Genomic DNA, 53974 nt, shown 5'->3' on the forward strand with positions numbered 1-53974 from the left:
TACTGACCGCGCTCACCAGCGGCCGGCGGCGGCGGCGGCGGGGAGGCGGCGGGGGCGGCGGCGGCGGCGGCGGCGGAGGCGGCGGAGCTGCCTCGACCGGAACCGGCGCCGGAGCCGGGGCTGCGCGACCACCGATCGGGATGATCACGCGGAAGTTACCCGCATGGCTCGTGACGTTGCTGTTATACTCACCGGTGTAGGCCAGACGGAGATCGATCGGGCCAACCTTACCGCCGACGCTGAGGCCGCCGATGAAGGCACCGCGCTTCTCGCTCGCCGAGATCACGTCGAACTCGCAGCCATCATCCTCGAGGAACGATGCCGTGAAGCTCGAGCGACGGTCGCCGAAGCGGTGACGGTAGCCAAGGTTGAGTTCCGGAACGACGCCGGCGAACTGACCAGCCAGCTTCACGCCGAGCGTGCCGTAGGTGTGGTTCGATTCGCTGTCGTAGATCGTCAGGCCCGGACCCGCGGCACCCGTTTCGGTGAAGCCCTTCAGCGTCGCCGCGACATAGTCGAGGTTGGCGTAGGGCGTGACCGTGGCGGAACCGCCGAACGGGAAGCGCGCACCGGCATGGAGACCCAGCGTCCACATCCGCACGTCGGGGTCGCCCTCGACGTTGTTGATGAAGTTGCCGCCGAACTGGACCAGATCGATCACGCGATTCGCGTCACCGTCGAACCAGTTATAGGTGCCCATCACCTTGGCGTAGAACGGACCCGGGTCGAACACGCCGTAGGCACCGATCTGGTAGCCGCTGGCATCGACGTCGTGACCGATCAGGCCTTCGTCGACGGTGTCGTTGTTCACGACGCCGACGCTGCCGCCGATGATCACATTGTTCATGATGTTGCCATCAAGACCGATCAGGGCCGACCAGCGCTTCGCCTTGTAGTCGTTGGCTTCGAGGTCGCCATCGGCTTTGCGGCGCTGGTAGTCAAACTGACCCCAGAGGTGCAGCGGAGCCGAAGCGCGGCACTCGATGACCGAGCCGGCCAGGGCCGGGATCTCGCACGAGGTCGCATGGTCGAGCAGGTCGTTGTAGCGAACGCCCAGCGACTGGAACGACTGCAGGTAGTTGGCGTAGCTCGCGCCCGCGAGGACGTTGAGCGCCGCATTATACTCTTCAGCCGTGTCGATCTGGAACAGGTCGCTGAGGACGTCCGCGATGCCGCCGACGAGGACGGTGTCGTAGATGCACTCGAGGCCCGCACCGACGTTGATGCCGTTCTGGTTAAGGCCGTCGACCTCATCGAAGAACGTACGGGTCAGCGCCAGGTCGATGTTGCCCGCTTCCGGGATACAATCGAGCGTGAGCAGGATCGAGTCGGCATAGAGGCCGCCGATCGTGCACTCGCCGGCGCCTTCATAGTCGCCGTTCCGGACCGACGCGTCGATCACGTTGTTCCAGGTGTAGGTGTCCGCGAACAGGCCGTTCAGCGGGTTGAGGCGAACCTCAAGCGAGCCGCCAAGGTTGGCCGTGTCGGCGAAGACGCGCGGGTAGGTGCCCGCGGGCGCCGCGCCGCCGTCCGAGTCGAAGACGCCTTCCGCGGTGTTCGGCTGCAGCTCGAGAACGAGCACGCCGCCGGCGGCCTGGTTGAAGGTGTCGACGAACACATAGGACGGTGCGTTGACCTCGGTCGTCGGGCCGGTCAGCTGACGGCTGCGCAGGAACAGCGAACCGTCGTTGGTGATCGACAGCGTGCCCGTGGTGCAGGCCGTGGTGACGAGGTCGAGCGCGGTCAGCTCGGCAACCGGGGCGCAAGCCGGGTTGATCGTGCCTTCCAGGCTGGTTTCGCCATTGTCGACCGTGACAACGTCGTCGGCGCTGAGAACGATGTCGCCGAAGATGCTGCCGCCGCCGAGCAGGTTGATCGCAACCGCGTTCGGTGCCGCCGCCGTGTTGATGGCGTCGCCGCGACGGAAGGTCGCGCCGTTGTCGACGCTCTCACGAACGCGGATCGTGCCCGAGTTGACGATCGTGCCGGTGGTCGCCGCCAACGGGATGAGCGCACCCGCGTCGGTTTGAACCAGGATGCCGGTCGCCGTCGCCGTTCCGAGATTGGTCGCGGAACGACCGCCGATCGCGTCGACATTGAGCGTGCCCGCATTGGTGACGGTCGCCGTCAGCGCGCCGCCCTCAAGCCGGATGCCCGTCGCCGTGCCCGCATCGTCGCCATTGCCCAGGATGGTCATCGTGGCGTCGTTGCGAACCACACCGCTGAGTGCGGCAGCGAACGTCACGTCAGCCGTGTCGGCGTCGATGTCCATGCCGATCGCGGTCGCATTGCCGACGTTGCCGTTCTGGTTGTTCGTGGCGTTCGACGTGACGTTGAACGCCGCGTCATTGTCGATCGCCAGGATCGCGGCTTCACCGTCGACCTCGAGACCATGCGCGAGGGACGTGGAGATGACCGTGGCCGCCGTCGAAGTGGCGTTGGTCGCAGCCGTCGCCGTGACGCTGAACGCCGCGTCGTTGTCGAACTGCACCGTCGCACCGCGTGCGCTGAGGTTTTGATCGACGCCCACGACCGTCGAGTTCGCAACAGCGCCCTCAAGGCCCGAAGCCGTCGCCGTGCCCGTCACCGTGTAGGAACGTGCAACTGCACCCGCCGGGAGCGTGCCCGGGGTCGCCGTATTGTCGAAGCGGGCGAGGTCCTCGGCAGTCTGCGTGACACCGACGAAAGCAAGGTCGGACTGCGAGTTGGTCGCACCCGGAACGTCACCAAGCGTGCCCGTGGCGGTCGCCGAATTGACCATCGAAACGAGGCCGCGGTTGATGAAGTTGGTCGTGCCCGTCCCGGTACCACCGGTCGTGCTCGCCGCCTGAACCACGCCGAAGATGACCAGGTCGGCATCGGCTGCAAGAGCGAGCGCAGCGTTGCCGCGGCCCGTCGCAGTCACCGCAAGGTTCATGTCCAGCGCACGGTCGTTGGTCAGCTCGGCAGTCGCCGTGTTGGCCGCGCCGCCGGCAGACGTTGCGACCTGGCGGATGACGCCTTCGGCCGCCGTCTCGATGAGGTTGGCGGTCGTCGTGTTGCCCGTTCCCGCGGTCGACGCGCCGATGACGGCGTCGATATCCCAGACGCCATTGATGTCGATCAGTGCGCTGGCGTTGCCGGCAGTGGCGTTGGCCGTCTGCAGGACCACCTCAAGATCAGCCGTCGCGTCGGCGTCCTGGCCGCCGGCCGTGCTGGAGCTGGTCGCCGTCACGTCGAGCGTTGCGCGAAGCCCGCCGCCGTTCGTGGTGGCCGTGTTCCCGGTGGCGGCAGCCCCGGTGATCACCGCGCTGGCATTGCCGCCCGCCGTGGAATTGACCGACTGCCAGATGCCGGCGTCGATTTCGCCGAAAGCGACGGCGGTGGTGCCCGTGGAAACCGCATCCACGTCGAACACCAGGGCGTTGGGGCCCTGCGCCGTCCCAGTGATCGTGCCGGTCGCGGCGCCGTTGATGGCGCTCACGTTCTGCCGAATGCCGGCACCGACGCTATCGCCGATGCTTGCAGTCGCGTTCGGCGTCGAGATCGCACCCGATCCGGTGGCGCTTGCGTTGGCGCGGAAGATCATGCCTTCGTTGCTGTCGTTGGTGATCGTCGCGGTCGCGGTTCCGGCCGCCGTCGTCGTGGCTTCCTGGAAGATGCCGCTGTTCAGCAACGCCGTGGCGTCCGAGTCCGCCGAGCCCGAAGCCGCCGCAATCGCGAGGATTTCGAGACGCGCATTGTTGTCGATCGTGACGTCGGCGCTGCCAGCCGTCGCTTCGCCGTCCTGCTCGATGCCGTTGAGCACCTGCGCGGTGGCGTCGTCGCTGTTGACGACCGCTTGCGCGATGATGCGCGTGTCGCCGTTATTGATGATGTCGATGTCGACCGTCGCGGCGGTCAGGATCTGTTCGACCTGGCCGGTCGGCTGCGTGTTGACGGTCGCAACCTGCGGGCCCGCGAGCGGCGCGGCGGTCGTGCCGAGAATCACGCCATAGGTGCAGTCCGCAACGAACGGCGTCGGGTCCGGCGCGTCGGCCGGGCAAATGACGAAGTTCGGGAAGGTCGCAACCGGCGCCGGCGTCGTCTGCGCGAAGGCGGGCGTCGCTAGCCCAATTGCTGTTACGGATGCACCGGCAAGCAGCGCGATACGGTTCGAGGTCTTCATCTATTCGTCCCCTGTCTTGGCCGCGGCCGCGGCCTTTTCGTTGTACTCTCGGAATGCTTTGCCCGGCGGACTGAGCGGTCGTTGGCGCGCTCGCGTTGCGCACAATGACCCCGTCTGGCGGAACATTCCTCTGAGGGTGGCTTATGGCTGACATTGGGGAAAAGCAAAGCCGAAAAGTTGATCCGCTTTGCAACATGGCGCCATTTGACTAGCGGCCTGTGGCAGCGGCGCAACAGTTCGTAAACGGCGGTTTTCAGCCCGTGCGCGCGAGGCGCGGGCCGCGCGGGGCGACGCGCAGTTCAGTTGGCAGCAAGGTGACGTGCGCGATCATGGCCTGCATCGACGGCGCCGCTCCGGCTTGGTATCGGGCGGCCCCGGATCCAATCATCTTGCTCATCTTTGGGGGAGAATCCCGTGACCTACCGAATCCTTTCGATTGCCGCGCTGACGATCGCCGCCGCGACTCCGGTGGCCGCCGCCGCGCAGACCGCGACGCGGCCTGCCACCGCCGCCCCGGCCGCGCAGCAGACGCCCAACCGCGCCACCCTGCTCCGGAACCTCGACAATAATTTCAAGCTGATCGACGGCAATGGCGACGGCACGCTGACCGCGGCCGAGCTTGCCGCCGCCGAGCAGAAGTCGCAGCAGCAGCGCTTGAACGCGACCCGCCAGCAGGTCGACGCCCGCTTCACCCAGCTCGACACCAACAAGGACGGTTCGCTGAGCAAGGCCGAATTCATGGCGGTCGCGCCCACGCGAACGGTGCCGACGGGCAATGGCCTCAACCTCATGAACCCGCTCGACAAGAACAAGGACAGCAAGGTCACGCTCGACGAATATCGTTCGCCGGTCCTCGTCCGCTTCGACCAGATGGACACCAACAAGGACGGGCAGATCAGCCCGGCCGAGCGCCAGGCCGCGACCCAGACCGCGTCGCGCCGCTAATCTCTTCCGAAGAGTCGCGAAGCCCGCGTGCCCACTGGCGCGCGGGCTTTTGCGCGCCTAGGGACAAGCCTTCCCTGGGGGGCCGCGCGGACTCGCGGCTGAGAGTCGGTGAAGCGCATCGAGACCCATCGAACCTGATCCCGTTTGCACGGGCGTAGGAAGAGGAGTCTGACGATGGGCGACGCGCCTGCACGTACCGAACTGAAAGTCACCACCGGCCCGATCCGCGGGTCGCGCAAGGTCCACGTCGGCCCGCTCAAGGTCGCCATGCGCGAGGTCGATCTTGAGCCGTCGTGCGGAGAGCCGCCGCTCCGGGTCTACGACCCGTCGGGCCCGTACACCGACCCCAATGCGCGCATCGACATCATGGCCGGCCTGCCCGAGCTTCGGTCGCCATGGATCCGCGCCCGCGGCGATGTCGAGGAGGTCGCCCAGCGCGAGGTCCGGCCCGAGGACAATGGCATGCTCGGCCCCGACCGGTCGGGCGGAGTCGCCCCCTTCCCGCGCGTGCGCAAGCGCGTGCTGCGCGCGCGTGGCGGTAGTAACGTCAGCCAGATGCACTACGCCCGCCGCGGCATCGTCACGCCCGAGATGGAATATGTTGCGATCCGCGAGAACCTCGGCCGCGAGCGCGCCTTGGACGCCGCCCGCGACGGCGAGTCGTTCGGCGCATCCATCCCCGACTTCGTCACCCCCGAATTCGTTCGTGATGAAGTGGCGAGAGGCCGCGCGATCATCCCCAACAATATCAACCATCCCGAATCGGAGCCGATGGCGATCGGCCGCAACTTCCTGGTCAAGATCAACGCCAACATCGGCAATTCCGCCGTCGCCTCGGATGTCGCATCCGAGGTGGACAAGATGGTGTGGGCGATCCGCTGGGGCGCCGACACGGTCATGGACCTGTCGACCGGCCGCAACATCCACGACACGCGCGAATGGATCATCCGCAACTCGCCCGTGCCGATCGGCACCGTCCCCATCTACCAGGCGCTCGAAAAGGTCGGCGGCGTGGCCGAGGACCTGACGTGGGAAATCTTCCGCGACACGTTGATCGAGCAGGCCGAGCAGGGCGTCGATTACTTCACCATCCACGCCGGCGTCCGCCTGCCCTACGTCCCGCTGACCGCCAAGCGCGTCACCGGAATCGTCAGCCGCGGCGGATCGATCATGGCCAAATGGTGCCTCGCCCACCACCGCGAGAGCTTCCTCTACGAACGCTTCGACGAGATCAGCGAGATCATGAAGGCGTACGACATCGCCTACAGCCTCGGCGATGGCCTGCGCCCCGGCAGCATCGCCGACGCCAATGACGAAGCCCAGTTCGCCGAACTCTATACGTTGGGCGAGCTGACCAGGCGCGCCTGGGCGCAGGACGTCCAGGTGATGATCGAAGGCCCCGGCCACGTGCCGATGCACAAGATCAAGGAGAATATGGACAAGCAACTCGAAGCGTGCGGCGAGGCGCCCTTCTACACGCTCGGGCCCCTGACCACCGACATCGCGCCGGGCTACGACCATATCACCAGCGGCATCGGCGCCGCGATGATCGGCTGGTACGGCACCGCGATGCTCTGTTACGTCACCCCCAAGGAGCACCTCGGCCTCCCCGACCGCGACGACGTCAAGGTCGGCGTCGTGACCTACAAGCTCGCCGCCCACGCCGCCGACCTCGCCAAAGGCCACCCCGCCGCGAAGTTGAGGGACGACGCGCTCAGCCGGGCGCGCTTCGAATTCCGATGGCGAGACCAGTTCAACCTCTCCCTCGACCCCGACACCGCCGAAGCGTTCCACGACCAGACGCTGCCGGCGGAGGGCGCCAAGACCGCCCACTTCTGCTCAATGTGCGGGCCAAAGTTCTGCTCGATGAAGATCACGCAAGAAGTGCGAGAGTTTGCGCGGCTGCAGGAGCAATCCTCAGCCGCTCGTCCTGAGCTTGTCGAAGGGCGCGATCGTGACGCCGACATCGGCATGGCGAAGATGAGCCAGCGCTTTCAAGACCAGGGCAGCGAGCTTTACATACCTGAAGGTTGACGAACGCTGAGATTTCGTAGCTTGGACTTGCGTAATTGCCGCACTCGCAACATCGTTGGCATACATGGTTGCCCCGCCCGCCAACACGAAGATCTATCACATCGTTCACGTCGATAGGCTGCGGAGCATCCTAGATGGCGAAGGGTTGTCGAGCGACGCTCTTGTTCGAGCGAACGGGTGCGTGGGAACGACAATTGGCATGGGCGACCTAAAGGCGTCTAGGCTCGCACGGCCAGTGCCTACTCATCCAGGTAGTTACGTCGGTGATTACGTCCCGTTCTATTTTTGTTCGCGTTCGATTATGCTCTATGTCATACACATGGCAAACCATCCGGGCTTGGCATATCGCGGTGGACAGGGGCCAATTGTGCATTTGGAAGCTGATCTTGTACGCGTGATCGACTGGGCAGACGGCACGGAAGGCCTTGGGCTTTCAGTCTGGGCAATGCGACAGCAGTATTCACTGAGTTTCGATCTTCACGCCGACAGCTTGGTGAACTGCGGTGGGACCTCATCCCACAACGCATGTTCACCGACCCGCAGGTCAAGGAAGCGAAGCAGTCCGAGCTGCTAGTGCGTGATTTCTTCCCATGGACGCTGGTTGACCGGATTGGCACTCACTCAGATGCCGTGGCCAATCAAGTTGCTCAGCTGTTGGCTGGGGAAGCACATAGACCGACGGTGCAGCGCATGCCCGCTTGGTATTATTGATGGGAAGGGGAACCCGTCATGATTAAATTTACACAGGGCGACTTGTTGAACAGTGACGCAGAGGCAATCGTCAACACAGTGAATTGTGTTGGCATCATGGGGTGTGGCATCGCGTTGCAATTCAAAAAGATGTATCCTGCCAACTTTAAAGCCTATGCTGCCGCATGTGACGCGGGTCAGGTCCTTCCCGGTAAGATGTTCGTCTTTGAAACAGGCGAGATGACTAATCCGAAGTATATCATCAACTTTCCGACCAAGAAGCATTGGCGTGGAAATAGCAAGTTAGAGGATATCGAGTCGGGATTGGGAGCCCTTCGCGAAGAAATCCTCCGTCGGAGAATTAAATCTATAGCGATTCCGCCTCTAGGTAGCGGCCTCGGTGGACTGCCGTGGCATGCGGTGAAATCGAGAATGATTGACGCGCTCGAAGGTCTCGACGAAGTCGATATTTCGGTGTTCGAGCCGCGCGTCGACAGTGATCGAATGGCGAGACACCAAAGGAAAGAGGCGCCGAAATTAACGCCGTACCGGGCAGCTCTTATTCAGCTGATGGACCGTTATGTTAGGGGTTTGATGGAGCCCTACGTGACGCTGCTGGAAATTCACAAACTAGTGTACTTCCTTCAAAATTCTGGTCTCAATATGCGTCTCAAATTCGTGAAGGGTCACTACGGGCCATATGCGGAAAATCTTCGCCATGTGATGAGCGACATGGAGGGCTATTATACGGCCGGATATGGCGATGGCGGGGATCAGCCTTTCAAACGAATTTCGCTAGTTCCGACGGCTGTAGAACAGGCGAAAGAGCTGATCCAACACGATGCGGGCACAGCGAGTAACTTCGACAGAATTTCTAGCCTTATCAGCGGGTTTGAAACTCCGCTCGGCTTAGAACTTCTGGCCACAACTCATTGGGCGGTGAGTGAAGGCGGCAAGAAGTCGGTACAGGACATTCGTGCATTCTATTGCGCATGGAATGCGCGAAAATCGGAGTTCAGCGAGCACCAAATCGGCATTGCGCTAGATCGCTTGGAGCGTGCGGGCTGGTTACCCAAATAAGCTATCCGGTCGACAACCCGGTGGACTCGGGTTCATGCCGAATAGCTGAATGTACGCCCGCGAAGTCCCGCCCAACACGCCCTTCTACCACGGCACCAAGGCCGACCTTGCCGGCGGCGACCTGATCGCGCGCGGCTTCGGCAGCAACTTTGCCGACCGCGCGCTTCGCCCACATCTGTTTCAGCGCGACGGGGCCTGATCGGTGCCTCAAACCACCTCGGCGTCGTGAATCCATGTTTGCGGGGTGAACGGCGGTTCCGCCTCGACCGCGCGCACTTGGTGGTGGAGCTCGTCGATGTAGACCGTGACGCGGGACAGGATGCGGCGCTTCTTGCCCGCCTCGTTGCTGACGATGCACAGCTCGACGCTGTCGCGGCCGCCGCGGGGGACCTTGCTGCCGACATAGAGGAAGCGCGGGCGGTCGAGGCCCTGGGCCACCTTGGCCGGCGGGAGCGCGTTCCGGCTTTTTCGCCGGGCAAGGAAATCGATGATCTTTCCGGTCATCCGGCGGGCCTCCTGGGCGGGAGGCTACCGCGTGCCGGGTCAAGGAACGGTGAACGCGGCTTCGCGCACCCCGCGAGAAGTGCGGCTTCGCACTGACGCGGGGGGAGCGCCATTGCAACGCGCCCGACGATTTCCCTGTCCTACAGCCCCACCGCCGTGCTTCACCTTCATGCCATGCACGCCCCCACCCGCGCCGACGCCTGTCCTGAGCCAAGTCGAAGGGCCTGTCCTGAGCCAAGTCCAAGGCGCTGGACCATCGACCGCCAGCTCCGCTTCCTCGACGCACTCGCGCACACCCGCAGCGTGACCGAGGCCGCCGCCGCCGCGGGGATGAGCCGGGCGAGTGCGCATCGCTTGCGCAACCGCGACGGCGCGGCCTTGTTCGCGGCGATGTGGGACATCGCGCTCGCGCCCGCGCCCGCTGGCGAAGGTCACAACGGCAAGATTGCCGACGGCCGCGTGATTCGCTTGCTCGACACGCATTTTCGGCGGGAAAGTGGCAATTTCGACGGCTTCGCCAATCGGCTGCCGAGCGGCGGCCACCACGCATCGGACGCGACCTTTGTGACCTTCGACGGTAGAGCGGTCGTATGACCATCACCGACCTCCTCGTCCCGACCTATCGCAACATGCTGCGCACCCTGCGCGGCCTGCTCGACAAGGCCGAAGCGCAGCTTGGGCCGGAGGCGGCCGGGGCGCTTCTGTCCGCCCGCCTCGCCCCCGACATGTTCCCGTTGGCGACCCAGCTGCGCTTCGCCTGCGTCCAGGCGCAGGAAGCGCCGATGCGGCTGCTGGGCCGGATGTACGCCCCGCTCGACGCGCTCCTCGACGAAGGCCGCAACGCGGGGGAGCAGCCCGGCACCTTGGCCGATGCGCGCACCCGCATCGACGAAGCCCTCGCCTTCCTCGACACCCTTGCCCCCGATGCGCTCGACGGGGCGCCGGGCGATGCCGCGATCGCGCTCACCCTGCCGATGGGCCTGACCTTCGACCTCACCCGCGAGACGTTCGCGCGCGATTGGGCGATCGGCCAATTCTACTTCCACGTCATGGCCGCCTACGCGATCCTGCGCATGGCTGGGGTGGAGATCGGCAAGGCCGATTACGTCCCCCACATGTTCGCTTATCTGCGTCAGGCGCCGGCAGCGAACCCCGCCACAGGAGATCCGAATGGCTGACGACAAGGTGAAAGGCCCCGCATCCTATTTCCCGTCGATCGAGGCCAAATACGGCCGCCCGATCGCCGAGTGGAAGGCAATGATCCGCGCCCGCCCGCCGGCCAGGCACATGGAGCATGTCGCCTGGCTCAAGGCCGAGCATAATATGGGCCACGGCCACGCCAACGCGCTGGTCGCGCACACGCTCGCCGAAAAGTGACCTCCTTCCACCGGGCCGTGGAACCGCTTGGAATCTCGTTGATTCACCACGCATGACCCGCATTGTCTTCCGCGACCTTCCCGCCGTTTCGGCGGTCGAGCGCCAACTCGACCTGCTCGCCCGTGATCGGCTGCTCGACGATGAACTGGAGGAGCTGCCGCTCCTCATCGACGATGCCTCGGTCCAGCTGTTCGGGATCACCCGCCAGGACACGTATTATTGGGCGCTGCCCGATGCGCTGCGCGCGCGGCACGACCGCCATGGCTGGGAAGCGCAATTCGACTTGCTTGGCCAGCATAGCCGCGACCCCAATGCGCGCTGGCGGGCGTTCGATCTCGACCTTTGCTGTCCCGAAGGGCGCGGGCTGCATTGCTTCGATGTGTTCGGGCGCCAATTGCTGTGCGCGCTCCACGGTCTTCATCCGCAGGCGCGGCTGGTGTTCGCGGATCGCGCGGTCGCCCGCGCGGCCTAGCGCGCCAGTCGCACCAAAGCGTCGTCGAGCGCCTGCAGGAAGCGCGATCGGTCGGCCTTGGCGAAGGGCGCCGGCCCGCCGGTGATGCCCGCCCCGCTGCGCAAATCGGCCATGATCGCCCGCGTCGCGATCGCGCCGCCGATGCTCGCCGCGGTGAACGGCTTGCCGTTGGGGCCGATGACCGTCGCCCCGGCCTTGAGGCAGCGGTCGGCGAGCAGGATGTCGCCGGTGATGACCACCGTCGTCGCCCCCGCCGCGGCGGCGATCCAGTCGTCGGCGGCGTCGAACGCATCGCTGACGACGACGCGCTCGATGAGCTCATGCTGGGGAACGCGGAAGTGACTGTTGCTGACGACCTTGACCGGCACCCCGCGGCGCCACGCGACCTTGTAGATTTCGTCCTTGACCGGACAGGCATCGGCGTCGACGAGGATGGCAAGCTGGGTCACGCAGGCTCCGCTAGCATGAAATCGCCCGTTTCGGGCCCGCCGCCCCGCGGCGCGCGTTCCCCCAGCACGCTTCGCTCACTTCAAAGGAATGCCATGACCCGCCAACAGACCGCCGACTGGTCCCGAATCATGACCGACGCTTCGCTGCTGTGGGCCGATGCCGCGACGGTGATGATGCTGCGCTCGTGGCGGGTGATGGCCGGCGGCCCCGCCGCCCAGCGCGAAATGGAACGTGCGGTCAGCGAGAAGATCGAGGCCGGGTTCGAGCTTGCCGGCGCCTTCGCCGGTGGCCGCGTCCGCACCCCCGAAGCCGCGGCGCGCAAGGCGATCAGCGTCTACGGCCAGCGCGTCCGCGGCAATCGCCGGCGCCTCGGCTAGCGGTCAGTCCTTCGACAGCCCGCCGCCCTTGCTCGACGGGTTGGCCGCGATCGTCTTGGGCTTTTCCTTTTTCGGTTTGCGGGCTTCCTTGTTCGACCGCATTTGTCCTTTGGCCATGTCGTCCTCCTGCCGCGGGGATGGTGCGCGGCGCTGCGCCCATCATAGCCACGCCGCGGCGCGCCGCTCAAGCGATGCTAGCCAAGCCGCGCGAACAGCAGCGCGATATAGACGGTGAAGATGATCGCCGACGTCGCCGCGAACAGCTTCTGCAGCCCTTCGCGCGGACTGGCCATCGCAATCATCGACATGACGATGAAGACGATGTGGAAGGCCAGGTTGGCGGGTTCGGGCAGGCGCCCCTCGAGCACCCATTCGCGCACCATGCTCCAGCCGATCGCTGCCGCCGCGACGCCGAAGAAGGACAATCGCTCCCGGAAATAATGATCGCGCAGGTCGATCGGCTCATCGGCGGGAATGTCGGGCAGCACCAGCGCGGCCATCATGTACATCAGCGCGGTCTGGATGAGGATGGCGGCAAAGGCGGCGAACGACCAGTCGCCGCGACCGGCCAGGCTGAAGCTGGCCCACCAATGCTGCGCAACCATGGCCAGGATGATCGCGCTCCACACCAGGCTCGGCCAGTAGAGCCGGACCTTGCGCCGGTTGAGCGCGAGGGCGCGATACCCCTGCAGCACCTGGGCGATGGCCAGGCCCAGGATCACGCTCAGCAGCACCGACAGATAGGAAAAAGCGTCCAGCAAGCATCTCCCCGAGTCCCGAGCAAGCGAAGCTATCAGCCTTTCGGCCGCCGACCCACGCCCGATTGTCGATCCTGTCCAGCGGCCCATGGAAAGGTGCTGGCGCCGTACCGTCACGGCGCCTACCGTTTCGATTGTCTCCGAAGTGAGGAGAATGACATGCGTTTGATCCGCCGTTCGCGCGCTCTTGGCTTGAGCCTGACGCTCATTGCCATGACGGCTGCCGGCGCGTCGACGCCCGCGCCGCAGATCGCCAAGCCTCGGCCGGACATGTCCGAACCCAAGATGGCGCCGCTGGCGCCGGCGGTGATCGATAATTCGCTGCTCATCGGCGGCGACGATGTCGGTGCGCGCGCCGCCGAGACGCGTATGACCGTCGCGGTCATGGTCAACGGCCGCGGGCCGTACAATTTCGTGGTCGACAGCGGGGCGGACACCTCGGTCGTCGGACTCAACATCGCCCGCGACCTGCAACTGCCACTTGGCCGGCCGGCGATCCTCAACGACATGACCGCCCGAAATGTCGTCGATCGGGTCAAGGTTGCCCAGCTGACACTTGGCCCCAGCACCATCAGCGACCTCGAAGTGCCGGCACTGCGCGAAGCGGACCTCGGCGGGCACGGGATGATCGGGATCGACGCGCTGGTCCGCCAGCGGCTGATGATGGATTTCGAAGAGCGGGTCATCAAGGTCGAGGATGCGCGCAAGCCCGCGCGGCGCCTGCCGGGCGAGATCATCGTCATCGGCCGGCTGAACAAAGGTCAGCTGATCCTGACGGAAGTCGATGCCGGCGGCCTTCCCCTGCAGGCGGTGGTCGACACCGGATCTGAAATCACCATCGGCAACACGGCGCTTCGCGACAAGCTCGTGCGTCGCAGCAAGAAGGACTGGGTGGTCGGCGCCACCGGCGTCACGGGCAAGACGATCGACTTGCAGCTGGCCCGAATCCGCCACCTCAAGATCGGCTCTGTGGTCCTGCGCGACGTACCGATCGCCTTCGCCGACTTACCGCCATTCAAGGTGTTCGGCCTGAACAAGGAACCGGCGCTGCTGCTCGGCACCGACATTCTCGAGACATTCCGGCGCGTCTCGCTCGACTTCCGCGCGCGCAAGGCCCGCTTCCAGCTGCGCAAATGCGGGTCGCAAATCGTGTCCATCAGCAATTCGCCGACCTCGGCAGCGACCCGGCTGACATCGGCCAGCCTGGACGTCTGCCAGCGTTAAGTGAGAATGCCCGCTTTGCGCAGCTCGGGGTCGAGCCGGCGCGTCAGCCACAGCCACCACATCTTGAAGTCGGCGGCGAGCGACCATAGCGGGTACGTAAAGGTCGCGGGACGGTTCTTCTCGACGTGGAAGTGCGCGGCCCAGGCGAAGCCGTAGCCGGCAAGCGGGATCAGCAGCAGCCACCAATAGCGGCCGGTGGCGAGCGCGAAGACGAGGACGCCGACGACCAGGCTGGTCCCGGCATAATGCAGCGCGCGCGTACGCGGCTTCGAATGTTCGCGCAGGTAAAAAGGCCAGAATTCAGCAAAGCTGTGGAGGTCGCGCGCCATGGCAAAGCGATGCCACAAGCGGGCTGCACAGCGCAAATTCGCGCGTCGCCTGCACGGGCGCTGACAGGTTCGTTTCGCTGGCGTTCAGAGGGGATGAAGCGAGCCGTTTGGGCCGTCCAGCCGGGCAACATGTCCCGCTTAGTGCCGTTAGGAGACGACCCCTGTAAGGAGTTTGATTCATGACACGAGCCCTGATCCTCGCCGCTGCCGGCGCCGCCGCAACGCTGGTCGCAATCGCGCCCGCGAATGCCCAGAACTGGCGCTGGGACGAACGCGGTTGGCGCACGCTTGGCTATACCACTGTCGACGGCCGCGACCGCGACACCATCTATCTGCCCGGCCGCACCCGCCAGAGCGCGGTTCGCTTGTGCGCGATGAACCAGCCGCTTCGCTTGCGCGATTTCGACATCCGCTTTGAAAATGGCGGTCGCCAGGATGTGAATACGCGCGCCATTCTGCGCCCCGGCACCTGCACGCGCGCCGTCGACCTGCGCGGCAACCGCCGGGACATTGCGTCGGTGCGCCTGCGCTACGAGCCGATCAGGCGCGCCGCGTGGCGCCCGGTCGTCCGCGTCCAAGTCCGCGGCTAGTCGATTGCTGGGGCGGCGGGAAACCGCCGCCCCCTTTTTCATCTACCGCTTGAGCGCGCGCACCGCGGCGAGCGATTTCTGGACATGTTCGGCATAATTGAGGTCGGAATGCACGAAGGTCACCCGGCCACGGCGGTCGATGACATAGGTTGTCCGATCGGTCATCCCGGGACGCTTCTTGAATTCGACGTCGAACGCCTTGACCGTCGCCGGCGTCGCAGTCGCGACCGGAAAGGCGCTGCGGCAGGCTTCGACCGAGAATTTGCGCAATGTCGGCAAGTCGTCGGTCGACATGCCAATGACCTGCGCCCCCGCCTTGCGGAAATCGGCCATCGCTTCACTGAACGCCCGCGCCTCGAGCGTGCAGCCCTCGGTAAAGGCCTTGGGGAAGAAGTAGAGGACCACCGGACCCTTGCGCAGCTGCTGCTGCAGGTTGAGCCGGAACGGCTTGCCCCCGACTGCGCCGGTCGTGACCACGTTGGGCGCCGCTGCGCCCACGGGCAGCGCGGCCCATGCCGCCGACGACAGCAACATCGACAGGGGCAGCAAAATCAGAAGCTTGCGCATCGAACCGTCTCCTTTGGCGCACAGCCTAGGCCAGCCGGGCAGCGTCGGCAAAGACTTGTTGGAGCGCACGGCGGCGGTAGATTGGTGCGATGCGCGCCATCGCCATCGCTTTCCTGTTGCTGGGCGCCTGCCGGGATGCGGTAGCGCCCACTGCCGCGCCCGATCGCACGGCGCAGGAGTCCGCACCCGATGCACCAGCCGCGGCCACGCCCATAGCGAAGGCGCCCGCCGCCGCACCTGCGAAACCCACCCATCCCTGCCTGGTCCAGGACGGCCGTCCCGTCGCCGCGCCCGCCCTGCGCGCAATCGGCACCGAACCCTTCTGGGGGGCAACGACCCACGGCCGCTGCGTGACCTATTCGACGCCCGATGACCAGGCCGGCACGCGGGTTTGGGCCAAGGTGCGGCAGGCGGACGGTGGCCGCACGGTTTGGACCGGCGCGCTACGCGGGACGCCGTTCGAGTTGTCGATCGCCGAACGCACGGATTGTTCGGACGGCATGTCGGACAACCGCTATCCGCTCGAGGCACGGCTGCTGGTCGACGGGGAAGAACGGCGCGGCTGCGCGCGGCCGGCGCCCACTGGACGCTAGGCCATCGGCACCCCAGCTAAGGCGGACAATCTTGGAGGATCTATGCCCAATCACGAAGGACCGATGGCGTGCCCGGTCGACGGCACCGCGCTGCAGATGAGTGAGCGATCGGGGATCGAGATCGATTATTGCCCGACTTGCCGCGGCGTGTGGCTCGACCGCGGGGAGCTCGACAAGATCATCGAGCGCAATGCCCAATCGCAGGCGCCGCAAGCCGCAACCCCGGCGGCCCCGCCGCCGCCTCCGCAACAGCAGCAGCATCCGTGGGGGCAACCGCCGCCGCAAGGCCATTACGGCCATGGCTACGGCCACAAGCCCTACAAGCGCCGCAAGTCGTTCCTGGAGGAACTGTTCGACTAGAATTTATGAAAGGTCAGCGTGCGGGCCGGGCGCTGCCCGGCGCACGCGGGGCCGGCGCCCTATTGGCGGGGCGCCAGCCACCCGACGAGCAGATAGAGCAGGATCATCACCGGACCGGTGATGAGCGTCGCGGCGACGAAGCCGAGACGGATCAGCAGCGGATCGATCCCGCTATAGTCTGAGAGGCCGGCGGCGACGCCCATGACCTTGGCGTCGCGCCGGTTGATCAGGAAACGGTCGTTCATTGTGCAGTTTCCTTGAATTTGTGTCGTTACGCGATCGGCAGCGAGGTCGCGGCCGAGACGAACAGAAGCGCCGTGACGAAAGCACCGGCAAAAGCGGTGATGGCCTGGCGAGAAGCAATGGCGAACATTTCTAAAACCCCTTGATCATGTCTTGGTGACCCGACCATCGGGCCACGCAGCAAACAATGCAGGGGGCGTGCCAAATTAAAAATGTCGTTATTTTTCAGTGGCGCGGTTTGTTCGTCGATCAGAACTGGCGGTTTGTAGTACCGCAAGTTGGGATTTTTCGCCACGAGGATCCCTGAATGTTCGGGATCCCTGTCCGATTGTGGACATGCGCTACATTTGTAGTCCGTATCCGGACAGTCGCTCAGCTTGAGGTGAAGTCGCCGCCGTTCGGGTGCAAAATCTGCCCGATCATGTAGCTGCTGTCCTCGCACGCCAGAAACAGGAAGGCGGGCGCGACCTCGTTGGGCTGGCCTGGACGACCCATCGGCGTATCCTTGCCGAAGTCGGGCACGTCCTCGGGCTTCTGCCCGCCGAACGGATTGAGCGGCGTCCAGATCGGCCCCGGCGCGACACCGTTGACGCGAATGCCTTTTTCAATCGCATTCTTCGCATAGGAGCGGGTGAAAGCCGTCATCGCGCCCTTGGTCGCGCTATAGTCGAGCAGTTCGGGCGAGCCTTTGTACATCGTTACCGAAGTGCAGTTGATCACTGCGCCGCCGTTTTCGAGATGCGGTTCGGCGGCCTGCGTCATGTAGAACATGCCGAAGACGTTAGTCTGGAAGGTGCGCTTGAGCTGGTCGTCGGTAATGTCGCGAATGCCCTCGTCGGAATGCTGTTCGCCCGCATTGTTGACGAGGATGTCGAGCCGGCCGAGCTCACCGACCGTCTGCTTGACCGCGCGTGCGCAAAAATCCTTGTCGCCGATATCGCCGGCGATGACGATCGCCTTGCGGCCCTCCTCTTCGACGATCGCCTTGGTCTTGGCGGCATCGTCATGCTCGCACAGATAGAGGATGGCGATGTCGGCGCCTTCGCGCGCGAACAGGGCGGCGACGGCGCGGCCGATACCGCTGTCGGCACCGGTGATCAGCGCGACCTTACCCTTCAGCCGATCAGATCCAGCGTAGCGCGGTTGCCAATCGGGCTTGGGCTCGAGCTCGCTTTCATGTCCGGGCAGCTGGTCTTCGTGAATCATCGGTTCGATCACGTCGGACACCGGCTCACTCCTTTGCGGCGACGCCGAGGCCTTCGCGGTCGAACTCCTCGACCGTGGCCTGGTTCTCATTCTCATCGTGCGGCCGGGCGCCCTTGCGGCCATGCGGCAGCTTGGGCGTGCTTCGGATTTTCGCTTTGTCGGTCATGGGACCTGCAACGGGCTTTGGCGCGCGCAGGTTCCGCGATTTAGCTGCGGCGCGCGCCGACCGGAACGCGGATCGATTCGCGGGCGGCGGCAGCCGTGGGGGCGCCACCGGCGCGGCACTGCGCGAGCAACGTGGGAAAATCGAAATCGGTGTTGGCTTCGAGCGCCGCATTGGTCGCTGCCGAACATTGGGCGCGCGATTCATATTGCGTGGGGAGTGTCGCGACCGGCGTGCAAGCCGAGCCGCCGTCGGCGCAGCCCATGATCGCAATGACGAAATACCCCGGTCCCATGATCAAATCCCCTGTGGTTGATTGCATAACCGCGAATTAATGCAGTTGTTCCAATCATTTCTGGGGGAACCATTTGCCGCCGGGCGCGTGCGTTCTTACCTAAGCGCCGATGCGCGATGGGGACGTTCAAAAGACCGGCGGCGGGTTCGCCGCGCTGTGGCGCTTCCTGCCCATGCTGTGGCCGCGCGGCGAGGCCGAGCTCAAGGCGCGCGTCGTCGCCGCGGTCGTGCTGGTCCTGGCCGGCAAGGCCATCGTCCTCCTTATGCCCTTCGCCTACAAAGCGGTGATCGACCGCATGTCGGAGGCGACAGTGGCGTTCGGCGTCGTCGCCGGCCTCGTCGTGGCTTATGCCGCGGCGCGGTTCGGCGGCGTCCTGTCGGACAATTTGCGCAACGCCTTGTTCGAAAAGGTCGGGCAGAGCGCCGCGCGGCGGCTGGCGGCGCGGGTGTTTCGCCACGTCCACGACCTTTCGCTGCGCTTCCACCTCGAGCGGCGCACGGGGAGCCTGACCAAGATCGTCGAGCGCGGGACGAAGAGCATCGACATGATGCTCTACTTCCTGCTGTTCAACATCGCCCCGACGATCATCGAGCTTGTCGCCATCTGCGTCATTTTCTGGATCAAGTTCGGCCCCGGACTGGTCGCCGCCACCCTGGTGATGGTTGTCATCTACATCGGCTTCACCCGCTTCGTGACCGACTGGCGATCGCGCCTGCAGCGGGAGATGAACGAGGTCGACAACCGCGCCATCGGCCGCGCCGTCGACAGCCTGCTCAATTACGAAACGGTCAAATATTTCGGCGCCGAGGAGCGCGAGGCGCGGCGCTATGACGAGGCCATCGCGGCCTTCACTCGCGCCGCGGTGCGCAACGAAACCTCGCTCGCCTGGCTCAATGTCGGCCAGGCGCTGATCACCAATGCGATGATGGCCGGCGCAATGATCTTCACCGTCTGGGGCTGGAGCCAAGGCCGCTTCACGCCGGGCGACGTGGTGCTGGTCAACGCCCTGCTGATGCAGCTTTTCCGCCCGCTCGACATGCTCGGCTGGGTCTATCGCTCGATCCGCCAGGGGCTCATCGACATGGAGGCGATGTTCGACCTGCTCGACACCCCGGCCGAGGTCGTCGACCGCCCCGGCGCCCCGCCGCTGGTGGTGAGCCGCGGCGCGGTTCGCTTCGACGACGTCCGCTTCGGCTATGAGGACGGGCGCGAAATCCTCAAGGGCGTCGACCTCGATATTCCGGCGGGGACGAGCTGCGCGATCGTCGGCCCGTCGGGCGCGGGCAAGTCGACCATCGCGCGGCTGCTCTACCGCTTCTACGATCCGACCGCCGGCCGGATCACGATCGATGGCCAGGACATCGCCGAGGTGCAGCAGGCGTCGCTGCGCGCGGCGATCGGAATCGTCCCACAGGACACCGTGCTGTTCAACGACACCATCGGCTACAACATCGCCTACGGCCGCGCCGACGCGACTCAGGAGGATGTCGAGGAAGCCGCGCGCGGCGCCGCGATCGACCGCTTCATCGCCATTCTGCCCGATGGCTATGACGCGATGGTCGGCGAGCGGGGGCTCAAGCTGTCGGGCGGGGAGAAGCAACGCGTCGCCATCGCGCGCACGCTGATCAAGAACCCGCCATTACTGATCCTCGACGAAGCCACGTCGGCGCTCGACAGCCGCACCGAGCAGGCGATTCAGGAAACGCTGGCGCGCATCTCGCAAAGCCGCACCTCGATCATCATCGCCCACCGCCTGTCGACCGTGGTCGACGCCGACCGCATCGTCGTTCTCGACGAAGGAAGGGTCGCGGAGCAAGGCACGCATGAGGAGTTGCTGGCGCGGGGCGGGCTTTACGCGGAGCTATGGCAGCGTCAGGCGGCTGAGCGGCTCGCCGAAGCAGTTGCCGAAGCTGCGGAGTGATTGCGCTCGCGCGTTTCGCCACGCAATGACGGCACGGTGAGCGACCCCCACGACATCCTGAAGCGCGTCTTCGGCTTCGACCATTTCCGCGGCGTGCAGGCGCAGGTGATCGACCGCGTCATGGCGGGCGAGCACACGCTGGCGGTGATGCCGACGGGGGCGGGCAAGTCGTTGTGCTACCAGCTGCCGGCATTGGCGCGGCCGGGGACGGCGCTGGTGGTTTCGCCGCTGATCGCACTGATGCATGACCAGATCCGCTCCGCTGACGGGTTCGGGGTGCGCGCGGCGTCGCTGACCTCGGCCGATGCCAATCAGCGCGATACCATCGAGCGCTTCCGCAGCGGCGATCTCGACCTGCTCTATGTCGCACCCGAACGGGCGACGACCGAGGGATTCCGCCAACTGATCGACCACGAAAAGCTGGCGCTGATCGCGATCGACGAGGCGCATTGCGTGAGCGAATGGGGCCACGACTTCCGCCCCGATTACCGCCTGCTTCGGCCCTTGCTCGACGATCATCGCGAAGTGCCGCGGCTGGCGCTGACCGCGACCGCCGACCGCCGCACGCGCGCCGACATCCTGACGCAGCTCGGGATTCCCGAGGATGGCTTGGTGGTCGCCGGGTTCGACCGCGCCAACATCCGCTACCACGTCCGTCCGCGCGACGGCATCGGCGGGCAGCTGAAGACTCTGCTCGCGAGCCAGCCGGGGCCGGGCATCGTCTATGCGCCGAGCCGCGCGGGACGGAGAAGATCGCCGAGCAATTGCGCGGCGCGGGCCGACCGGCGCGGGCCTATCATGCCGGGCTCGACGCCCCGGTGCGCCAGCGCAACCAGGCAGCCTTTGTCGCATCCGAAGAGATGGTGATGGCGGCGACGGTTGCCTTCGGCATGGGAATCGACAAGCCCGACGTCCGCTTCGTCGCCCACGCCGGAATCCCCAAGTCGATCGAGGCGTACTACCAAGAAACGGGCCGCGCCGGGCGCGACGGCGACCATGCCGAAGCCTGGCTGTTCTGGGGCGCCGAGGACTTTGCGCGGGCGCGGATGCGGATCGAGACCGAGGTCGAGCCGGAGCGCCGCGCTGGTGAGCGCGAGCGGCTGAACGCCCTGGCGGGGTTCGTCGAAGCGGTCACATGCCGCCGCGCGATCCTGCTGCGCCATTTCGGTGAGGATCCGCCGTCGGCATGCGGCAATTGCGACAATTGCATCGACCCGCCGCAGACGATCGACGCCACCGAGGTCGCGCGCAAATTGCTGTCCGCCGCCTTCCGCACCGAAATGCGCTTTGGGGTCGGTCATCTAGCCGCGGTCCTCGGCGGAGATGACAATGAAAAGGTGCGCGGGTTTGGCCATCACCGGCTGTCGGTGTTCGGCATTGCCAGCGCCGAGGAATTGGCGCTGCTCAAGCCGGTGTCGCGCGCGCTGATCGCCCGCGATGCGCTTCGCGCCGACGCTTATGGCGGCTTGAGCTTCGGACCCGCGGCAAAGCCGATCCTGAAGGGCGAAGAGACGGTGAGTATCGCCGTTCCGGCCCCGCCCCGGAAGCGACGTCGCGACCGAGCGGCCGACGGGCCAGCCGATCCCGCCTTCGAGCAGCTGCGCGCCGCCCGGCGCACGCTGGCCACCGCGGCGGGAGTGCCGCCCTATGTCGTCTTTCACGATTCGACATTGCGCGACATCGCCGCCGCGCGCCCGCAATCGCTGGCCGAACTCGGGCGTATTCAAGGCGTGGGCGAAACCAAGCTCAAGCGTTATGGTGCGGCGATGCTCGATGCCCTGCGCGAGTATGAGGAGGCGGACAATGGCGCACCAGCTTGACGAGAAGACCCTGGTCAGCGGCCAGATCCAACCCGAGGACGTGGCCGCGTTCAAGGCGGCCGGCGTGACGATGATCGTCAACAACCGGCCCGATGGCGAAGACCCGGGCCAGCCGCTCGCCGCCGATATCGAGGCCGCGGCAAAGGCGGCGGGGATCGCTTATCGCTACGTGCCCATCCGCCGCGGTCCAGGACCGTCCGACGTCGACGAGATGCAGGATGCGATGCGCGCCAATGGCGACGGCAAGCTTCTCGCCTTCTGCCGGTCGGGGACGCGGTCGACCTTCGCCTGGGCGCTGGCGCGGCGCGAGGAAGGCGCCGACCGCGAGGAGATCGAGCGCAGCGCGGCAGAGGCGGGCATCCACCTCGGCCCGATCGCACACCTGCTTTAGCTCACCAGGGGACGACCTCTCCTGCCGCGACCTCGTCGGGGCGCGGCGCGCGGCCGAGCATCGCGTTGCGGTGCGGGAAGCGGCCGAAGCGCGCAATGACGTCATGGTGCTCCCTGGCAAAGCCGAGCTGGAAATCGTCGCCAAGCGCGGTGAACAGCTGCACTGAGCGCTTCTGGTCGGCCAGGTTCTCGCTGTGCTGGAAAGGCATGTAGAGAAAGCCGCGCTCGACCTGCGTTTGCAGCTGCTCATCGAATCCCCGGTCGACGGCTTCCCGCGCGACCTGCAGCGCGAGATGGTCCGTGGCGAACTGGTCGGCGTGGCCGCGGAACATGTGGCGCGGGAACTGGTCGAACAGCAGCACGGCTGCGAGCGCGGTCAGTGGATCGTCGAGGAAGCTTGACGCCGGAAATTCGCGTTTCTGCGACCACAGATCGAGGAATCGTTCGCGAATGCGGTGGTCGAGGTCGGGCCCGCCTTTCCACCAGTCGTCGAAGCTCAGCCCGAACCAGAATTTGAGGACGTCCGACCGCCAGTCGCTGCCCGTCACTAGGCGGCCGTCCCGCCCACCGTAAGGCCGTCGATCAGCAACGTCGGCTGGCCAACGCCTGCGGGCACCGACTGCCCGCCCTTTCCGCAAATGCCGATGCCCTCGTCGAGCGAGAGGTCATTGCCGATCCCTTTCACCCGCGTCAGCACCGTCGGGCCGTCGCCGATCAGCGTCGCGCCCTTGATCGGCTCGGCGATCTTGCCGCCGCGAATGCGATAGGCTTCGGTGCAGGAGAAGACGAACTTGCCGTTGGTGATGTCGACCTGCCCGCCGCCGAAGCTCTTGGCGTAGATGCCGTCCCTGACCCGCTCCACCAGCTCGCCCGGATCGTCGTTTCCGCCCAGCATGAAGGTGTTGGTCATGCGCGGCATGGGCGAATGAGCGAAGCTTTCGCGCCGGCCGTTGCCAGTCGGCGTCATGCCCATCAGCCGGGCATTGAGCCGATCCTGCAGATAGCCCTTGAGGATCCCATCCTCGATCAGGGTCGTGCGGCCGGTCGGCGTGCCTTCATCGTCGATGGTCAGCGAGCCGCGCCGCTGAAGCATCGCGCCATCGTCGATCACCGTCACGCCGGGCGCGGCGACGCGCTCGCCCAGCCGCCCCGAGAAAGCCGAGGTGCCCTTGCGGTTGAAATCGCCTTCGAGCCCGTGGCCGACCGCTTCGTGAAGCAGCACGCCGGGCCAGCCCGGGCCGAGCACGACGGGCATCTCCCCCGCCGGAGCGGCGACCGAATCGAGGTTGGTCAGCGCCTGGGCAAGTGCGATATCGATCGCGCGGTTCCACTCGCTTTCGGCAAAGAGCGGCTGATAAAGGTAGCGGCCGCCGACGCCGTGATAGCCGGTCTCGCGGCGGCCGTTCTGCTCGGCCACGATCTGTACGCCAAGGCGAACCAGCGGACGGACGTCGTGGGCGACGAAGCCGTCACCGCGGACGATATCGATCACGCTCCAGGTCGCGGCGAGGGCGACGCTGACTTGCGCCACGCGCGGGTCGCGGGCGCGGGCGGCGGCATCGACCGCCTCGCACAGCGCGACCTTTTCGGCGAAGGGCACCAGGCTCAACGGATCGTCGGCGCCATACATCGCCTGATTGGTGCGCGGCGGCGGCGGCGCGGGCTGGTGGCGCGGATCGAGCAGCTTGAGCGTCGCCGCGGCGCGCTCTATCGCCGCCTCGCTGATCTCATTGGCGTGGGAAAAGGCCGTGGTTTCCCCGCTGACGCCGCGCAGGCCGAAGCCCGACGACGTATTGTAGTCGGCGGTCTTCAGCCGGCCATCGTCGAAGCCGAAGGATTCGCTTGCGCTATATTGCAGGTAAAGCTCACCATCGTCATGCGCCGACAAATGCTTGGCGGCGAGGCGTCGCGCGGCATCCGGGTCGAGACTGCGGTGCAGAAACCGGCGCGGGTCGGCGCCGCTCATGCCGCCTGGCTATCGGCCGGGCCCCCGGCGAGCACGAAGCGGCGGTCGCAATAGCCGCATTCGACGAAGCCCAAGGCAGGATCGACCCGCAGGTAGACGCGCGGATGGCCGAGCGCGGGCGACACTTCGCCCGAGCCGTCGCAGGCGATCGACGCGGTCGGAATGCGGATGACTTCGGGCGGGGGCGGACCTTGCTGTGGCATGCCCGTCACTTAAGCGGCGGGCAGCGCCGTCACAAGGTCACAGATAGTTGGCGGTGACGTCGAACGTCGCTTCGTAGCGCCCTTCGGGCTGGTTGGGGTTAAGCATGATGGTGCCGCCCATGTGGAAGAAGAAGGCGCGGGTAACCGGATCGATGGTGCGCAGCGGCAAGCCGTCGAGCGTCAGGCCCAGGACGGCGATGCGGTCGGCATTGTTGGTCGTGCTGATCAATTCCAGCGGCGTGGTGTGCGTGATCACGACCTGCTGACCGGGCGTGCCCGCACCGGCGAACTGGGCGCGGTTGCCGACATCGCTCGGGACGCCGGTAACGCCGCCGAAAACGGTGCGGGCGCCGGTTGCGGCGTTGATCGACACGATCCCAAGCGACGTCGTCGACGGCGACACTGTTCCAAAGCTGAGGTCGTCGATCTTGACCAGCGTCAGCGGCACCAGGATGAGCGCGCGGTTGGTCGCCTGCTGCGCGGGCGTCGCGGCCAGCGCGGGAACCGCAGGAAAAGCGACGGCCGCAAGGGCGGCGGCGATGCACGATTTACGGATGTCCACTGGCCACTCCAAAACGCAAAAGTCAGGAGTCCGGCTTTTACGGAGCCCGCGTCACCACGCGTTTGAGAGACAGGGTTCGTGAAAGATTTACCCTAACGGTCAAGCATTTCACCGCGTTAGGGATATTGCACCGTCACGTCGAAGGTGCCCACATAAATCCCCTCGGGCTGGTTGGCGCCGACGTTGAGGGTCGCGCCGACCCGGAATTCGAACGCCACGAGCCGGGCGACGTTGCGCTTGTCGAGCCCTTCGACCGTAAACTTGGTCGCCGTCATCGTCTCGGTGCCGCCCGACCGGGTCAGCGTGACGGGCTGCCTGGGAACCTTGATGTTGACGACATTGCTGCTCCCCGCCGCGCCGATGAAGGCTGCTGCATGCGGATCGCCGCCGATCAGGATTGCCCCGCCCGTCGCACTGGCCGTGTCCGTGTTGGGGTCAATCACCACTGTTCCCGCGGTCGCGCCCGCGGCGATGTAGCCGAAGTCGAGATCATAGCGCTTGATGATCGAGATTGGATGAAGAAGCGCAGTCGTCGCGGTAGCGTTGACCGCCGGCGTCGCAGCCCTCGCCGGCTGCATACAGAGGCAGGCGAGCACGATGGCCAGAAAAAAGCGGGACGCGAAGTTCGACATGTCGAGGGCGCACTAGTCTGGTTAACGTCAAGATCACTCTAGCGGTTAAGGTAAACGCGGCGTTTACCCGGGCTCGCTTGTCGCGGCGGCAGGCCTTTCCTATGCCGGAGGGACGATGGACCAGCCGGCAATCCGCATTGAATCGCTCGAGAAGACCTATGCCGGGGGCAAGCAGGCGCTGCGCGATGTGAGCCTCGACATTCCGCGCGGGCAGATTTTCGGGCTGCTCGGGCCCAACGGTGCGGGCAAATCGACCCTGATCAACATCCTCGCCGGCCTTGTCGTGAAAACTTCAGGCAAGGCAATGATCTGGGGCTTCGACATCGACGAACATCCGCGAAGCGCCAAAAGATCGATCGGCGTGGTGCCGCAGGAAATCATCTTCGACCCGTTCTTCACCCCGCGCGAGACGCTGGAGATACAGGCCGGTCTGTACGGCATCGCGCGGGCGCAGCGGCAGTCCGACGCGCTGCTCGCCGCGATGCACCTCACCGACAAGGCGCATGCTTATGCGCGCACGCTGTCAGGAGGAATGAAGCGCCGCCTGCTGGTGGCCAAGGCGATGGTCCACTCACCCCCCATCCTCGTGCTCGACGAGCCGACCGCGGGCGTCGATGTCGAACTGCGGCGGCAATTATGGGATTATGTCCGCCAGCTTCACGCGACCGGCGTGACGATTGTCCTTACCACCCACTATCTCGAAGAGGCGGAGGAACTGTGCGACCGCATCGGGATTATCAATCACGGCCGGATCGTCGCCAATGAGCCGACGCGCGAACTGATCGCCAAGACCCAGGAAAAGTCGGTTGTGGTCACGTTCGACCGCGACATTGGCGAAGTGCCGACCAATGCCTGTTTCGAAAATATCGAGCTGGTTGACGAGCGGACGTTGCAGATCATGTTCCGCAAGGACCGGGTGAACGCGGGCGAAGTGCTGGCTGCGCTGACCGCCGCGGGCCTCGGCATCGTCGACGTCTCCACCCGCGACCCCGATCTTGAAGACGTCTTCCTCAGTCTCGTGTCGGCCGACACGGCGACATGACCAAGACGTTCGACGTCCTCATCGTCGGATCGGGCGCCGCCGGGCTGACCGCGGCGCTCAATCTCGCCCAGAATTATAAGGTGGCCGTGATCGCGAAGGGCGCGCTTGCCGATAGCGCCACGGGACGCGCGCAGGGCGGGATCGCCGCTGTGCTCGAGGAAGGCGACAGCTTCGAGGCGCATGTCGAAGATACGATGATCGCCGGTGCAGGCCTCAACGACCGCGATGTGGTCGAGCATGTTGTGAGTCAGGCCCCCGCGCGATTTCCCGGCTGGTCGAGCTTGGCGTGCCCTTCGCGACCGAAGGCAACGCACTGCACCTCACTCGGGAGGGCGGACACAGCCATCGCCGCATCGTCCATGTCGCCGACGCGACCGGCTATGCCATCCAGCAGGCGCTGGAGAGCGCCGCGGCCAAGCAGCCGAACATCACCCTGGTCCCCGACATGGTCGCGATCGACCTCGCGACCGGGCGCCACGCGGCCGACTTCACCACCAGCGGCGCGGTCCACGGCCTCTACGCCTACAATCGCAAGACGAAGCGCGTGGAGGCGCTCACGGCGCGGGCCACAATCCTTGCCACCGGAGGCGCAGGACGGACCTATCTCTATTCCACGGCGCCGCGCGGTGCGACCGGGGACGGCATTGCCATGGCGTGGCGCGCCGGCTGCCGCGTGTCGAACATGGAATTCATGCAATTCCACCCGACCTGCCTATACCACCTTCAGGTCAAGAACTTCCTGATTACAGAGGCCGTGCGGGGCGAGGGCGGACATCTTAAGCTGCCCCCGGCGTCGCCGGTGGCGGTTCCCGCTTCATGGTCAAGTTCGACAAGCGCGCGGAGCTTGCCCCGCGGGACATCGTCGCCCGCGCCATCGACCATGAGATCAAGCGCCTCGGACTCGACTATGTTCACCTCGACATTTCGCATCGCGACGAGGATTTCGTCCGCGCCCATTTCCCCAACATCTACGACAAGCTGCTCGGCCTTGGCATCGACATCACGCGCGAGCCCATCCCGGTCGTGCCGGCGCAACATTACACCTGCGGCGGAATCGTCGTGGACCGCGACGGGCGGACCGATGCGCCGGGGCTCTACGCGGCCGGCGAAGCGACCGAATCCGGGCTTCACGGCGCCAATCGCCTTGCGTCCAACAGCCTGCTGGAATGCGTCGTCTTCGGCCAGGCCGCAGCCGAGCATATCGCTGCCAATTTCGAAACGCTGCCGCAGGTGCCGAAGATTCGCCCATGGGACGAAAGCCGGGTCACCGACAGCGACGAAGAGGTCGTGATCGCCCAGACGTGGGGCGAGATCCGCCGCTTCATGTGGAATTACGTGGGCATCGTCCGCACCACCAAACGGCTCGAGCGGGCGAAGCGGCGAATTGACATGCTGCGCCAGGAAGTCGCTGATTATTACAGCAATTTCCGCGTCACGCCGGACCTGATCGAACTTCGCAACCTGGTCGAGGTCGCGGACCTCATTGTCCGCTCGGCGCTTTCGCGAAAGGAAAGCCGCGGGCTACATTACACCCTCGATTACCCGGACATGCGTGCAGAAGCGCGTGACACCGTCCTCATTCCATGATTGTCTGTTGCAGCCACGGAACAAACATCAGCCGTAGCAATTTAGCCTTCTTCGAGAGCTCCCGGGCTTTCTTCAACGACAGGGGATTTTAAGAGATGAAACTCACCACCGTTTTCGCCGTCGCCGCCGGTCTTGGCGCGCTCGCCGCTTGCAACAACACGCCGCAAGAGCAGGCCGCCGACAATATCGAGGTGAACGCCGAGACCACCGCCGACGCGCTTGAGGAGCAGGCCGACAACGCCGGCACCGAAGCGACCGAAGATTCGCTCGAGAATCAGGCCGACGCGACGCGCGAAGCCGGCGAAGAAGCTGCTGACGCGACCCGCACCGGTGCCGACGCCGACGGCAACAGCGCCAACTAAGTCTCAGTCGACCAAGCCATCAGCACGCAGATGGCCTGGCGAAGGGCGCTCGCGAAAGCGAGCGCCCTTTTCCTTGCCCGCGGCCACGGGCTGGTAAGGAACACGCCGCCGCCATAAAATCGGCAAGGTGAGTGCCAACCCTCTCAGCTGCGCGACATGCCCGGTGCGCAGCCGCGCCGCCTGCTCGGCGCTGCGCGAGGAGGAGCGCGGCGAGCTGGCGCGAATCGGGCATCACCAGCGCCTTCGGCGTGGGCAGACCCTGTTCGCCGCGCACGACGAGCCAGCGCATTGTGCGACGCTGATCAGCGGTGCGCTCAAGATCAGCAGTTTCGGGGAAGATGGGACCGAACGGATCCTGAGCCTCGTTCACCCGGCAGGTTTCATCGGCGAGATGTTTGCGCCGGTCGCGGATCACCAGATCGTTGCGCTCACCGACAGCAAGCTGTGCGTATTTTCCAAGCGAGACTATGAGCGAGCCGTTGAGCGATTTCCCGCGCTCGGCCGGGCTTTGCTCCGTCGCTCCGCCGAGGATCTGTTCGAAAGCCGAGCGCTAATCGACCTGTTGGGCCGCCGATCGTCGCTGCAGAAAGTCTCAGGGATGTTGCTTGCGATGGCGCGAGCGGCCAGCGATTCCCCCTGTCATCCGGCCGCGACCTTCGACCTCCCGGTCACGCGCGGGGAGATGGCGGGAATGCTCGGCCTGACGATCGAGACGGTCAGCCGTCAACTGTCAAAGCTGGAGCGCGACGGACTGATCCACCGCAGCGGAACGCGCGGCATCGAGATCGTCGATGCCGCGCGGCTGGGGAGGCTGGGCGGCTAGGCCTCAGAGGACCGCCGCAATGACCACTACGGCGATCGACCAGCACAGGATCAGCACCGGAAGCGTCAGCATGAGCACACTCGCTTCGGCCGCGGAGCTGTGCCCGGTGGCGGTGTCGACGCCTTTGCGGGCGAATTCGCTCCAGCGCATCGCCCCGCCCTTGTCCTTCGACGTGCGGACAAAGATCACCGGGACTGCGAAGAAGGCGGCCAGGAAGATGAAATTGATGCCCATCGGCACCGCCAGCATCGGCGCCGCAAAGCCAATCGTCATCACCGCCAGGAAGCCGAACAGGCAGAGCGCCAGGGCGGCGTAGAGCCGGGTCGGAAGCTCGAAGCTGTGCTCCTCGCACGCGCGCTGCGGGAGTGCGGGGGCGGGGACAATCCGGGCGGAAGCGGCCAGTTGCTTGTGATCGATCGTGCGGGTCATGAATCGAGCTCCTTTGTTGGAGCCCGAGCTAAACCGGGACGCGCGCAACCGCTTTGACCGATGTCAAAGCGCGCAACGGCGGCAGCTTTCCTCGGCGCGCGACCCTGCTAAAGCCGCGCATTCATGCCGGAAGCCACGACGCCAACCGCCACGCCCCACCTCTACCTCGTCGATGGGTCGAGCTACATCTTTCGCGCCTATCACCGGCTGCCGCCGCTGACCAACCGCCACGGCGTGCCCGCGGGCGCGGTCTATGGCTATACGACGATGCTGTGGAAGCTGGCCGGCGACCTCAGCCGCGCGGATGGCCCGACGCACATGGCAGTGATCCTCGACGCGTCGGAATCGACACATCGCAATGTGATGTACGATCAATATAAGGCGCACCGCCCGCCGCCGCCCGAGGATCTGGTCCCGCAATTCCCGTTGATCCGCACCGCGACCCGCGCCTTTTCGATCCCCTGCATCGAGGAAGATGGGCTGGAGGCCGACGACATCATCGCCTGCTACGCGCTCGCGGCCAAGGCGAAGGGGTGGAAGGTCACGATCGTCAGTTCCGACAAGGACCTGATGCAACTGATCGACGAGGATGCCGGGATCGACATGCTCGATACGATGAACGACCGCCGCATCGGGCGCGAGCAGGTGATGGAGAAGTTCGGAGTCCCGCCCGAAAAGGTCGGCGACGTGCTCGCGTTGATGGGCGACAGCGTCGACAATGTGCCGGGCGTACCAGGCATCGGCCCCAAGACCGCGTCGCAGCTGATCCAGCAATTTGGCGACCTGGAAACCGTTCTCGCCTCGACCGACCAGATCACCAAGCCCAAGCTCAAGCAGTCGCTGATCGACCATGCCGATGCCGCGCGGTTGAGCCGCGAGCTAGTGCGGCTGGTGTGCGATTCGCCCCTGCCCGAGCCCCTCGAAGATCTGGCGCTCAAGGGCATTCCGCCCGAGCCATTGCGCGACTTCCTGACCGACCAGGGTTTCAAGACCCTGCTCGCGCGTCTGGAATCCGGCGGCAGCGTGCCCACGCCGCGAAGCAGCAGCGGCGGCGGCTTCAATGACGTCATGGCGTCCCTCGATCGCAAGCCCACTGTCGAGCCTGCCGCGCCGGACAGGCAGGAGGTGGACCGATCGAAATATGAGACGGTGATCGACGAGGCCGCGCTCGACCGCTGGATCGCCAATGCGCGCGCGACGGGATATCTCGCGCTCGATACCGAGACCGACTGCATCGACTGCCAGGTCGCCAAGCTGGCCGGGATCAGCCTGGCGGTCGCGCCCAACCGCGCCTGCTACATCCCGACCGGCCACAGCGGGGCCGACCTTTATTCCGACGCGCCGAGCCAGCTTCCGCAGGATGTCGTGCTGGCCAAGCTCAAGCCGCTGCTGGAGGACCCGGCAATCCTCAAGATCGGGCATAATTTCAAATATGATTGGGTGATGTTCAGCCGGCTGGGGATCGAGGTTGCGCCGGTCGACGACACGATGGTGATCAGCTTCGACCTCGATGCCGGCCGCTCGTTCGGCCACGGGCTCGAGGAGCTCGCCAAGCTCCACTTCGAGCATGAATGCATCCCCTTCAAGCAATTGTGCGGCAGCGGCGCCAAGCAGATCACCTTCGACAAGGTGCCGCTGCCGCAAGCGACCGAATATGCCGCCGAGGACGCCGACATTTGCCTGCGCCTGTGGCTGCGAATGAAGCCGCGGCTGGCGCAGGAGAATGTCGCGCGGGTCTATGAGCGGGTCGACAAGCCGCTGGTCGCGGTGATCGGGCGAATGGAGCGGCGCGGCATCCGCGTCGATCGCGAATATCTGGCGCGGCTGTCGGCCGAATTCTCGAAGGACATCGCGGCGCTCGAAGAGAAGATCTACGAAGCGGCGTGCGGGCCGTTCACCATCGGATCGCCGCAGCAGCTTGGCGACGTGCTGTACGGGCGGCTCGGCCTGAAGGGCGGGCGCAAGGGCAAGAGCGGCCATTATTCGACCGACGTCAATGAGCTTGAGCGGCTCGCGGCCGAGGGCGTCGAATGCGCCACTTTGGTGCTCGACTGGCGCCAGCTGACCAAGCTGCGCTCGACCTACACCGACGCGCTGCAGGCGGTGATCAACCCAGAGACGGGGCGCGTTCACACCAGCTTCTCGCTGACCGGCGCGCAGACCGGGCGGCTCTCGTCCAACGACCCCAATCTGCAGAACATCCCGATTCGCACCGAGGCGGGGCGCAAGATCCGCGACGCCTTCGTCGCCGATCCGGGACACAAATTGCTGTCCGCCGACTATAGCCAGATCGAGCTTCGGCTGGCAGCGCACATGGCCGACGTGCCGCAGCTCAAGGACGCCTTCCGCAACGGCGACGACATCCACAGCCTGACCGCCGAGGAGTTGTTCGGCGCATCCGACCGCGAAAGCCGCAACAAGGCCAAGACGGTCAATTTCGCCATCCTCTACGGCATTTCCTCATGGGGACTGGCGGGCCGGCTGGGAGTGCCCAAGGACGAGGGCAAGGCGATCATCGACCGTTATTTCGAGCGCTTCCCGGGCATCCGCGACTACATCCACGGGACGTTGAGCTTCGTCCGTCAGCATGGTTACACGCGCACCTTGTTCGGGCGGAAAACGCATTTCGAGCCCAACATTCGGTCGCCCAACCCGTCGATCCGCGGCGGCGCCGAGCGCGCCGCGATCAACGCGCCGATCCAGGGCACCAGCGCCGATCTGATCAAGCGCGCGATGGCGCGGATGGACGGCGCGCTGGCCGACGCGGGGCTAAGTGACGTCAAGATGCTGCTGCAGGTCCACGACGAATTGGTGTTCGAAGTGCCCGACGGCCGCGAAGAAGCGGCGGCCGAGGTCATCAAGGGGGTGATGGCGGAGGCTGCCGGGCCGGCGATGCAGCTCGACGTCCCGCTCGACGTCGAAGTGGGGTGGGGGGCGAATTGGGGCGCCGCCCACTAAGCGGTCGCACCGCCGCGGCTCCACCCGCCGCCGACATGGCGGCCCTGGCGCGCGGCGGGCGAATCAACTTCCTCGGTTTCGTCCTGCGCCTGATCGCGCGCGTGCCGTTCCTGTTCATCGCGGGCCGGATGTACGGAGCCGAGGCGCTTGGCCGCTTCGCCTACGCCGTGCTCGTGGTCGAGTTCGCCGCGCAGATCGCCACGCTGGGCCTCAAGCGCGGACTGGCCGAACAACTCGCGCAGACCGACAAGCCCCACGTCAACGTCGTGTGGGACGCGTTGCTGGTCGCGGCCGTCGGATCATTCTTGGCGATGGGGCTGCTGTTCGCCTTCCCGCAGGCGATGTTCCCCAACAGCCGCATCTATGGGCTCGAATGGTTGCTGCCGATCGCGGTCATCGCCCTGGCCTGGTCCGAAGTGATGCTGTCGGCGCTGGCGTATCGCCATGACGTCGGTGCAACAGTGCGCGCCCGCGCGATCGTCGAGCCGTGGACAATCAGCATCGCCGCCTTCGCCCTTGCGTTCGTGTCCAAGCGCGATGGCCTGATCTTCGCCTACGCGCTGTCGATGATCGCGGCGGTCGTCGCCTCGACCATTCCCTTCCTGCGCAGCTACGGTTTGCCAAGGGGATGGCGTCCGTCGCCCGGCGACTTGCGGCGGATGATCCGCCGCAATCTCCCCCTCGCGGCCGCCGACGCGGTCGAATGGGGATCGCGGCGGGTGGATATTGCCGTGCTCGGGCTGTTCTTTTCGCCCGCGGTGGTCGGGATCTATTACGTCGCGCAAAACGTCGCTTCGCTGCCGTCCAAGCTCAAGACCAGTTTCGACCCGATTCTCGGCCCGGTCATTGCGCGCAACCTTGCTGCGGGGGACATGGCGGCGGTGGCCAAGCAGGTGCGGCAGGTCGGTTTCTGGGTGATCGGCGCGCAGATGGGGGTGGCGCTGGCGCTCGGCATCCCGGGCGAAGCCGTGATGGGCCTGGTTGGGCCGGCGTTCGTGGCCGGGACGGCGGCCCTCGGCTTCCTGCTTGCCGCCGAGGTGGTCGCGGCAATGGCGGCGGTCAGCGAAGCTGCGCTGATCTATACCGCGCGCCACCGCAACATGATGCTGAGCTTCATCATGATCGCGCTTCAGGCGGCCTTCTCGGTCGCCCTGATCCTCATCATGCGCAAGCTCGACTGGCCGCTGATGTGGCAGGCGACGGGCCCGGCGGCCGGGCTGATGCTCGCGCTGGGCTTTGCCGCGGTGACCAAATCGATACTGCTCAGCCGGATACTGAAGGCGCCCGTATCGGGCTGGCGCTGGCCGCTCATCTGGGCCGCAATCGCCGGCGTGATTGCCGGGCAACTGGCGATCCTGGTGCCCGAATGGGCCGAGCTTTTGTTCGGCGTCCCCGCGATCCTGCTCGCGTTCGGCTACGTCCTGTGGACGCGCGGGTTCGGACCGGACGACCGCGAGCTGTTCAAGATGCGCAAGGCCGACATCAACGAGATGAGCCTGCCGTCGCCGGCTGAAAGCCCAAGCGCGCCGCGTTAGTGTCGGAAGTGGCGCATGCCGGTGAATAGCATGGCCAAGCCTGCCTCGTCGGCCGCAGCGATGACCTCGTCATCGCGGATCGACCCGCCGGGCTGGATGATCGCCGTCGCACCGGCTTCTGCCGCCGCAAGCAGGCCGTCTGCGAAAGGAAAGAAGGCGTCCGACGCGACCGCCGAGCCGATCGTCCGCGGCTCGGCCCAGCCGTGCGTTTCCGCCGCTTCCCGTGCTTTGGCGGCCGCGATGCGCGAGCTGTCGCGGCGGTTCATCTGGCCAGCGCCAATGCCCACAGTGACCCCGTCCTTGGCATAGACGATGGCGTTGGACTTGACGTGCTTGGCGACGGTCCAGGCGAACAGGCAGTCGGCGACTTCCCGGTCGGTCGGCCGGCGCTTAGTCACGCATTTCAGCTGGTCGCGAGTGATCGCGCCATTGTCGCGGTCCTGCACCAGCAGGCCGCCGGCGATGACCGCCAGGGTCTGCCCGCCGCGCGCCGGATCGGGCAGGTCGCCGGTCAGCAGCAAGCGGAGGTTCTTCTTGCGCGCAAAGATCTCGCGCGCCGCGGCGTCGGCATCGGGCGCGACGACGACTTCGGTGAAGATGGCAGTGATGGCCTCGGCGGTCGGGCCGTCGAGCGGCTGGTTGACCGCGACGATCCCGCCGAACGCCGACACGCTGTCGCAGGCCAGCGCCTCGTTCCACGCGTCGACCAGGCTGCCGCGCGTCGCCACGCCGCACGGATTGGCGTGCTTGACGATGACGACGCTGGGGCCGCTGCCGCGGAACTCGGCGGCGAGTTCGAGCGCGGCGCTGGCGTCGTTGAGGTTGTTGTAGCTGAGTTCCTTGCCCTGGACCTGCTCGGCCTGGGCGATGCCCGGCGCGGCGGGCCCGACGGGCAGATAAAGCGCGGCCTTCTGGTGCGGGTTTTCGCCGTAGCGCAGCGGCATCTTGAGCCTTGAGGCGAAGCTCCACGTCTTGGGAAAGCGCTCGCCTTGGTCGCCGAACGCGAACCATTGCGAGATGGTCGAGTCATAAGCGGCTGTCAGCGCATAGGCCTTGGCGGCGAGTTTCTTACGGAAGTCGAGGGTCGTCCCGCCTTGCTCGTCGAGCTGGGCGAGCAAGGTCTCGTAATCCGCGGGATCCGTCACGATCGCAACATGGGCATGGTTCTTGGCCGCCGAGCGGACCATTGAGGGGCCGCCGATATCGATATTCTCGATGATCGTGTCGCGGTCGGCGCCGCTCATCAGCGTGTCGAGGAACGGGTACAAATTGACCACGACGAGGTCGATCGGCGCGATGTCATGTTCGGCCATCGACGCCGCATGTTCGGGATTGTCGCGCACCGCGAGGAGGCCGCCGTGGACCTTGGGGTGGAGCGTCTTGACGCGTCCGTCCATCATTTCCGGAAAGCCGGTGAGGTCCGAAATGTCGCGCACGTCGGCGCCCAGGTCCCGCAGTTTGGCGGCGGTGCCGCCGGTCGAGACGATCTCGACATTGTGGCGCTTGAAGCCGACGGCAAGCGTGTCGAGCCCGGCCTTGTCGGACAGCGAAATGAGCGCCCGGCGAACGGGGACGAGGTCGGTCATGGAGAATCCTTGGTCAGTTTGTTGCCGTCATTGCGAGGAGCGAAGCGACGAAGCAATCCATCGAAGGGTACGGCATTGGATTGTTTCGCTGCGCTCGCAATGACGTCACGGGATCAACTCGTCCGGCGGAACTGCCAGCCGATTTCGCCGCCGAGCGCGGAGACTTCGCCGACGATCACGAGCTGGGTCGTCCCCCGGGCTTGCCCGCGGCCGTCAATCCACAAGCTCTCCTCGATCGTCAACATCCCGCCGCGGCAGCGGAAATTCCATGGCGGCGCGCCGCGCGAGCGAAGGATGGCACCCATGCCGTCGGCGGTCGCAGTCGCCTCGATCCCCGGGGCGAGGTGGAATCGCACCGCATATGGCGCGGCTTCGCGGATGCGCTTGCGTCCCTTGGCCGTAAGCTGGTCGAGCCCGCGCAATTCCTTGCCGTCATTGCCGAGCATCAGGCTGCGCTTGTGGGCGAGGCCGAAGGTGCGGACGTAACCGTCGTGGCTGGCCTCGATCCGGCTTGCGTCATTGCCCTCGCTGCGTTCGATCCCGACATCTTCGACCCCGCGGCCGAGCGAGCCGTCGGCGAGGATGCTGGTCGAATTGGTGTCGTCGAGGACGAGCGTGCTGTGCGCGGCGGTGGTGCGCAGGCCCTGCACCAGTTCGGGCGACAGCGCGGTCGGGAGCGGGCCGGGACCGCCGCAATTGACGACCAGGCGCTGGGCGCCGTCCGACATTTCGATCGCCAGCGTCGAGGCCGCGCCGAAGGCCGAGAAATGCTTGGGCGGCGGCGGCGCGCCGTCGAGCACGACGATCGTCCCCAGCGCCGACATCCGCTGATAGCCCCAGCCCCGCGCCTGGCGCAGCGGCCGGGCGCGCAGGCCGCAGCCGTCGATCAGCGCCGCCAGCCGCGCCGCTTCCCCCGGGTTGCAGCTTTGCCAGCTGGACAAGGCGCCGTCGCCCAAAGTGACGCCATGAAGCGCCGCCAGCGCGGCCGCCGACGCCGTCTCGATCCCGTCGGGGATGGTCTGCTTGGCCGCGCTGTAGCAGGAGCGGAGGAGCCCGAGGCGGTCAACCAAGAGCATCTGTTCGAACGGCGAGCGGCTGACCAGCCCGCCGTCGTCGAACTGCGCGCCGGTGAGCGCCCGGGCCAGTCCGGCTTCGCCCCGTGCGATGCGCGGAACGCCGCCCTGCACGAGCAGGCCGGCGGCGACCACGCCGCACCAGGCGGTGATTCGCGGCAAACCCTGCGGCGCCTTTTCCGCCTGGCCGTCGAGATGCCGAGCGCCGCGAGCGAGCGTGTTGAGCAAGGCGCTGCGGTAGCCCGCGTCTCCGCTCGACAGGATATAAGGGGCGTAGGCCGCCCAGAAGAGGATGCGTTCGCCCCACAGATGCGGCGCCCAGGCGGCGTCGGGCCTGCTGCCATGCGCCAGCAGCCAGCGGCCGACCATCGCTTCGGCCAGCCGTGCCCCGCTTTCGCGCGAGGCGGCGGCGGCAAGGTCGCGCAGCCAGGAGAAGCCCTGCACCTGCTCGGCCAGCGCGCCGCTTGCGCCGAGCGCGGCGAAGTCGAGGTCGGCGAGGGGCCGCACTTCGCTGCCGAAGGGGAATTGCCCGGCGAGCAAGGCGTCGCCGCGCTTGCGGTCGCCGGCGACATGGTCGCGCGGCACGGCGACGAGCTTGAGCGGCTGGCGCGACCGCTTGAGGCGGGAGAGGAGCGAACCGCGCGCCAGCTTGCGCACGGCATCGCGGTCGGCCCCCGGAAGGCCGAAGCTCATCCCGCGCCTCGAAGCGCCTGGATATTCGCGGCGTAATGGTCGGGACCGCCGCGGAAGGCCGCAGTTCCAGCGACGAGGACGTCCGCGCCGGCATCGATCGCCTGCGGCGCAGTGGCGGCGTCGATTCCGCCGTCGACTTCCAGCCGGACATCAAGGTCGAGCTTGGCGATGCGGTTGGCGATGGCCTCAATTTTCTTGAGCTGGCTGGCGATGAACTTCTGCCCGCCGAAGCCCGGATTGACGCTCATCACCAGGACGAGGTCGATGTCTTCGAGCACGTAATCGAGCATCTTGGCGGGCGTTGCGGGGTTAAGCGACACGCCCGCCTTCTTGCCCAGGCCCTTGATGCGCTGGATGGTGCGGTGGAGGTGCGGCCCGGCCTCGGGATGGACGGTGATCACGTCGGCCCCCGCCTCGGCAAAGGCATCGAGGAACAGATCGACCGGCGAAATCATCAGATGGACGTCGAACGGCTTTGCGGTGTGCTGGCGGAGCGCCTTCACCACCCCCGGGCCGATCGTCAGGTTGGGGACGAAATGGCCGTCCATGACGTCGATATGGATCCAGTCGGCGCCCGCCTCGTCGATGGCACGCACTTCCTCCCCCAGCCGGGCGAAATCGGCGGACAGGATCGAAGGCGAAATGAGGGGAGCGGCCATGTGGCCGATTAGACGCGATTAACGGTTGCGGACAAGCCGCGCCATGAAGAAGCCGTCGAGCCCGCCTTCGGCTTCGATCAGCCCGGGCAGGATGCGCACCCACCCTTCGGGCGATGGCGTCATGACGGCGGGCAATTCGCCGTCCGCCGGCACCGCGATCGCAAAGCCTTGATTGGCGGCCAGCCATTCGCTCACGACGTCCTCACCTTCTTCGGGCTCAAGCGAGCAGACGGCGTAGATCAGGGCACCGCCCGGCCGCAGCCATGACGCGGCCCGGTCGAGGAGGCGGCGCTGGAGCGCGGCGGAGTCGGCGATGATCTTCGGCCGGGCGCGGTAAAGGACCTCGGGATGACGGCGGAACGTCCCCGTCGACGAGCATGGCGCATCGAGCAGGATGGCATCGACCTGCCGCCCCGGGCTGAACGTCAGCGCATCGGCCTCGATCAGGTTTGCCGTCAGCCGGGTGCGCTCGAGATTTTCGCGCAGTCGTCCAAGACGACTTTTGGAATTGTCGATCGCAGTAACCTTGTGACCCGCTGCAGCCAGCTGCATCGTCTTTCCGCCGGGGGCGGCGCACAGGTCGATCACGTCCACGGCGTCGCCGGGAATCATGCGCGCCGGAAGCGAGGCGGCAAGATCCTGGACCCACCATCCGCCCGCTTCGAAGCCCGGCAGTTCGGCGACCGCGCTGCTATCCAGCCGGACGTGCCGGGGCGTGAGCGACGTTCCGGCATTGTGCGCCGCGAACTCTTTTGCGACGGCGTCATCGGCGAAGCTGAGGTCGAGTGCGGGGCGGCTCGCAATCTGGCGGCGTGCGGTCGCGACCGCGTCGGCACCCCACGCCTTTTCCCACCGCGCCTCGACATCGTCAGGCAGGCGCGGTGCGGACATGTCCGGCAAGCCGCGGCGAAGCAAGGTGCCGAGCACGCCGTGGACCAGCCGCCGCGGCCCGCCGTCGACCAGCGGCAAGGCGGTCGCGACCAAGGCGTGGTCGGGGGTGCCGAGCCCGGCCTTTTGCGCCAGCGCCAACCGCAGCACCATGCGCGCCTTGCTGTCGTCGGGCAGGCGTTGCCGGGTCGCGCCGTCGATCAGCGCGTCGAGGTCGGGAATCCGTCGCAGCGTTTCCCCCGCGATGCCGATCGCCAGCGCCTTGTCGTTCGGGGCGAGGCCGCCGGCCTTGTCCGCCGCGGCGTCGAGCGTGCGCCCCTGGCGCAACACGGCATCGAGGATCTGCAGCGCCGCGCGGCGCGCGCCAAGGCCTTCAACCCTTGGCATCGAGGTCCGCGCCGCCCATCTTCGCGGGGTGAAGCGCCCCAAGCATCTCGACCCGCCCGCGCATCTTAGCCCGTCGCCGCCAATTCCCGCGCCGGCCGAGGCCGCGCCCGAGCCACCGGCCGGCGAGAAGCCACGCCCGGAGCCGACCCGTTATGGCGACTGGGAAAAGAACGGGATCGCGATCGATTTCTAATCTTCCTCGTCGCCCGGCGGGCGGCTGAGCATCGTTTCGAGCAATTCGTCGATCCCGACGCGGCCTTCCAGGAGATCGTTGACCGCGGCGACGATCGGCATGTCGATGCCGCGCTCGACCGCAAGCCGGTGCAGTACCGGCGCGGTATGCGCGCCTTCGGCGACGGTCCGGCGGTCGGTCATCAGCGCGGCGACATCCTGGCCTTCGCCGATCGCCTTGCCGAGCGAGAAGTTGCGGCTGCTGACCGACGAGCAGGTCAGCACCAAATCGCCAAGGCCCGACAGGCCGGCGAGCGTTTCGCGCCGCCCGCCCAACGCCAGCCCGAAACGCGTCATTTCCGCAAAGCCGCGCGCGATCAGCGCCGCGCGGGCATTCTGGCCTAGCCTTTTGCCCTCGACGATGCCGCAGGCGATGGCGAGGACATTCTTGACCGCCCCGCCGACCTCCGCCCCCGCGACATCGTCGGTGCAATAAGTGCGGAAGTTCACGCGATTGATCCGTTCGCGCAGCGCCTGACCGAGCGGGCGGTCGCCGCACGCCAACGTCACTGCGGTGGGAAGCCCGGCGGCAACTTCATGTGCGAAGGTCGGCCCCGACAGCACGGCGATCGGCGAATCTAGCCGCACTTCACGCGCGACGTCATGGAGCAGTTTGCCACTTCGCCCCTCGATCCCCTTGGAGCAGAGGACGAGCGGGATGCTGCCGCGCGGCGCCTGGTCGAGCACGCTGCGCATGTGCTGCGCGGGGGTGACCATCAGCCACGCGTCGCAGTCGGCGAGGTCGCCGAGGTCGCCCGTCGCGCGGATCGCCGGATCGAGCGGCAAGCCGGGAAGGTAGACGCCGTTTTCGCGCCGGTCGTTGATCGACCCGACCACCTCCTCTTCGAGCGCCCACAGCAAGGTTTCACGCCCGCCCTTGGCCGCGACCTGGGCCAGTGCGGTGCCCCAAGCGCCGCCGCCGACCACCGCGATCCTGTTGATGTTCATGCCTTGACCCCCGCCCCGCGCACTTTCTCCGCCCCCTCGTCGAGCGGCCACCGCGCCCGCGCCGGCACATCGAGCGAATCGACGCGGCCCGTCGCCAGACGTTCGGCGCCGGCCCAGGCGATCATCGCCGCATTGTCGGTGCACAGCCAGCCGGGCGGGGCAACGAAGGCGCGCTCACGATCGTGCGCGAGTTGCCGGAGCGCGGTGCGGACCGTGGCATTCGCCGCGACGCCGCCGGCCACGACCAGCGTCCGCGCCGCGCTCTGCGCGAACGCGCGCGCCGTGCGGTCGACCAGGCAATCGACCACGGCTTGCTGAAAGCTCGCCGCGATGTCCTCGGGCCGATGATCGCCCGGCGCGACCGCGCGCTGCACCGCGCTTTTCAAGCCGGCGAAGGAGAAATGCGGCTCGGCTGAGCCGAGCAGCGGGCGCGGCAGCGGCACTGCGCGGGCGTCGCCACGCGCCGCCAGCGCTTCGATCGCCGGTCCGCCGGGATAGCCGAGGCCGAGCAGTTTCGCGGCCTTGTCAAAGGCTTCACCGGCGGCATCGTCGATGGTCGTCGCGAGTCGCCGGTAATCCCCCACCCCGCGCACCTCGAGCAGCTGGCAATGGCCCCCGACACGAGCAGAAGCAAATAGGGAAAGCCAAGGTCCGGATCGACCAGTCGCGGTGACAGCGCGTGCCCTTCGAGGTGATTGACCGCGATCAGCGGCTTGCCGGCCGCGAATGCAAGCCCCTTGCCCGCGAGCAACGCGACCATCACGCCGCCGATCAGTCCCGGCCCCGCCGTCGCGGCAACCGCATCGACGTCGTCGATCGCCAGCCCTGCCTCCGCCAGCACGCCGCGGATCAGCGAGGGCAGGATTTCCGCATGGGCGCGCGCGGCGATTTCCGGAACCACCCCGCCATAGGGTTGATGTGCCGTATTCTGGCCGACCACGGCTTGCGCGAGGATCCGGCGGTCCGCGGTCACCAGTGCGACCGCGCTGTCGTCACACGAGGATTCAAGGCCAAGGATCACGGTCATTGCGTTCGGCGCCCTTTGCCTGATCGCAGGGACATGCACTAGGGGTGGGGGATGCAGGGACTACGGCTTGGGACGCGGGGTCGCCACTGGCGCTGGCCCAGTCGCGCAAGGTGGCGGCGGCGATCGAGACCGCGCAGCGCTGGCCGGAGGGCTACGTCGAGCTTGTCCCGGTGACGACGACCGGCGACGTCATCCAGGATCGACCGCTCGCCGACGTCGGCGGCAAGGCGCTGTGGACCAAGGAGCTCGACAAGGGCCTGCTCGACGGCAGCCTCGATTTCTGCGTCCATTCGATGAAGGATGTCGAAAGCGTCCGTCCCGCGGGCATCCACATCGCCGCGATCCGCCCGCGCGGCGACGTCCGCGACCGTATCATCGGTGCCGAGTCGATCGCCGCGCTGAAGCAGGGCGCGGTCGTCGGCACATCCTCGCCGCGCCGTGCCGCGCAATTGCTGCGCTTGCGCCCCGACCTGCAGATCGTGCCCATTCGCGGCAATGTCGAAACGCGGCTGGCGAAGGTCGAGCGTGGGGAGGTCGATGCGACCTTGCTGGCCTCGGCGGGGCTCAAGCGGCTCGGCCTCGATGCCGGCGCTGCGATCCCGACCGAAATCATCCTCCCCGCCCCCGCCCAGGCGGCGATCGGGATGGAGTGCCGCGCCAACGACACGCACACCCAATCCGTGCTGACCACCGTCAATAACGACATCACCTATGCCTGCGTCATGGCCGAGCGCGCCTTTACGCGGGCCCTGGGCGCGAGCTGCGCCTCGCCCGTGGCTGCCTTTGCGGTGCTTGAGGACGGTGATTTGCGGATGCGGGCGCAGATCTTCAGCAGCGACGGCAAGGACATGGTCGAGGACCGCGCCGCCTTCGACTGCGGCGACGATGCCACGCCCGAGGCGCTTGCGCGCCAGATGCTGGACGCGGCGCCGCCGTCAATCCGGAGGCTGTTCAGCGCGTCATGACCCGCGTGCTCGTCCTGCGGCCCGAGCCAGCCGCGAGCACGACCGTCGCCCGCGCCCGCCAGCTTGGCCTGGACGCGGATGCGGTTCCGTTGTTCGAGATCGAGCCCGTCGCGTGGAACGCGCCCGAAGCAACTGTCTTTGACGGGTTGCTTGTCACCAGCGCCAACGCGGTCCGGCATGGCGGCGAAGCGTTGCAGGCAGTACGCAGCCTGCCCGTCTACGCCGTCGGCGGAGCGACAGCGGCGGCGGCGCGCGACGCCGGGTTCGACATTGCGAGCATCGGCAGCGCGGGCGTCGACGACCTGCTCGACTCGGTTTCGCCCGACCTCAGGCTGCTCCATCTCGCCGGCGCCGACCGTAAGCCGCCCACCGAATCGCGCCAGCGGATCACGCCGGTGACGGTCTATCGGTCTTGTCCGCGCGAGGTCGCATTGGGCGAGGTGGCGGGTGCCGTGGCGCTGATCCATTCGCCCCGCGCCGGCCGCCGCTTCGCCGAGCTCGTTGAAGATCGAAGGACGGTCACGCTCGCCGCGATCAGCCCGGCCGCGGCCGATGCGGCCGGCGCGGGCTGGTGCAAGGTTGCGGCGGCTGAGACGCCATCCGACGAGGCTTTGCTGGCCCTCGCCGCACAGCTGTGCAAGACACTGCGCCCGTCATGACGGTTAGCACTTCCCGGACCAGCTGGAGCGCGCGGCTGCTGATCGGCCTGGTCCTGATCATTGCCGGCGCAGCCGCCGCGACCTGGGCGCTCGCCCGCTACGAGCCCGCCGCCGAATTCCTTGGCGTGACGCAGCCCGCGCCGCCCGAGCCATCGCCCCAAGCGGCGATTTCCGCGTCTCCCGCTGCGCCTGACGCGACGGCTGCGCCGATGCTCGCGAACCAAAGTCTCGCCATGCTCGAAGCACGCCTTGCCCGGGTCGAAAATGCGACGCAGCAGGCGCAGGGCTCCGCCGGCCGCGCCGATGCGCTGGTCGTCGCCTTCGCGGCGCGGCGCGCAATCGATCGCGGAGTCGCGCTCGGCTATCTCGAGAACCTGCTGGTGGAGCGGTTCGGCGCACGCCAGCAGCGGGCCGTCGGAACGATCATCGCCGCATCGCACAAGCCCGTGCGCCTCAACGACCTGCTGGCGGAATATGAAACGCTTGGACCCGAACTCCGCCGGGGCGGGCCGCAGGACAGCTGGTGGACCAATTTCAAGCGGGAGCTTGGGTCGCTGATCGAAGTGCACCGGGCGCATGAACCGTCGGTCAATGCCGACGCGCGCTACAATCGCGCGGTCCAGCGGCTTGCCGCCGGCGATGTCGACCAGGCGCTTGCGGAAACCATGCGCCTGCCCGGCGCGGTGCGCGCCCAGGGCTGGATCGACAAGGCGCGGCGCTATGTCGCGGCGCATCGCGCACTCGACGAGATCGAGTCCGCGGCACTCCTGACCGGCAACGCATCCCCGCGCTGACCTCGTTCGAAAGTGGGTTGGCAAGCGGACTCGACAATGCGATTCTGCGCGCATTGGCACAGCGTCGGTTCAGCCGGACCATGCCAAGCAACTGGGAACATGACAAAAGTTCGGGGGAGTAAGCCGTCATGACGTCAACCTGGAAGCGCGTTGGACTGGGGCTCGTGCTCGCCGCCGGGGCGCAGGTCACCGCTTCGGCCGCGACCCAGGCCGTCGCGCCGGCGCCGGCGCCGCGAATCGTCCGCGCCGGCCCCTCGGCCGTTGCGCCGGTAGCGCCCGCCTATCTGCGCGACCGCATCAATACGCTTGGCCGGCAATTCGATGGACGCGTCGGCATTGCCGTTCGTTCGGTCGACGACGGCTGGGTCGCCAGCTGGAAGGGCGATGAGCTCTACCCCCAGCAGAGCGTAAGCAAACTGTGGGTCTCGATCACCGCGCTCGACGCGGTCGACAAGGGCCGCGTGCGCCTCAACGACAAGGTCACGCTGACGCGCAGCGACCTCACCCTGTTCCACCAGCCGATCGCGCAGAAGATCCTCGGCGGCGGTCACACCACGACTCTGAACGCGCTGATGTGGGAAGCGATCACCAAGAGCGATAATACGGCCAACGACAAGCTCATGCGATCGGTCGGCGGGCCTGAGGCGGTGCGCAACATGATCGCCGCCAAGAAATTGGGCGCGATCCGCTTCTACGACGGCGAGCGCGCGCTGCAGAGCAAGATTGCCGGCCTGATCTGGACGCAAAGCTATTCGGTCGGCGGCGCTTTCTACCAGGCGCGCAATGCGCTTCCCGCGACGGTGCGCAAGGCCGCGTTCGACCGCTATGTCGCCGATCCCTATGACGGCGCGTCGCCCAATGCGATCGTCAATGCGCTGGCGCGGCTCAAGCGCGGCGAATTGCTGTCGCCCGATTCGACGCGGCGGCTGCTGTCGGTGATGGGCAATACGCGCACCGGCGCCAATCGCCTGAAAGGCGGGCTCAAGCCCGGCTGGACGCTCAGCCACAAGACCGGGACCGGCCAGGTCTATGGCCCCTTCCAGGCGGGCTATAACGATATCGGCGTGCTGACCGGGCCCGACGGGCGCAGTTACGCGGTTGCGGTCATGATCAAGAAAACTTCGACGCCGCTGCCGACGCGCATGACGCTGATGAACAATGTCGTGCGTGCGGTGATCACCCAGAACGAGATCACCGGGGGTGCGCCCCTCGCCGGGTAATGGCGCGACCGCGGCGCGCCTCGCCGCCGTGCCCGGCATCCAGCGGGTGCCGACCCGCGCGCTCGAATTGTTCATCCTGCGCGGCGTCCTGGACGCGGCGACCTGTGCGGCGCTGATTGCGCAAATCGATGCGCGCCGCCGCCCGTCGGAGATCGCCGACGACGTCGGAATCGCCAATTTCCGAACGAGCGAGACGTGCGATTTCGATTGGCGCGACCCTGTCGTCAGCGCAGTCGATCGCCGCATTGCCGACCTGCTCGGCCTCCCGCTCGGCGCGAGCGAGCCGCTGCAGGGCCAGCGCTATGCGCCGGGGCAGGAATTCAAGCCGCATACCGATACCTTCGAGCCCGGCGGCTATGATTATCTGGTTCACACGGCGGCCGGCGGGCAGCGCACGTGGACGGCGATGATCTACTTGAACGCGCCCGACGACGGCGGGGCGACGCGCTTCAAGCAGATCGGCAAGACGGTGCAGCCCGAAGCCGGCAAATTGCTCGCCTGGAATAATCTGCTGCCCGACGGCCGTCCCAATCCGGCGACCTTGCACCAGGGCATGAAGGTCCGCCGCGGAACCAAATATGTGCTGACCAAATGGTTTCGGGAACGCGCCGCCGACGTGGCCTAGAAGGCGTCCCCGTAACTTTTCCACAGCATGTAGGCGGCGACGGCGAAGATCAGGCCGGCAAACACCCGGGTCAGCTGTCCCTTGCTCGACAAATGCCCGGCGGCGCGCGCGCCGGCGAGGCTGCCGAGAACCCCGCCAAGGATGAACAGGCCGGCCAGCGCCCAGTCGATCAGGCCCGACAGCGCATAATTGCCCGCCGTCGTCAGGCCGAAGGCGGTGACCGCGACCAGGCTGGTCCCGACCGCATTGATCGTCGGCATGCCCGTCGCCGCGATCAGCCCGGGCACGATCAGGAAGCCGCCGCCAATCCCGAAAAAGCCCGAGAATGCGCCGGTCCCGAACCCCGCCGCTCCGATCTTGGCGCCGTTCCCCTGATGATATTGCGCTTGCGCCACTCCCGCGTCGAAGCGGCGGCGGAGCATCAGGACGCCGACCAGGATCATCACCAGCGCGAACAGGAACAGCAAACGGTGGCCGTCAAAGGCCTTGCCCGCGGTCGAGCCGAGGAAGGCGCCGACCACGCCCGCGGCGGCGTACATCAATCCGCTGCGCCATTTCACATGGCCGTGCCGGGCATGGTTTCCAAGCCCGAGCGCGGCGTTGGCGGCGACCGCCAGCGCGCTGGTGCCGATGGCCACGTGCGGATCGTCCACACCGACCAGATAGACCATCAGCGGCACTGCCAGGATCGACCCGCCGCCGCCGACGAGGCCGAGGGAGAAACCGACAAGCAGACCGGAGAAGATCCCCGCCGCTATCTGCGCTGCATCGAGCATTACGCCATAACGTGCGCGGTGAGGACCATCACAGCCGGTCGACCGGCAGCTTGAGATAGCTGACGCCGTTTCCCTCGGGCGGCGGGAGATGGCCGGCACGCAGGTTCACCTGCAACGCAGGCACAATCAGCTTGGGCATGGGCAGCGACGCATCGCGCGTTGTCCGCATCGCCACGAACGCATCCTCGCCGATCCCGTCATGAACGTGGACGTTGGCCGCTTTCTGCGCGCCGACGGTGCTTTCCCACGCATATGCGTCGCGGCCGGGCGCCTTATAGTCGTGGCACAAGAACACCCGCGTCGCCTCGGGCAGCTTCAGCAACCGCCGCACCGACCGATAGAGCTGCCGCGCATCGCCACCCGGAAAATCGGCACGCGCCGAGCCATAGTCGGGCATGAAGATCGTATCGCCGGTGAACAAGGCATCGCCGACCACGAAGGCCATGTCGGCCGGCGTGTGGCCGGGCACGTGGAGGCAGGTCACGGGGATGTCGCCAATGCTCAGCGCGTCGCCGTCATCGAGCAGCCGGTCGAATTGCGAACCGTCGCGCGCGAAGTCCGGACCTTCGTTGAAAATCTCGGCGAATGCCGCCTGCACCTGCTTGATATGCCGGCTGATCGCGATCCGTCCGCCCAGCGCTTCCTTCAAATGGGGCCGCGGCGGTGAGATGGTCGGCATGGGCGTGAGTCTCGAGGATCCAGTCGATGCCGAGCTCCTCGGCGCGGACATGAGCACGATCGCGTCCGCCGAAGCGCGGTTGGTCCGTCCCGAGGCGTGGTCGTAATTCCAGACGCTGTCGATGATCGCCGCGCGCCGCGTTACGGGGTCGCTGACGACATAGCTGACGGTAAAGGTCGGCTCGTCGAAGAAGGCCCGGACGTCGGGCCGCGCGATGTCACCGCGCAATGCCGCTTTGACCTGGCTGGAAGCCTGCACAAGCGCCGCATCGTCAGGTTGGCCCGTCATGCGCCGGTCATAGCCGGTTGCTTGACCGAACGCACCGAGGTGCGCGCGGCGGCCCTTTTGGTGTGACGGCTGCTGGAGCGGGCGAAGGGATTCGAACCCTCGACCCCAACCTTGGCAAGGTTGTGCTCTACCCCTGAGCTACGCCCGCTCTGAGCTGACGCCGGGGCCGCGCGATGGCGCGTTCCGGCGGAGGTGAGGCGCGCGACTAGCATCGGTCACAGCGTCCCGCAAGCGGTGGCTGAGTCAAGCTTGTGGCTGTCGCCCGGGCCGACCATATGGGCAGGACCGCAAGAATGACGAAGGGAGTCCGAAGGAACGTGGCGACACTTGGCCTGACCGAAGAGGACCGCAAGGCGATCGAGCGATTCCAGCAGGACGTCATCGAGCCGTCGATGACCAAGCTCGTCGTGCTCGATTTCTGGGCCGAATGGTGCGGCCCGTGCAAGGCGCTCGGCCCGGTGCTCGACAAGGTCGCGCAGGATTATGCGGGCAAGGGCGTGGTCCTGGCCAAGCTCGACGTCGACAAGGAAAAGTTGATCGCCGCCCAGTTCCGCATCCAGTCGATCCCGACCGTCTATGCAATCCACCAGGGCCAACCGGTTGCCGACCTGACCAATTACCGCACCGAAGGATCGCTCAAGAAAGCGCTCGACCAGCTGCTGGCGCAGTTGAAGATTGGCGGGGAGGCGGAAGAGACGGCGCAGGAGATCGCGCCCCAGCTGGACGCCGCCGAGCAGGCGCTCGGCGCAGGCGACACCGACGGCGCGATCGCCGCATTCCAGGCCCTCCACGCCGTGGCGCCGGATAATCCGGACGTGGTTGGCGGCCTTGCACGCGCGCTCGTCGGCGCCGGACGGGTGGACGAGACCGGCGCGCTCCTCTCCGGCCTCCCCGACGATCTCGCCACAAAGCCGGAGGTCGCGCGGGCGCGCGCCGCACTTGAGCTTGCCACCGCTCCCAAGACGGAGACCGCGCCCCTCGAGGCGCGGCTTGCCGCCGACCCTGACGATCACGACACCCGGTTCGAGCTCGCGAGCGCGCAGATGGCGGCGGGAGACCGCGACTCAGCGGCCGACGCGCTGCTCGAAATCATCCAGCGCGACCGCGAATGGAACGACGGCGCGGCGCGCAAGCGCTTCCTCCAGCTGCTCGAAGCGCAAGGGCTGGAAGACCCGTGGTCGAGCGCGCAGCGGCGGCGGCTGTCGGCGCTTCTCTTCACATGAGCCGGACGGTTCGAATCCCTTTGTTTCCGCTGGCGGGCGCGATCCTCTTTCCCCGCTCGCAGCTGCCACTGCACATTTTCGAACCGCGCTATCGCGAGATGGTGCGCGACGCGATCGAAGGCGCGGGCCGCATCGGCATGATCCAGCCGCAGCGCACCGACGACGATCTGGCCCCGCTCTACGGCGTCGGCTGCATCGGCGAACTCGTTGGTGTCGAGGAGATGGAGGACGGCCGCTTCAACATCGTCCTCCTTGGCTCCGACCGCTTCCGCCTACTGGGCGAACCCGCGCTCGAAACCGCCTATCGGATCGGCGAGGTCGATATCGAGGCGTTTGACGACGGCGACCCCCCGCCGCTGTCGCTCGGCCAGCGCGCCGAAGTCGAGCGCGAGGCGCGGCGCCTTGGCGATGCGCTTGGGCTCACGGTCGATTGGGCCGGCGTCAACCGCCTCGACGACGAACTGCTGGTCAATGCCATCGCCCAGGTTGCGCCGTTCGATGTCGGCGCCAAGCAGGCGCTGCTCGAACAGCCGACCCTCGCCGAGCGTGCCGATCTCCTCGTTCAGCTCATGCAATTCCACCGCATGGCAGTCACCGGCGGCGTCGAGATCGAACCAACGCTGCAGTGATCGCACCGCCGGCGGGCCGCAATGCGGGCCTGCTCAGATCGGCAAACCCCGCAGCAGCAGCGGCAGATCGCCGCTGGTGCCGCGGGCTTCGCTCATCAGGCGATTGCGGACCGGCGCCAAACGGTTGATCACCCCCATGCCGAAGCGGCGGACGGCCGAGGCAGTTCGGCCGGGCACGCCGTAGATCCGCGTCAAGCTGTCGGTCGCCATTGCCACCGATAACGAATCGAGCGCGCGCCAGCGCTGGTAACGGTCGAGCAACTGTCGGTCGCCGAGATCGAGTCCAAGGCGCGCGCCTTCGACCAGCACCTGGGTCAGCGCCGCGGCGTCGCGGAAGCCGAGGTTGAGGCCCTGTCCGGCAATCGGATGAATCGCATGCGCGGCGTCCCCAACCAGCGCGAGGCGTTGCGCGGTGATCTGCGCGGCGTGATGGAAGCCGAGCGGGTAGGATGAGCGCGGCGTCAGAAGCGCGACGTCGCCGAGGAAGCCGCCCATCGCCGCTTGCGCTTCCGCGGCGAAGTCGGCGTCACTCAGCGACAGCCAACCCGCGGCGTCCTTTTGCGGCACCGACCAGACGATGGCCGAACGGTGCCCGCCTGCATCGTCGGTCATCGGCAGGAGCGCGAACGGGCCGTCCGGATAGAAAATCTCATAAGCGACATTCTCGTGCGGCCGCTCGTGGCGCAGGACGGAGACGATCGCCTGATGGTCGTAGCGCCAGCGCGCGACCTTGATGCCGGCCGCCTCGCGCGTGACGGAGTTGCGGCCGTCGGCGGCGACCAGCAGCGGGGCGCAAAGCTTTCGGCCGTCGTCAAGCGAGACGGTTACGCCGTGGGCCCCCCGATCGACATCGGCGACGCGCGATGTCCACATCAGCCAGATGTTGCGCCCCGCCGCCGCTCGCGTCCCGAGCGCCGCGCGCAAATGGCGGTTTTCGTGCATGACGCCGAGCGGCTCGTCATCCTCGGCATCGAAATGCAGCCCGCCCGGCTCAAGCCCGTCGGCGACTGCGATGCGGCGGATCGGGCATCCTTCGGCCGCAAGATAATCAAGCACGCCAATCGCGCCGAGCATGCGCATCGAGCTCGACGACACGGCGCTGGTACGGCCGTCGAACGCCACCGAGGTCCGCGGCGTCGGGTCGGCCGGGTCGACGACGATCGTCGACAGCCCGCTGCTGTCGAGCGCGGAGGCGAGCGTCAGGCCAACCAGCCCGCCGCCAAAGATGATCACGTCCGCGCGGTCCATGCGAACGCCCTAATCGCCCGGCGCTATGACGCCAAGAACTTCGCTTGACCGCGGACTCCGCGTGGGGGATTCTAGCGTCCGATCACAAGGCTGGGGGTGGAGATGGCGACGGTGGCAGCGCGCGCGCCCAAGCGGGAGCTGGGGCCCGATTGGCGGGACGCCCTGCGCGATTCGCTGCGCCGCTTTGCCGTGCGCGCGCTGGGCGCCTTGCTGTTCGCGATTGGCGCAGCCGCCGCTGTTGCGCTCGCAACGCACAGCCAGACCGACCCGTCCCTGACTACCGCCGCCGGCGGCACCCCCGCCAACTGGCTCGGACTGCCCGGCGCCTACGTGAGCGACGCCCTGCTCCTGCTGTTCGGTTTGGGGTCGGCGCTGTTCGTGCCCGTGCTGCTGCTCGCCGGTCTTCGCCTCATGCGTCTCGCCCCGCGGGGCGGCTCGGTCGTTCGCTGCAGATCGCCGCGCTCGGGGCGGTGCTGATCGGGGTCGCGCTGGGACTGACCAATGCATCGTCGGTCTCCGGCCTGCCGGCGGGCTGGGGCGGCGCACTCGGGCTCGCCGCGGCCTATGGCGTCGACAGCGCCGTCGGCCTGATCGAGAATCCGTCGATCGCGGGGCCGGTCAAGCTCACGATCTTGTTGTTGTTTGCGCTTGGGGGTCTGGCGCTCGGCTATGTCGCGCTTGGCCTCGGCCTCGATGAAAAGGACTGGATGCGAGGCCTGTTCCGCCGCAACCCGAGCGAGCGGCAAGCCGCGCCCCGCGCGACCGAAATCCGCGACGACCGGCCGGCGCCCGCCGCACCACCGCGCTCACGCCCCGCCGTCGCCGTCGCCGAGCCTGCCAAGCCCGTCGCGCCGGCCGGCCGCGGCGCGCGCAAGAGCGCCAATCAGACGACGCTGGCGCTGGGCGACAGCTTCCAGCTGCCGACGCTCGACTTGCTCGCCGCCCCGCCCGAGAAAGGCCGCCAGCAGATTGATCGCGCGGGCCTTGAGCGCAACGCGCGCCTGCTGGAAAGCGTGCTCGAGGATTTCCACGTCCGCGGCGACATCGTCGAGGTTCGCCCAGGTCCGGTAGTCACGATGTACGAGTTGGAGCCCGCCAGCGGAATCAAGGCGAGCCGCGTGATCCAGCTCGCCGACGACATCGCGCGCAACATGTCGGCCTTGTCGGCCCGCGTCGCGACTATCCCGGGGCGCAGCGTGATCGGCATCGAGCTGCCCAATCCCAAGCGCGAGACGGTCAGCCTGTCCGAACTGGTCGGGAGCCAGGCGTTCGAAGACCAGAACATGTCGCTGCCATTGATCCTGGGCAAGAATATCGCCGGCGACCCGGTCATCGCCGACCTTGCGCCGATGCCGCATTTGCTCGTCGCCGGCACGACCGGGTCAGGCAAGTCGGTCGGCCTCAACTGCATGATCCTGTCGCTGCTCTATCGCTACGGCCCCGACAGCTGCAAACTGATCATGATTGACCCCAAGATGCTCGAACTGAGCATGTATGAGGACATCCCCCATCTCCTCGCCCCGGTGGTGACCGAGCCAGCCAAGGCGATCCGCGCGCTCAAATGGACGGTCGAGCAGATGGAGGAACGCTATCGCATGATGGCCAACCTCGGCGTGCGCGCGCTGCCCAGCTTCAACGCCAAGGTGCGCGAGGCCAAGGGCAAGGGCAGCAAGCTCGGGCGGCGCGTCCAGACCGGCTATGACGCCGACAGCGGCCAGCCGCTCTATGAAGTCGAGGAACTCGACTACGAGGTGCTGCCGCAAATCGTGGTGATCATCGACGAACTTGCCGATTTGATGATGACCGCGGGCAAGGAGGTCGAGTTCCTTGTCCAGCGTCTTGCGCAAAAGGCGCGCGCGGCGGGCATCCATCTGATCATGGCGACGCAGCGCCCCTCGGTCGACGTCATCACCGGCGTCATCAAGGCCAATCTGCCGACGCGCATCAGCTTCCAGGTCACGAGCAAGATCGATTCGCGCACCATCCTCGGCGAGCAGGGCGCCGAGCAGCTGCTGGGCAAGGGCGACATGCTCTACATGCCCGGCGGCAAGCAGATCATGCGCGTTCACGGGCCCTTCGTCAGCGACGAAGAGGTGCGCGCGGTCGCCGAGCATTGGCGCAAGCAGGGCGCCCCCGATTACGTCCAGGCAGTGACCGAGGAGCCCGAGGACGGCGGTTACCTGTTCGAAGGCCAGCCGTCGGGCGAGGAAGACGCCGACACGCAGCTTTATCGCAGGGCGATCCAGATCGTCGCCGAAAGCCAGAAGGCCTCGACCTCCTACCTCCAGCGCCAGCTGCGCGTCGGTTACAATAGCGCCGCGCGGCTGATCGAGCGGATGGAGAAGGACGGCCTGGTCGGCCAGCCCGACCACGTCGGCCGCCGCGAAGTCCTCATCGACCGGGACGGCCACCCGCTTTAGTCGTGCTGCCTTCCAAGCCTGAACGTTACGGAACCGACGAATTCAGTAGGCATTCAAACCCGGATCGCCATTCTCGGCCGCAAATCCCAGGAGTTTGAAGAATGCATTTCGGCCCCACTTTCGCGCGTGCGCTTATTCCCGCTGCCCTTGTGGCCGCCGCCGCGCCCGCTGTCGCGCAGTCGTCGGACATGGCGGCGCTGCGCTCGCACATCACCTCGGTGCAAACGATGACCGCGAACTTCGTCCAGACCGATGCGCGCAGCCGTTCGGCCGCGGGCAAGCTGCAGCTCAAGCGGCCGGGCAAGGTCCGCTTCGAATATGG

At 66.7% G+C, this 53974-nt stretch carries 58 protein-coding genes, 1 tRNA gene, 5 pseudogenes and 1 riboswitch (2 of these 65 running past the window's edge); of the genes and pseudogenes, 36 read left to right on the top strand and 28 right to left on the bottom strand.

Annotation, left to right across the window (positions count from 1 at the left end):
- Positions 1–4147, bottom strand: partial view of an autotransporter outer membrane beta-barrel domain-containing protein gene (locus H9L13_RS01120; protein ID WP_187538284.1) — the 5' portion only. It extends 125 nt beyond the left edge of the window; only the first 4147 of its 4272 coding nucleotides appear in the window; the start codon lies at positions 4145–4147; its stop codon lies off the left edge, out of view.
- 253 nt (positions 4148–4400) lie between these two features.
- Positions 4401–4544 carry a hypothetical protein gene (locus H9L13_RS01125; RefSeq protein WP_187538286.1) on the bottom strand — a complete coding sequence of 48 codons (144 nt, stop codon included), beginning with the start codon at positions 4542–4544 and terminating at the stop codon, positions 4401–4403.
- A gap of 17 nt (positions 4545–4561) precedes the next feature.
- Here H9L13_RS01125 and H9L13_RS01130 point away from each other — a divergent pair, with 17 nt between their 5' ends.
- The 6 genes and pseudogenes from H9L13_RS01130 to H9L13_RS01150 all read left to right on the top strand — a co-directional run bounded on the left by H9L13_RS01130 (position 4562) and on the right by H9L13_RS01150 (position 9095).
- Positions 4562–5092, top strand: a complete 531-nt coding sequence (locus H9L13_RS01130; protein ID WP_187538288.1) for an EF-hand domain-containing protein — start codon at positions 4562–4564, stop codon at positions 5090–5092.
- 65 nt (positions 5093–5157) lie between these two features.
- Positions 5158–5270: riboswitch (TPP riboswitch) on the top strand.
- Positions 5267–7126 carry a phosphomethylpyrimidine synthase ThiC gene (gene thiC / locus H9L13_RS01135; RefSeq protein ID WP_187538289.1) on the top strand — a complete coding sequence of 620 codons (1860 nt, stop codon included), beginning with the start codon at positions 5267–5269 and terminating at the stop codon, positions 7124–7126. (Overlaps the previous riboswitch by 4 nt.)
- Positions 7127–7190: 64 nt before the next feature.
- Positions 7191–7469: pseudogene (locus H9L13_RS12975) on the top strand (DUF4433 domain-containing protein); the annotation flags it as partial.
- Between the two features lie 95 nt (positions 7470–7564).
- Positions 7565–7837, top strand: coding sequence for a DarT ssDNA thymidine ADP-ribosyltransferase family protein (locus H9L13_RS12980; RefSeq protein ID WP_425326495.1), 273 nt, complete (start codon positions 7565–7567; stop codon positions 7835–7837).
- A gap of 18 nt (positions 7838–7855) precedes the next feature.
- Positions 7856–8896, top strand: coding sequence for a type II toxin-antitoxin system antitoxin DNA ADP-ribosyl glycohydrolase DarG (gene darG, locus H9L13_RS01145; protein WP_187538291.1), 1041 nt, complete (start codon positions 7856–7858; stop codon positions 8894–8896).
- Positions 8897–8945: 49 nt separating this feature from the next.
- Positions 8946–9095 carry an NAD(+)--rifampin ADP-ribosyltransferase gene (locus H9L13_RS01150; protein ID WP_187538293.1) on the top strand — a complete coding sequence of 50 codons (150 nt, stop codon included), beginning with the start codon at positions 8946–8948 and terminating at the stop codon, positions 9093–9095.
- 8 nt (positions 9096–9103) lie between these two features.
- On the opposite strand, the gene H9L13_RS01155 is transcribed toward H9L13_RS01150, so the two are convergent.
- Positions 9104–9400: a hypothetical protein gene (locus H9L13_RS01155; RefSeq protein WP_187538295.1), complete on the bottom strand. Its 297-nt coding sequence runs from the start codon at positions 9398–9400 to the stop codon at positions 9104–9106.
- 174 nt (positions 9401–9574) lie between these two features.
- On the opposite strand from H9L13_RS01155, the gene H9L13_RS01160 reads away from it, so the two are divergent.
- From H9L13_RS01160 to H9L13_RS01175, 4 genes are read left to right on the top strand one after another with little or no spacing between them, the layout of a single operon-like run.
- Positions 9575–9994, top strand: a complete 420-nt coding sequence (locus H9L13_RS01160) for a helix-turn-helix domain-containing protein (RefSeq protein ID WP_187538297.1) — start codon at positions 9575–9577, stop codon at positions 9992–9994.
- Positions 9991–10578, top strand: a complete 588-nt coding sequence (locus H9L13_RS01165) for a DUF1993 domain-containing protein (RefSeq protein WP_187538299.1) — start codon at positions 9991–9993, stop codon at positions 10576–10578. Before H9L13_RS01160 ends, H9L13_RS01165 begins: the two co-directional genes overlap by 4 nt.
- Complete coding sequence (locus H9L13_RS01170) at positions 10571–10777, top strand: DUF4287 domain-containing protein (protein WP_187538301.1); 207 nt, start codon at positions 10571–10573, stop codon at positions 10775–10777. The genes H9L13_RS01165 and H9L13_RS01170 overlap by 8 nt, the downstream gene beginning before the upstream one ends.
- A gap of 52 nt (positions 10778–10829) precedes the next feature.
- Complete coding sequence (locus H9L13_RS01175) at positions 10830–11249, top strand: hypothetical protein (RefSeq protein WP_187538303.1); 420 nt, start codon at positions 10830–10832, stop codon at positions 11247–11249.
- Here the strand turns inward: H9L13_RS01175 and H9L13_RS01180 are convergent.
- Positions 11246–11698, bottom strand: a complete 453-nt coding sequence (locus H9L13_RS01180) for a YaiI/YqxD family protein (RefSeq protein ID WP_187538305.1) — start codon at positions 11696–11698, stop codon at positions 11246–11248. The genes H9L13_RS01175 and H9L13_RS01180 overlap by 4 nt on opposite strands.
- Before the next feature lie 93 nt (positions 11699–11791).
- Here H9L13_RS01180 and H9L13_RS01185 point away from each other — a divergent pair, with 93 nt between their 5' ends.
- The gene (locus H9L13_RS01185; RefSeq protein WP_187538307.1) at positions 11792–12076 is read left to right on the top strand and encodes a hypothetical protein; all 285 of its coding nucleotides are present in this window, start codon (positions 11792–11794) and stop codon (positions 12074–12076) included.
- Between the two features lie 194 nt (positions 12077–12270).
- Here the strand turns inward: H9L13_RS01185 and H9L13_RS01190 are convergent, their stop codons facing one another.
- Positions 12271–12837 (bottom strand): hypothetical protein, encoded by a 567-nt coding sequence (locus H9L13_RS01190; RefSeq protein WP_187538309.1) that lies wholly within the window; start codon positions 12835–12837, stop codon positions 12271–12273.
- A 156-nt stretch (positions 12838–12993) separates the two neighbouring features.
- On the opposite strand from H9L13_RS01190, the gene H9L13_RS01195 reads away from it, so the two are divergent.
- Positions 12994–14058, top strand: a complete 1065-nt coding sequence (locus tag H9L13_RS01195; protein WP_187538311.1) for a retroviral-like aspartic protease family protein — start codon at positions 12994–12996, stop codon at positions 14056–14058.
- Here H9L13_RS01195 and H9L13_RS01200 read toward each other — a convergent pair.
- Positions 14055–14387 carry an Mpo1-like protein gene (locus tag H9L13_RS01200; protein WP_187538313.1) on the bottom strand — a complete coding sequence of 111 codons (333 nt, stop codon included), beginning with the start codon at positions 14385–14387 and terminating at the stop codon, positions 14055–14057. The two genes, H9L13_RS01195 and H9L13_RS01200, sit on opposite strands and share 4 nt — an antisense overlap.
- Before the next feature lie 179 nt (positions 14388–14566).
- Here H9L13_RS01200 and H9L13_RS01205 point away from each other — a divergent pair, with 179 nt between their 5' ends.
- The gene (locus H9L13_RS01205) at positions 14567–14977 is read left to right on the top strand and encodes a hypothetical protein (RefSeq protein WP_187538314.1); all 411 of its coding nucleotides are present in this window, start codon (positions 14567–14569) and stop codon (positions 14975–14977) included.
- Between the two features lie 42 nt (positions 14978–15019).
- On the opposite strand, the gene H9L13_RS01210 is transcribed toward H9L13_RS01205, so the two are convergent.
- On the bottom strand, positions 15020–15544 hold the full coding sequence (locus H9L13_RS01210; protein WP_187538316.1) for a peroxiredoxin: 525 nt from the start codon (positions 15542–15544) through the stop codon (positions 15020–15022).
- An 89-nt stretch (positions 15545–15633) separates the two neighbouring features.
- On the opposite strand from H9L13_RS01210, the gene H9L13_RS01215 reads away from it, so the two are divergent.
- Together H9L13_RS01215 and H9L13_RS01220 are read left to right on the top strand one after the other, a co-directional pair.
- The gene (locus tag H9L13_RS01215) at positions 15634–16137 is read left to right on the top strand and encodes a hypothetical protein (protein WP_187538318.1); all 504 of its coding nucleotides are present in this window, start codon (positions 15634–15636) and stop codon (positions 16135–16137) included.
- Positions 16138–16179: 42 nt separating this feature from the next.
- Complete coding sequence (locus H9L13_RS01220; protein ID WP_235091043.1) at positions 16180–16497, top strand: TFIIB-type zinc ribbon-containing protein; 318 nt, start codon at positions 16180–16182, stop codon at positions 16495–16497.
- A 59-nt stretch (positions 16498–16556) separates the two neighbouring features.
- On the opposite strand, the gene H9L13_RS01225 is transcribed toward H9L13_RS01220, so the two are convergent.
- The 5 genes from H9L13_RS01225 to H9L13_RS01245 all read right to left on the bottom strand — a co-directional run bounded on the left by H9L13_RS01225 (position 16557) and on the right by H9L13_RS01245 (position 18404).
- Complete coding sequence (locus tag H9L13_RS01225; protein ID WP_187538320.1) at positions 16557–16742, bottom strand: PspC domain-containing protein; 186 nt, start codon at positions 16740–16742, stop codon at positions 16557–16559.
- 26 nt (positions 16743–16768) lie between these two features.
- Entirely contained in the window at positions 16769–17035 is a 267-nt protein-coding gene (locus H9L13_RS01230) for a hypothetical protein (RefSeq protein ID WP_187538322.1), read from the bottom strand.
- Between the two features lie 77 nt (positions 17036–17112).
- Entirely contained in the window at positions 17113–17946 is an 834-nt protein-coding gene (locus tag H9L13_RS01235) for an SDR family oxidoreductase (protein ID WP_187540030.1), read from the bottom strand.
- A 25-nt stretch (positions 17947–17971) separates the two neighbouring features.
- The gene (locus tag H9L13_RS01240; RefSeq protein WP_187538324.1) at positions 17972–18112 is read right to left on the bottom strand and encodes a hypothetical protein; all 141 of its coding nucleotides are present in this window, start codon (positions 18110–18112) and stop codon (positions 17972–17974) included.
- Between the two features lie 40 nt (positions 18113–18152).
- Complete coding sequence (locus tag H9L13_RS01245) at positions 18153–18404, bottom strand: hypothetical protein (protein WP_187538325.1); 252 nt, start codon at positions 18402–18404, stop codon at positions 18153–18155.
- A 109-nt stretch (positions 18405–18513) separates the two neighbouring features.
- On the opposite strand from H9L13_RS01245, the gene H9L13_RS01250 reads away from it, so the two are divergent.
- The 3 genes and pseudogenes from H9L13_RS01250 (at position 18514) to H9L13_RS01260 (ending at position 22536) form a co-directional block, all read left to right on the top strand.
- The gene (locus H9L13_RS01250) at positions 18514–20325 is read left to right on the top strand and encodes an ABCB family ABC transporter ATP-binding protein/permease (RefSeq protein ID WP_187538327.1); all 1812 of its coding nucleotides are present in this window, start codon (positions 18514–18516) and stop codon (positions 20323–20325) included.
- A 36-nt stretch (positions 20326–20361) separates the two neighbouring features.
- Positions 20362–22145 (top strand): annotated as a pseudogene (gene recQ / locus H9L13_RS01255) (DNA helicase RecQ).
- Positions 22129–22536 carry a protein tyrosine phosphatase family protein gene (locus tag H9L13_RS01260; protein ID WP_187538329.1) on the top strand — a complete coding sequence of 136 codons (408 nt, stop codon included), beginning with the start codon at positions 22129–22131 and terminating at the stop codon, positions 22534–22536. Before recQ ends, H9L13_RS01260 begins: the two are co-directional and overlap by 17 nt.
- A 1-nt stretch (position 22537) precedes the next feature.
- On the opposite strand, the gene H9L13_RS01265 is transcribed toward H9L13_RS01260, so the two are convergent.
- The 5 genes from H9L13_RS01265 to H9L13_RS01285 form a co-directional block, all read right to left on the bottom strand.
- Positions 22538–23083 (bottom strand): DUF924 family protein, encoded by a 546-nt coding sequence (locus H9L13_RS01265; RefSeq protein ID WP_187538331.1) that lies wholly within the window; start codon positions 23081–23083, stop codon positions 22538–22540.
- Entirely contained in the window at positions 23083–24501 is a 1419-nt protein-coding gene (tldD, locus tag H9L13_RS01270) for a metalloprotease TldD (RefSeq protein WP_187538333.1), read from the bottom strand. Before tldD ends, H9L13_RS01265 begins: the two co-directional genes overlap by 1 nt.
- Positions 24498–24704: a zinc-finger domain-containing protein gene (locus H9L13_RS01275; RefSeq protein ID WP_187538335.1), complete on the bottom strand. Its 207-nt coding sequence runs from the start codon at positions 24702–24704 to the stop codon at positions 24498–24500. Before H9L13_RS01275 ends, tldD begins: the two co-directional genes overlap by 4 nt.
- Before the next feature lie 37 nt (positions 24705–24741).
- Positions 24742–25266: a DUF4402 domain-containing protein gene (locus H9L13_RS01280; protein ID WP_187538337.1), complete on the bottom strand. Its 525-nt coding sequence runs from the start codon at positions 25264–25266 to the stop codon at positions 24742–24744.
- Positions 25267–25382: 116 nt separating this feature from the next.
- Complete coding sequence (locus H9L13_RS01285) at positions 25383–25898, bottom strand: DUF4402 domain-containing protein (protein ID WP_223176463.1); 516 nt, start codon at positions 25896–25898, stop codon at positions 25383–25385.
- A gap of 115 nt (positions 25899–26013) precedes the next feature.
- On the opposite strand from H9L13_RS01285, the gene H9L13_RS01290 reads away from it, so the two are divergent.
- The 5 genes and pseudogenes from H9L13_RS01290 to H9L13_RS01305 all read left to right on the top strand — a co-directional run bounded on the left by H9L13_RS01290 (position 26014) and on the right by H9L13_RS01305 (position 29712).
- Positions 26014–26940: an ABC transporter ATP-binding protein gene (locus H9L13_RS01290; protein WP_187538340.1), complete on the top strand. Its 927-nt coding sequence runs from the start codon at positions 26014–26016 to the stop codon at positions 26938–26940.
- Positions 26937–27658: pseudogene (locus H9L13_RS12985) on the top strand (FAD-dependent oxidoreductase); the annotation flags it as partial. The gene H9L13_RS01290 and the pseudogene H9L13_RS12985, both read left to right, overlap by 4 nt.
- Positions 27659–27756: 98 nt before the next feature.
- Positions 27757–28527, top strand: a complete 771-nt coding sequence (locus H9L13_RS12990) for an FAD-binding protein (RefSeq protein ID WP_425326488.1) — start codon at positions 27757–27759, stop codon at positions 28525–28527.
- Positions 28528–28622: 95 nt separating this feature from the next.
- Positions 28623–28889 carry a hypothetical protein gene (locus H9L13_RS01300; protein WP_187538342.1) on the top strand — a complete coding sequence of 89 codons (267 nt, stop codon included), beginning with the start codon at positions 28623–28625 and terminating at the stop codon, positions 28887–28889.
- 127 nt (positions 28890–29016) lie between these two features.
- Positions 29017–29712, top strand: a complete 696-nt coding sequence (locus H9L13_RS01305) for a Crp/Fnr family transcriptional regulator (RefSeq protein ID WP_187538344.1) — start codon at positions 29017–29019, stop codon at positions 29710–29712.
- Positions 29713–29715: 3 nt separating this feature from the next.
- Here H9L13_RS01305 and H9L13_RS01310 read toward each other — a convergent pair whose 3' ends face one another.
- The gene (locus H9L13_RS01310) at positions 29716–30141 is read right to left on the bottom strand and encodes a hypothetical protein (RefSeq protein WP_187538346.1); all 426 of its coding nucleotides are present in this window, start codon (positions 30139–30141) and stop codon (positions 29716–29718) included.
- A gap of 123 nt (positions 30142–30264) precedes the next feature.
- Between H9L13_RS01310 and polA the strand changes: the two genes are divergently transcribed.
- Positions 30265–33099, top strand: a complete 2835-nt coding sequence (polA, locus tag H9L13_RS01315) for a DNA polymerase I (protein WP_187538348.1) — start codon at positions 30265–30267, stop codon at positions 33097–33099.
- A 35-nt stretch (positions 33100–33134) separates the two neighbouring features.
- The gene (locus H9L13_RS01320) at positions 33135–34634 is read left to right on the top strand and encodes a lipopolysaccharide biosynthesis protein (protein WP_187540032.1); all 1500 of its coding nucleotides are present in this window, start codon (positions 33135–33137) and stop codon (positions 34632–34634) included.
- On the opposite strand, the gene purH is transcribed toward H9L13_RS01320, so the two are convergent.
- From purH to H9L13_RS01340, 4 genes are all read right to left on the bottom strand, one after another.
- Positions 34631–36220, bottom strand: coding sequence for a bifunctional phosphoribosylaminoimidazolecarboxamide formyltransferase/IMP cyclohydrolase (purH, locus tag H9L13_RS01325; RefSeq protein ID WP_187538349.1), 1590 nt, complete (start codon positions 36218–36220; stop codon positions 34631–34633). The genes H9L13_RS01320 and purH overlap by 4 nt on opposite strands.
- Positions 36221–36333: 113 nt before the next feature.
- Positions 36334–37986: a heparinase II/III family protein gene (locus tag H9L13_RS01330; protein WP_187538351.1), complete on the bottom strand. Its 1653-nt coding sequence runs from the start codon at positions 37984–37986 to the stop codon at positions 36334–36336.
- On the bottom strand, positions 37983–38645 hold the full coding sequence (gene rpe, locus H9L13_RS01335) for a ribulose-phosphate 3-epimerase (protein WP_187538353.1): 663 nt from the start codon (positions 38643–38645) through the stop codon (positions 37983–37985). The genes H9L13_RS01330 and rpe overlap by 4 nt, the downstream gene beginning before the upstream one ends.
- 18 nt (positions 38646–38663) lie before the next feature.
- Positions 38664–39920 carry an RsmB/NOP family class I SAM-dependent RNA methyltransferase gene (locus H9L13_RS01340; RefSeq protein ID WP_187538355.1) on the bottom strand — a complete coding sequence of 419 codons (1257 nt, stop codon included), beginning with the start codon at positions 39918–39920 and terminating at the stop codon, positions 38664–38666.
- Positions 39921–39948: 28 nt separating this feature from the next.
- Between H9L13_RS01340 and H9L13_RS01345 the strand changes: the two genes are divergently transcribed.
- Positions 39949–40113 carry a DUF1674 domain-containing protein gene (locus H9L13_RS01345; protein ID WP_235091049.1) on the top strand — a complete coding sequence of 55 codons (165 nt, stop codon included), beginning with the start codon at positions 39949–39951 and terminating at the stop codon, positions 40111–40113.
- Here H9L13_RS01345 and H9L13_RS01350 read toward each other — a convergent pair.
- Together H9L13_RS01350 and tsaD are read right to left on the bottom strand one after the other, a co-directional pair.
- Positions 40110–41099, bottom strand: coding sequence for an NAD(P)H-dependent glycerol-3-phosphate dehydrogenase (locus tag H9L13_RS01350; RefSeq protein ID WP_187538357.1), 990 nt, complete (start codon positions 41097–41099; stop codon positions 40110–40112). The two genes, H9L13_RS01345 and H9L13_RS01350, sit on opposite strands and share 4 nt — an antisense overlap.
- Positions 41096–42126, bottom strand: a pseudogene (gene tsaD / locus H9L13_RS01355) (tRNA (adenosine(37)-N6)-threonylcarbamoyltransferase complex transferase subunit TsaD). The gene H9L13_RS01350 and the pseudogene tsaD overlap by 4 nt, the downstream one beginning before the upstream one ends.
- Positions 42127–42170: 44 nt before the next feature.
- Here tsaD and hemC point away from each other — a divergent pair.
- From hemC to H9L13_RS01380, 5 genes are all read left to right on the top strand, one after another.
- Positions 42171–43091, top strand: a complete 921-nt coding sequence (gene hemC / locus H9L13_RS01360; RefSeq protein ID WP_187538359.1) for a hydroxymethylbilane synthase — start codon at positions 42171–42173, stop codon at positions 43089–43091.
- Positions 43088–43750: a uroporphyrinogen-III synthase gene (locus H9L13_RS01365; RefSeq protein ID WP_187538361.1), complete on the top strand. Its 663-nt coding sequence runs from the start codon at positions 43088–43090 to the stop codon at positions 43748–43750. The genes hemC and H9L13_RS01365 overlap by 4 nt, the downstream gene beginning before the upstream one ends.
- Entirely contained in the window at positions 43747–44544 is a 798-nt protein-coding gene (locus H9L13_RS01370; RefSeq protein WP_187538363.1) for a hypothetical protein, read from the top strand. The genes H9L13_RS01365 and H9L13_RS01370 overlap by 4 nt, the downstream gene beginning before the upstream one ends.
- A gap of 128 nt (positions 44545–44672) precedes the next feature.
- Positions 44673–45764, top strand: a complete 1092-nt coding sequence (locus H9L13_RS01375) for a serine hydrolase (RefSeq protein ID WP_187538365.1) — start codon at positions 44673–44675, stop codon at positions 45762–45764.
- Positions 45745–46389, top strand: a complete 645-nt coding sequence (locus tag H9L13_RS01380; RefSeq protein WP_187538367.1) for a prolyl hydroxylase family protein — start codon at positions 45745–45747, stop codon at positions 46387–46389. Before H9L13_RS01375 ends, H9L13_RS01380 begins: the two co-directional genes overlap by 20 nt.
- Here H9L13_RS01380 and H9L13_RS01385 read toward each other — a convergent pair.
- The 3 genes and pseudogenes from H9L13_RS01385 to H9L13_RS01395 form a co-directional block, all read right to left on the bottom strand.
- Positions 46386–47165, bottom strand: coding sequence for a sulfite exporter TauE/SafE family protein (locus H9L13_RS01385; RefSeq protein ID WP_187538369.1), 780 nt, complete (start codon positions 47163–47165; stop codon positions 46386–46388). The genes H9L13_RS01380 and H9L13_RS01385 overlap by 4 nt on opposite strands.
- Positions 47166–47193: 28 nt before the next feature.
- Positions 47194–48132, bottom strand: a pseudogene (locus H9L13_RS01390) (MBL fold metallo-hydrolase).
- A 73-nt stretch (positions 48133–48205) separates the two neighbouring features.
- Positions 48206–48280, bottom strand: a tRNA-Gly gene (locus H9L13_RS01395).
- A 169-nt stretch (positions 48281–48449) separates the two neighbouring features.
- On the opposite strand from H9L13_RS01395, the gene H9L13_RS01400 reads away from it, so the two are divergent.
- Both H9L13_RS01400 and H9L13_RS01405 read left to right on the top strand, forming a co-directional pair.
- The gene (locus H9L13_RS01400; RefSeq protein WP_187538371.1) at positions 48450–49355 is read left to right on the top strand and encodes a tetratricopeptide repeat protein; all 906 of its coding nucleotides are present in this window, start codon (positions 48450–48452) and stop codon (positions 49353–49355) included.
- Positions 49352–49984 carry an LON peptidase substrate-binding domain-containing protein gene (locus H9L13_RS01405; protein ID WP_187538373.1) on the top strand — a complete coding sequence of 211 codons (633 nt, stop codon included), beginning with the start codon at positions 49352–49354 and terminating at the stop codon, positions 49982–49984. The genes H9L13_RS01400 and H9L13_RS01405 overlap by 4 nt, the downstream gene beginning before the upstream one ends.
- 33 nt (positions 49985–50017) lie before the next feature.
- On the opposite strand, the gene H9L13_RS01410 is transcribed toward H9L13_RS01405, so the two are convergent.
- Entirely contained in the window at positions 50018–51232 is a 1215-nt protein-coding gene (locus H9L13_RS01410; RefSeq protein ID WP_187538375.1) for an FAD-dependent monooxygenase, read from the bottom strand.
- 102 nt (positions 51233–51334) lie between these two features.
- Between H9L13_RS01410 and H9L13_RS12995 the strand changes: the two genes are divergently transcribed.
- The 3 genes from H9L13_RS12995 to H9L13_RS01420 form a co-directional block, all read left to right on the top strand.
- A complete protein-coding gene (locus H9L13_RS12995; RefSeq protein WP_425326489.1) occupies positions 51335–51709 on the top strand; it encodes a DNA translocase FtsK 4TM domain-containing protein in 375 nt (124 codons plus the stop codon).
- A complete protein-coding gene (locus tag H9L13_RS01415; RefSeq protein WP_425326490.1) occupies positions 51703–53652 on the top strand; it encodes a DNA translocase FtsK in 1950 nt (649 codons plus the stop codon). Before H9L13_RS12995 ends, H9L13_RS01415 begins: the two co-directional genes overlap by 7 nt.
- 101 nt (positions 53653–53753) lie before the next feature.
- A protein-coding gene (locus tag H9L13_RS01420; protein WP_244954818.1) for an outer membrane lipoprotein carrier protein LolA crosses the window boundary here: on the top strand, positions 53754–53974 show its beginning. The gene runs 442 nt beyond the window's last position; 221 of the gene's 663 nt are visible here — the first part of the coding sequence; it begins with the start codon at positions 53754–53756; the stop codon falls past the right edge of the window.

It is taken from the genome of Sphingomonas lutea (genome assembly GCF_014396785.1).
Lineage (GTDB): Bacteria > Pseudomonadota > Alphaproteobacteria > Sphingomonadales > Sphingomonadaceae > Sphingomicrobium > Sphingomicrobium luteum.

What these genes read in the sequence shown, in the direction of transcription:
- H9L13_RS01290 (WP_187538340.1), top strand. Translation starts at nt 26,014, where the DNA reads ATGGACCAGCCGGCAATCCGCATTGAATCGCTCGAGAAGACCTATGCC.
- H9L13_RS12995 (WP_425326489.1), top strand. Translation starts at nt 51,335, where the DNA reads ATGGCGACGGTGGCAGCGCGCGCGCCCAAGCGGGAGCTGGGGCCCGAT.
- H9L13_RS01340 (WP_187538355.1), bottom strand. Translation starts at nt 39,920, where the DNA reads ATGCCAAGGGTTGAAGGCCTTGGCGCGCGCCGCGCGGCGCTGCAGATC.
- tldD (WP_187538333.1), bottom strand. Translation starts at nt 24,501, where the DNA reads ATGAGCGGCGCCGACCCGCGCCGGTTTCTGCACCGCAGTCTCGACCCG.
- H9L13_RS01250 (WP_187538327.1), top strand. Translation starts at nt 18,514, where the DNA reads ATGCGCGATGGGGACGTTCAAAAGACCGGCGGCGGGTTCGCCGCGCTG.
- H9L13_RS01385 (WP_187538369.1), bottom strand. Translation starts at nt 47,165, where the DNA reads ATGCTCGATGCAGCGCAGATAGCGGCGGGGATCTTCTCCGGTCTGCTT.
- H9L13_RS01370 (WP_187538363.1), top strand. Translation starts at nt 43,747, where the DNA reads ATGACGGTTAGCACTTCCCGGACCAGCTGGAGCGCGCGGCTGCTGATC.
- H9L13_RS01215 (WP_187538318.1), top strand. Translation starts at nt 15,634, where the DNA reads ATGCGCGCCATCGCCATCGCTTTCCTGTTGCTGGGCGCCTGCCGGGAT.
- H9L13_RS01330 (WP_187538351.1), bottom strand. Translation starts at nt 37,986, where the DNA reads ATGAGCTTCGGCCTTCCGGGGGCCGACCGCGATGCCGTGCGCAAGCTG.
- H9L13_RS01240 (WP_187538324.1), bottom strand. Translation starts at nt 18,112, where the DNA reads ATGACCGACAAAGCGAAAATCCGAAGCACGCCCAAGCTGCCGCATGGC.
- H9L13_RS01235 (WP_187540030.1), bottom strand. Translation starts at nt 17,946, where the DNA reads ATGATTCACGAAGACCAGCTGCCCGGACATGAAAGCGAGCTCGAGCCC.
- H9L13_RS01165 (WP_187538299.1), top strand. Translation starts at nt 9,991, where the DNA reads ATGACCATCACCGACCTCCTCGTCCCGACCTATCGCAACATGCTGCGC.
- darG (WP_187538291.1), top strand. Translation starts at nt 7,856, where the DNA reads ATGATTAAATTTACACAGGGCGACTTGTTGAACAGTGACGCAGAGGCA.
- H9L13_RS01225 (WP_187538320.1), bottom strand. Translation starts at nt 16,742, where the DNA reads ATGAACGACCGTTTCCTGATCAACCGGCGCGACGCCAAGGTCATGGGC.
- H9L13_RS01170 (WP_187538301.1), top strand. Translation starts at nt 10,571, where the DNA reads ATGGCTGACGACAAGGTGAAAGGCCCCGCATCCTATTTCCCGTCGATC.
- H9L13_RS01205 (WP_187538314.1), top strand. Translation starts at nt 14,567, where the DNA reads ATGACACGAGCCCTGATCCTCGCCGCTGCCGGCGCCGCCGCAACGCTG.
- H9L13_RS01260 (WP_187538329.1), top strand. Translation starts at nt 22,129, where the DNA reads ATGGCGCACCAGCTTGACGAGAAGACCCTGGTCAGCGGCCAGATCCAA.
- H9L13_RS01160 (WP_187538297.1), top strand. Translation starts at nt 9,575, where the DNA reads ATGCACGCCCCCACCCGCGCCGACGCCTGTCCTGAGCCAAGTCGAAGG.
- H9L13_RS01175 (WP_187538303.1), top strand. Translation starts at nt 10,830, where the DNA reads ATGACCCGCATTGTCTTCCGCGACCTTCCCGCCGTTTCGGCGGTCGAG.
- H9L13_RS01185 (WP_187538307.1), top strand. Translation starts at nt 11,792, where the DNA reads ATGACCCGCCAACAGACCGCCGACTGGTCCCGAATCATGACCGACGCT.
- H9L13_RS01375 (WP_187538365.1), top strand. Translation starts at nt 44,673, where the DNA reads ATGACGTCAACCTGGAAGCGCGTTGGACTGGGGCTCGTGCTCGCCGCC.
- H9L13_RS01220 (WP_235091043.1), top strand. Translation starts at nt 16,180, where the DNA reads ATGCCCAATCACGAAGGACCGATGGCGTGCCCGGTCGACGGCACCGCG.
- H9L13_RS01320 (WP_187540032.1), top strand. Translation starts at nt 33,135, where the DNA reads ATGGCGGCCCTGGCGCGCGGCGGGCGAATCAACTTCCTCGGTTTCGTC.
- purH (WP_187538349.1), bottom strand. Translation starts at nt 36,220, where the DNA reads ATGACCGACCTCGTCCCCGTTCGCCGGGCGCTCATTTCGCTGTCCGAC.
- H9L13_RS01285 (WP_223176463.1), bottom strand. Translation starts at nt 25,898, where the DNA reads ATGTCGAACTTCGCGTCCCGCTTTTTTCTGGCCATCGTGCTCGCCTGC.
- H9L13_RS01365 (WP_187538361.1), top strand. Translation starts at nt 43,088, where the DNA reads ATGACCCGCGTGCTCGTCCTGCGGCCCGAGCCAGCCGCGAGCACGACC.
- H9L13_RS01195 (WP_187538311.1), top strand. Translation starts at nt 12,994, where the DNA reads ATGCGTTTGATCCGCCGTTCGCGCGCTCTTGGCTTGAGCCTGACGCTC.
- H9L13_RS01310 (WP_187538346.1), bottom strand. Translation starts at nt 30,141, where the DNA reads ATGACCCGCACGATCGATCACAAGCAACTGGCCGCTTCCGCCCGGATT.
- polA (WP_187538348.1), top strand. Translation starts at nt 30,265, where the DNA reads ATGCCGGAAGCCACGACGCCAACCGCCACGCCCCACCTCTACCTCGTC.
- H9L13_RS01155 (WP_187538295.1), bottom strand. Translation starts at nt 9,400, where the DNA reads ATGACCGGAAAGATCATCGATTTCCTTGCCCGGCGAAAAAGCCGGAAC.
- H9L13_RS01150 (WP_187538293.1), top strand. Translation starts at nt 8,946, where the DNA reads ATGTACGCCCGCGAAGTCCCGCCCAACACGCCCTTCTACCACGGCACC.
- rpe (WP_187538353.1), bottom strand. Translation starts at nt 38,645, where the DNA reads ATGGCCGCTCCCCTCATTTCGCCTTCGATCCTGTCCGCCGATTTCGCC.
- H9L13_RS01300 (WP_187538342.1), top strand. Translation starts at nt 28,623, where the DNA reads ATGAAACTCACCACCGTTTTCGCCGTCGCCGCCGGTCTTGGCGCGCTC.
- H9L13_RS12990 (WP_425326488.1), top strand. Translation starts at nt 27,757, where the DNA reads ATGGTCAAGTTCGACAAGCGCGCGGAGCTTGCCCCGCGGGACATCGTC.
- H9L13_RS01350 (WP_187538357.1), bottom strand. Translation starts at nt 41,099, where the DNA reads ATGAACATCAACAGGATCGCGGTGGTCGGCGGCGGCGCTTGGGGCACC.
- H9L13_RS01275 (WP_187538335.1), bottom strand. Translation starts at nt 24,704, where the DNA reads ATGCCACAGCAAGGTCCGCCCCCGCCCGAAGTCATCCGCATTCCGACC.
- H9L13_RS01245 (WP_187538325.1), bottom strand. Translation starts at nt 18,404, where the DNA reads ATGGGACCGGGGTATTTCGTCATTGCGATCATGGGCTGCGCCGACGGC.
- thiC (WP_187538289.1), top strand. Translation starts at nt 5,267, where the DNA reads ATGGGCGACGCGCCTGCACGTACCGAACTGAAAGTCACCACCGGCCCG.
- H9L13_RS01210 (WP_187538316.1), bottom strand. Translation starts at nt 15,544, where the DNA reads ATGCGCAAGCTTCTGATTTTGCTGCCCCTGTCGATGTTGCTGTCGTCG.
- H9L13_RS01405 (WP_187538373.1), top strand. Translation starts at nt 49,352, where the DNA reads ATGAGCCGGACGGTTCGAATCCCTTTGTTTCCGCTGGCGGGCGCGATC.
- H9L13_RS01200 (WP_187538313.1), bottom strand. Translation starts at nt 14,387, where the DNA reads ATGGCGCGCGACCTCCACAGCTTTGCTGAATTCTGGCCTTTTTACCTG.
- H9L13_RS01125 (WP_187538286.1), bottom strand. Translation starts at nt 4,544, where the DNA reads ATGAGCAAGATGATTGGATCCGGGGCCGCCCGATACCAAGCCGGAGCG.
- H9L13_RS01410 (WP_187538375.1), bottom strand. Translation starts at nt 51,232, where the DNA reads ATGGACCGCGCGGACGTGATCATCTTTGGCGGCGGGCTGGTTGGCCTG.